Annotated in this window: 44 protein-coding genes, 3 tRNA genes and 1 pseudogene (2 of these 48 only partly in view); 17 read left to right on the forward strand and 31 right to left on the reverse strand. The window is 28.3% G+C overall.

Going from position 1 to position 57,671, the window contains the following annotated elements; genetic code table 11:
* The 3 genes from H0H53_RS01360 to H0H53_RS01370 all read left to right on the forward strand — a co-directional run.
* Positions 1-102 carry the 3' end of a dicarboxylate/amino acid:cation symporter gene (locus H0H53_RS01360; RefSeq protein ID WP_185870737.1) on the forward strand. 1,302 nt of this gene lie to the left of the window's left edge, so 102 of the gene's 1,404 nt are visible here — the last part of the coding sequence; the start codon falls outside the window, past its left edge; the stop codon is at positions 100-102.
* Positions 103-137: 35 nt separating this feature from the next.
* Positions 138-1,199 (forward strand): diphosphomevalonate/mevalonate 3,5-bisphosphate decarboxylase family protein, encoded by a 1,062-nt coding sequence (locus tag H0H53_RS01365; protein ID WP_185870738.1) that lies wholly within the window; start codon positions 138-140, stop codon positions 1,197-1,199.
* Between the two features lie 223 nt (positions 1,200-1,422).
* A tRNA-His gene (locus H0H53_RS01370) sits at positions 1,423-1,497 on the forward strand.
* A 16-nt stretch (positions 1,498-1,513) separates the two neighbouring features.
* Here H0H53_RS01370 and H0H53_RS01375 read toward each other — a convergent pair.
* The gene (locus tag H0H53_RS01375; protein WP_185870739.1) at positions 1,514-2,707 is read right to left on the reverse strand and encodes a pyridoxal phosphate-dependent aminotransferase; all 1,194 of its coding nucleotides are present in this window, start codon (positions 2,705-2,707) and stop codon (positions 1,514-1,516) included.
* A gap of 84 nt (positions 2,708-2,791) precedes the next feature.
* On the opposite strand from H0H53_RS01375, the gene rsmG reads away from it, so the two are divergent.
* Both rsmG and H0H53_RS01385 read left to right on the forward strand, forming a co-directional pair.
* On the forward strand, positions 2,792-3,415 hold the full coding sequence (gene rsmG / locus H0H53_RS01380; protein WP_185870740.1) for a 16S rRNA (guanine(527)-N(7))-methyltransferase RsmG: 624 nt from the start codon (positions 2,792-2,794) through the stop codon (positions 3,413-3,415).
* 6 nt (positions 3,416-3,421) lie between these two features.
* Entirely contained in the window at positions 3,422-4,387 is a 966-nt protein-coding gene (locus tag H0H53_RS01385; RefSeq protein ID WP_185870741.1) for an amidohydrolase family protein, read from the forward strand.
* A gap of 52 nt (positions 4,388-4,439) precedes the next feature.
* Here H0H53_RS01385 and lysS read toward each other — a convergent pair whose 3' ends face one another.
* Positions 4,440-5,948, reverse strand: coding sequence for a lysine--tRNA ligase (lysS, locus tag H0H53_RS01390; protein WP_185870779.1), 1,509 nt, complete (start codon positions 5,946-5,948; stop codon positions 4,440-4,442).
* Positions 5,949-6,050: 102 nt separating this feature from the next.
* On the opposite strand from lysS, the gene lipB reads away from it, so the two are divergent.
* Positions 6,051-6,761 carry a lipoyl(octanoyl) transferase LipB gene (gene lipB / locus H0H53_RS01395; RefSeq protein ID WP_185870742.1) on the forward strand — a complete coding sequence of 237 codons (711 nt, stop codon included), beginning with the start codon at positions 6,051-6,053 and terminating at the stop codon, positions 6,759-6,761.
* 11 nt (positions 6,762-6,772) lie between these two features.
* Here the strand turns inward: lipB and mtaB are convergent, their stop codons facing one another.
* The 10 genes from mtaB to H0H53_RS01445 all read right to left on the reverse strand — a co-directional run bounded on the left by mtaB (position 6,773) and on the right by H0H53_RS01445 (position 17,881).
* Positions 6,773-8,173 carry a tRNA (N(6)-L-threonylcarbamoyladenosine(37)-C(2))-methylthiotransferase MtaB gene (gene mtaB, locus H0H53_RS01400; protein WP_185870743.1) on the reverse strand — a complete coding sequence of 467 codons (1,401 nt, stop codon included), beginning with the start codon at positions 8,171-8,173 and terminating at the stop codon, positions 6,773-6,775.
* Positions 8,174-8,320: 147 nt separating this feature from the next.
* Positions 8,321-8,953: a peroxiredoxin gene (locus tag H0H53_RS01405; RefSeq protein WP_185870744.1), complete on the reverse strand. Its 633-nt coding sequence runs from the start codon at positions 8,951-8,953 to the stop codon at positions 8,321-8,323.
* Between the two features lie 114 nt (positions 8,954-9,067).
* Positions 9,068-10,930, reverse strand: coding sequence for a DNA primase (dnaG, locus tag H0H53_RS01410; protein ID WP_185870745.1), 1,863 nt, complete (start codon positions 10,928-10,930; stop codon positions 9,068-9,070).
* 89 nt (positions 10,931-11,019) lie between these two features.
* Positions 11,020-11,676 carry a ribulose-phosphate 3-epimerase gene (rpe, locus tag H0H53_RS01415; protein WP_185870746.1) on the reverse strand — a complete coding sequence of 219 codons (657 nt, stop codon included), beginning with the start codon at positions 11,674-11,676 and terminating at the stop codon, positions 11,020-11,022.
* A gap of 20 nt (positions 11,677-11,696) precedes the next feature.
* A complete protein-coding gene (locus H0H53_RS01420) occupies positions 11,697-12,506 on the reverse strand; it encodes an enoyl-ACP reductase FabI (RefSeq protein WP_185870747.1) in 810 nt (269 codons plus the stop codon).
* A 62-nt stretch (positions 12,507-12,568) separates the two neighbouring features.
* A complete protein-coding gene (gene metK, locus H0H53_RS01425) occupies positions 12,569-13,831 on the reverse strand; it encodes a methionine adenosyltransferase (RefSeq protein WP_185870748.1) in 1,263 nt (420 codons plus the stop codon).
* Positions 13,832-13,929: 98 nt separating this feature from the next.
* Complete coding sequence (locus H0H53_RS01430; RefSeq protein WP_185870780.1) at positions 13,930-15,036, reverse strand: bifunctional 3-deoxy-7-phosphoheptulonate synthase/chorismate mutase type II; 1,107 nt, start codon at positions 15,034-15,036, stop codon at positions 13,930-13,932.
* Between the two features lie 11 nt (positions 15,037-15,047).
* Entirely contained in the window at positions 15,048-15,896 is an 849-nt protein-coding gene (locus H0H53_RS01435; protein ID WP_185870749.1) for a prephenate dehydrogenase, read from the reverse strand.
* The gene (locus H0H53_RS01440) at positions 15,893-17,023 is read right to left on the reverse strand and encodes a pyridoxal phosphate-dependent aminotransferase (RefSeq protein ID WP_394798646.1); all 1,131 of its coding nucleotides are present in this window, start codon (positions 17,021-17,023) and stop codon (positions 15,893-15,895) included. The genes H0H53_RS01435 and H0H53_RS01440 overlap by 4 nt, the downstream gene beginning before the upstream one ends.
* A 24-nt stretch (positions 17,024-17,047) precedes the next feature.
* The gene (locus tag H0H53_RS01445) at positions 17,048-17,881 is read right to left on the reverse strand and encodes a prephenate dehydratase (RefSeq protein ID WP_185870751.1); all 834 of its coding nucleotides are present in this window, start codon (positions 17,879-17,881) and stop codon (positions 17,048-17,050) included.
* A 329-nt stretch (positions 17,882-18,210) separates the two neighbouring features.
* On the opposite strand from H0H53_RS01445, the gene H0H53_RS01450 reads away from it, so the two are divergent.
* The gene (locus H0H53_RS01450; protein WP_185870752.1) at positions 18,211-19,527 is read left to right on the forward strand and encodes an Nramp family divalent metal transporter; all 1,317 of its coding nucleotides are present in this window, start codon (positions 18,211-18,213) and stop codon (positions 19,525-19,527) included.
* Here the strand turns inward: H0H53_RS01450 and rplI are convergent.
* Genes rplI through mnmE form a run of 5 tightly spaced genes read right to left on the reverse strand, consistent with a single transcriptional unit; the run spans position 19,524 to position 23,710 of the window.
* Complete coding sequence (gene rplI, locus H0H53_RS01455; protein WP_185870753.1) at positions 19,524-19,976, reverse strand: 50S ribosomal protein L9; 453 nt, start codon at positions 19,974-19,976, stop codon at positions 19,524-19,526. The genes H0H53_RS01450 and rplI overlap by 4 nt on opposite strands.
* A gap of 10 nt (positions 19,977-19,986) precedes the next feature.
* Positions 19,987-20,328 (reverse strand): 30S ribosomal protein S18, encoded by a 342-nt coding sequence (gene rpsR, locus H0H53_RS01460; RefSeq protein WP_185870754.1) that lies wholly within the window; start codon positions 20,326-20,328, stop codon positions 19,987-19,989.
* Positions 20,325-20,675, reverse strand: a complete 351-nt coding sequence (gene rpsF, locus H0H53_RS01465; RefSeq protein ID WP_185870755.1) for a 30S ribosomal protein S6 — start codon at positions 20,673-20,675, stop codon at positions 20,325-20,327. Before rpsF ends, rpsR begins: the two co-directional genes overlap by 4 nt.
* A 50-nt stretch (positions 20,676-20,725) precedes the next feature.
* Complete coding sequence (gltX, locus tag H0H53_RS01470) at positions 20,726-22,297, reverse strand: glutamate--tRNA ligase (RefSeq protein ID WP_238784282.1); 1,572 nt, start codon at positions 22,295-22,297, stop codon at positions 20,726-20,728.
* A 6-nt stretch (positions 22,298-22,303) separates the two neighbouring features.
* Positions 22,304-23,710 carry a tRNA uridine-5-carboxymethylaminomethyl(34) synthesis GTPase MnmE gene (gene mnmE / locus H0H53_RS01475; RefSeq protein WP_185870756.1) on the reverse strand — a complete coding sequence of 469 codons (1,407 nt, stop codon included), beginning with the start codon at positions 23,708-23,710 and terminating at the stop codon, positions 22,304-22,306.
* Between the two features lie 130 nt (positions 23,711-23,840).
* On the opposite strand from mnmE, the gene H0H53_RS01480 reads away from it, so the two are divergent.
* The 5 genes from H0H53_RS01480 to H0H53_RS01500 all read left to right on the forward strand — a co-directional run bounded on the left by H0H53_RS01480 (position 23,841) and on the right by H0H53_RS01500 (position 30,787).
* On the forward strand, positions 23,841-24,659 hold the full coding sequence (locus H0H53_RS01480; RefSeq protein WP_317168592.1) for a N5-glutamine methyltransferase family protein: 819 nt from the start codon (positions 23,841-23,843) through the stop codon (positions 24,657-24,659).
* A gap of 35 nt (positions 24,660-24,694) precedes the next feature.
* A complete protein-coding gene (gene ligA, locus H0H53_RS01485) occupies positions 24,695-26,725 on the forward strand; it encodes an NAD-dependent DNA ligase LigA (RefSeq protein WP_185870257.1) in 2,031 nt (676 codons plus the stop codon).
* A 232-nt stretch (positions 26,726-26,957) separates the two neighbouring features.
* Positions 26,958-29,360: an endopeptidase La gene (gene lon / locus H0H53_RS01490; RefSeq protein ID WP_185870258.1), complete on the forward strand. Its 2,403-nt coding sequence runs from the start codon at positions 26,958-26,960 to the stop codon at positions 29,358-29,360.
* Positions 29,361-29,452: 92 nt separating this feature from the next.
* A complete protein-coding gene (lysA, locus tag H0H53_RS01495) occupies positions 29,453-30,688 on the forward strand; it encodes a diaminopimelate decarboxylase (protein WP_185870259.1) in 1,236 nt (411 codons plus the stop codon).
* Positions 30,689-30,702: 14 nt separating this feature from the next.
* A tRNA-Ser gene (locus H0H53_RS01500) sits at positions 30,703-30,787 on the forward strand.
* Between the two features lie 159 nt (positions 30,788-30,946).
* On the opposite strand, the gene metG is transcribed toward H0H53_RS01500, so the two are convergent.
* Positions 30,947-32,650 carry a methionine--tRNA ligase gene (metG, locus tag H0H53_RS01505; protein WP_185870260.1) on the reverse strand — a complete coding sequence of 568 codons (1,704 nt, stop codon included), beginning with the start codon at positions 32,648-32,650 and terminating at the stop codon, positions 30,947-30,949.
* Between the two features lie 77 nt (positions 32,651-32,727).
* Between metG and H0H53_RS01510 the strand changes: the two genes are divergently transcribed.
* Positions 32,728-33,627 (forward strand): 5'-3' exonuclease, encoded by a 900-nt coding sequence (locus tag H0H53_RS01510; RefSeq protein ID WP_185870261.1) that lies wholly within the window; start codon positions 32,728-32,730, stop codon positions 33,625-33,627.
* 40 nt (positions 33,628-33,667) lie between these two features.
* Here H0H53_RS01510 and nadD read toward each other — a convergent pair.
* Both nadD and H0H53_RS01520 read right to left on the reverse strand, forming a co-directional pair.
* A pseudogene (nadD, locus tag H0H53_RS01515) lies at positions 33,668-34,257 on the reverse strand (nicotinate (nicotinamide) nucleotide adenylyltransferase).
* Between the two features lie 49 nt (positions 34,258-34,306).
* Positions 34,307-35,539 (reverse strand): porin, encoded by a 1,233-nt coding sequence (locus H0H53_RS01520; protein ID WP_185870262.1) that lies wholly within the window; start codon positions 35,537-35,539, stop codon positions 34,307-34,309.
* A gap of 145 nt (positions 35,540-35,684) precedes the next feature.
* Here H0H53_RS01520 and H0H53_RS01525 point away from each other — a divergent pair, with 145 nt between their 5' ends.
* The 3 genes from H0H53_RS01525 to ribB all read left to right on the forward strand — a co-directional run bounded on the left by H0H53_RS01525 (position 35,685) and on the right by ribB (position 39,544).
* On the forward strand, positions 35,685-37,577 hold the full coding sequence (locus tag H0H53_RS01525; RefSeq protein WP_185870263.1) for a DNA translocase FtsK 4TM domain-containing protein: 1,893 nt from the start codon (positions 35,685-35,687) through the stop codon (positions 37,575-37,577).
* A gap of 96 nt (positions 37,578-37,673) precedes the next feature.
* Complete coding sequence (locus H0H53_RS01530) at positions 37,674-38,885, forward strand: LptF/LptG family permease (protein ID WP_238784244.1); 1,212 nt, start codon at positions 37,674-37,676, stop codon at positions 38,883-38,885.
* Positions 38,886-38,890: 5 nt separating this feature from the next.
* The gene (gene ribB / locus H0H53_RS01535; protein WP_185870265.1) at positions 38,891-39,544 is read left to right on the forward strand and encodes a 3,4-dihydroxy-2-butanone-4-phosphate synthase; all 654 of its coding nucleotides are present in this window, start codon (positions 38,891-38,893) and stop codon (positions 39,542-39,544) included.
* A gap of 51 nt (positions 39,545-39,595) precedes the next feature.
* On the opposite strand, the gene H0H53_RS01540 is transcribed toward ribB, so the two are convergent.
* The 11 genes from H0H53_RS01540 to dnaE form a co-directional block, all read right to left on the reverse strand.
* Positions 39,596-39,669 (reverse strand) — tRNA-Asp (locus H0H53_RS01540).
* 15 nt (positions 39,670-39,684) lie between these two features.
* Positions 39,685-40,005 carry a thioredoxin gene (gene trxA, locus H0H53_RS01545; RefSeq protein WP_185870266.1) on the reverse strand — a complete coding sequence of 107 codons (321 nt, stop codon included), beginning with the start codon at positions 40,003-40,005 and terminating at the stop codon, positions 39,685-39,687.
* A 67-nt stretch (positions 40,006-40,072) separates the two neighbouring features.
* Positions 40,073-41,155 carry a M20 family metallo-hydrolase gene (locus tag H0H53_RS01550; protein ID WP_185870267.1) on the reverse strand — a complete coding sequence of 361 codons (1,083 nt, stop codon included), beginning with the start codon at positions 41,153-41,155 and terminating at the stop codon, positions 40,073-40,075.
* Complete coding sequence (argB, locus tag H0H53_RS01555) at positions 41,146-41,934, reverse strand: acetylglutamate kinase (protein WP_185870268.1); 789 nt, start codon at positions 41,932-41,934, stop codon at positions 41,146-41,148. The genes H0H53_RS01550 and argB overlap by 10 nt, the downstream gene beginning before the upstream one ends.
* Positions 41,931-42,908, reverse strand: a complete 978-nt coding sequence (locus H0H53_RS01560) for an N-acetylornithine carbamoyltransferase (RefSeq protein ID WP_185870269.1) — start codon at positions 42,906-42,908, stop codon at positions 41,931-41,933. The genes argB and H0H53_RS01560 overlap by 4 nt, the downstream gene beginning before the upstream one ends.
* A gap of 9 nt (positions 42,909-42,917) precedes the next feature.
* Positions 42,918-46,163, reverse strand: coding sequence for a carbamoyl-phosphate synthase (glutamine-hydrolyzing) large subunit (gene carB / locus H0H53_RS01565; protein WP_185870270.1), 3,246 nt, complete (start codon positions 46,161-46,163; stop codon positions 42,918-42,920).
* Between the two features lie 38 nt (positions 46,164-46,201).
* On the reverse strand, positions 46,202-47,311 hold the full coding sequence (gene carA / locus H0H53_RS01570) for a glutamine-hydrolyzing carbamoyl-phosphate synthase small subunit (RefSeq protein ID WP_185870271.1): 1,110 nt from the start codon (positions 47,309-47,311) through the stop codon (positions 46,202-46,204).
* Complete coding sequence (locus tag H0H53_RS01575) at positions 47,308-48,456, reverse strand: aspartate aminotransferase family protein (protein ID WP_185870272.1); 1,149 nt, start codon at positions 48,454-48,456, stop codon at positions 47,308-47,310. The genes carA and H0H53_RS01575 overlap by 4 nt, the downstream gene beginning before the upstream one ends.
* 24 nt (positions 48,457-48,480) lie before the next feature.
* Positions 48,481-49,455, reverse strand: a complete 975-nt coding sequence (gene argC, locus H0H53_RS01580; protein ID WP_185870273.1) for an N-acetyl-gamma-glutamyl-phosphate reductase — start codon at positions 49,453-49,455, stop codon at positions 48,481-48,483.
* Complete coding sequence (locus H0H53_RS01585; protein ID WP_185870274.1) at positions 49,448-51,211, reverse strand: argininosuccinate synthase domain-containing protein; 1,764 nt, start codon at positions 51,209-51,211, stop codon at positions 49,448-49,450. The genes argC and H0H53_RS01585 overlap by 8 nt, the downstream gene beginning before the upstream one ends.
* 204 nt (positions 51,212-51,415) lie before the next feature.
* Positions 51,416-55,756: a DNA polymerase III subunit alpha gene (dnaE, locus tag H0H53_RS01590; protein WP_185870275.1), complete on the reverse strand. Its 4,341-nt coding sequence runs from the start codon at positions 55,754-55,756 to the stop codon at positions 51,416-51,418.
* Between the two features lie 623 nt (positions 55,757-56,379).
* Here dnaE and rpsA point away from each other — a divergent pair.
* A protein-coding gene (gene rpsA, locus H0H53_RS01595; protein WP_185870276.1) for a 30S ribosomal protein S1 crosses the window boundary here: on the forward strand, positions 56,380-57,671 show its 5' portion. The gene runs 538 nt beyond the window's last position; only the first 1,292 of its 1,830 coding nucleotides appear in the window; its start codon is at positions 56,380-56,382; its stop codon lies off the right edge, out of view.

The following is a 57,671-nucleotide window of genomic DNA, read 5'->3' on the forward strand; positions in this document are numbered from 1 at the left end:
GTTATAGGAAATGGATTAGCTAGTTGTGTGATAGCTCGTTCCGAAGGAGAATTAGACGATGAAAAAATGTTAGATTATATAAAAAAACGTGATCAAGATTAATGAATTGAATCGTATTACGAATTTTTGTTTTGAATTTGAAGAAGTTTTTTTATAGAAAACAAAAATATTCTATAGATCCAAATGGAGTAGTCACAAAAAAGAGTTTTTCCAATATTGCTCTAATAAAATATTGGGGAAAAAAAAAGAATAAAATTCAAATCCCGTTGAATTCGTCTATTAGTTATTCCCTAGTAGATGTTTACACGGTAACACGATTGATTTACCATCTTAAAAAAAGAAAAGAAAGAAATTTTTCTGTAAGAGTTTTTTTTTCGGGAAAAGAAAAAATCAGTTTTATTCCAAAAATTTTAGAATTTTTTCATAGAATTTCATTTTATTGTTCTTATTTACGAGATTTTAATTTTGTGATAGAAACAGAAAACACTTTTCCACATAGTAGTGGAATCGCTTCTTCTGCTTCCTCTATGAGCGCTTTAGCTTTATGTATCATGGAAATAGAAAAAAAATTAGTTTCTTCTTTGAAGGAAGATTTTTTTTTAAAAAAAGCTTCTTTTTTAGCTAGATTAGGGTCCGGTAGTGCTTGTCGATCTATTTATCCTGGACTTGTAGTTTGGGGTGGGCATAAATCCATAAAAGGAAGTAATAATCTTTATGCTATTCCCTACCCCTATCAAGTCCATCCTATTTTTACAAAAATGGTAGATACTATTTTAGTCATAGATGAAGATCCTAAAGAAATATCTAGTTCAAAAGGACATCAACTAATGAATTATAATCCTTATGCTAAAGAGAGATTAAAATGTGCTAATAAAAATATGGAGAGACTGATCTCTATATTAAAAGTAGGAGATTTACAAGATTTTGGAGAATTAATAGAACATGAAGCTTTGAGTCTTCATGCCATGATTATGACCTCTCATCCCTATTTTTTATGGATGAAACCAAATACACTGAACGTTCTTTATAAAGTATGGGATTTTAGAAAACAAAGCAGAAAAAATATCTATTTTACACTAGATGCAGGAGCCAATGTTCATCTTTTATATCCCATTCAAGAAAAAAAATTCATCATGAAATTGATATATAATGATCTGTTCTCTTACTGTAAAAAAATTATAGAAAGTTTTTGCATATAATTATTATTTTTTATTCTTATCTTAAGAGAATATGTTGTATTATGTATGTATATGTATTAATTTAATATAAAATAACAAACAAATAAAATTAATTGTCTATCTTTGTCATACAAAATTCATTTAGAGAAATTCCCTAATACTAACGACGATACTACTACTACTAACTCTAAATAAACTTACTTATTTTATTATATGCTTGCTTCTTCTTATGGTTGTTATGATGGTGGACGTAGCTCAGTTGGTTGAGAGCATCAGATTGTGGTTCTGAGGGTCGCCGGTTCGAATCCGGTCGTCCACCCACCCCACCCTAAAAATTAATTTAATAACGCTTGTTTTATTCTTGTCAAAGCTTTTATTATTTGACCCTCTGTGGAAGAATAAGAAATACGTAAACTTTCATTATCGCCAAAAGCGCTTCCACTAACAGTAGCTACTTGAGCTTTTTCAAGTAAAAAATCTGATAATTCATCAGCATTATGAATAATTTTTCCATTAAATTTCTTTCCAAAAAAATCTGAAACATTTGGAAAAACATAAAAAGCGCCATCAGGTTCATTCACTTGAAATCCAGGAATTTTTTTTATCATTTTCAAAACTAAATTTCTTCTCTGTTTAAATTCCTTGATCATATATCCAATTTGATTGGGGGAAGCTTGTAATGCAGAAATCGCTGCACGTTGTGCAATGGAATTAGCACAAGATGTTGTTTGTCCCTGTATTTTATCACAAGACTTAGCAATCCATTCTGGAGCTCCAATATATCCGATTCTCCATCCAGTCATAGAAAACGCTTTAGATAATCCATTCAGTGTAACAACTTGATTATGAATATCAGAAAAAATACCAATACTGGTATGTTTTCCTGAGTAACAAATGTGTTCATAAATCTCATCAGAAAGAATGATGATTTTTGAATATTTCTTAAAAACTTCGACTAAATCTTCTAATTCTTTATAGGAGTAAACACTTCCTGTAGGATTGCAGGGGGTACTAAAAATAAATAATTTTGTTTTAGGTGTAATCGCTTTTTCTAATTGTTCGGGATGAATCTTAAAATTTGTTTTCATAGTCGTTGGGATGATTACAGGAGAAGCTTCACACAATTTTACCATTTGATAATAACTCACCCAATAGGGTGATGGAATAATGACTTCATCATTTCTATTAAGTAAAGATAAAAGAACATTCATAATAGATTGTTTTCCACCGGTAGAAACCACAATTTGAGACGTTGAATATTTCAATTCATTATCACGAAAAAATTTTTTGCATATTATTTCTCTCAGTTCTAAATATCCAGATACGGGAGTATAATAATGAAACCCTTCATCAATCGCTTTTTTTGCGGCTTCTAAAACAAAATCAGGGGGAAAAAAATTTGGTTCTCCCAAACTTAAATTAATAATGTCATATCCTTTTTTTTTTAATTCTCTAGCTTTTCCAGACATAGCTAAAGTTTGAGAATAAGATATATTTTGTAAACGATGGGATAATAATCTATTTTTCATAGATAGAAAATTTGAAATGATTACAAATCTAAATAAATTTGAATATTATTTCTAACCCATCCTATAAGATAAATTAATTAACATATGGAATTGATTCAAAAATATTTTCCAGATTTATTGAATAAACAAATTGATCAATTATCATCTTTAAAAAAATTATATACATACTGGAATGCTTCTGTAAATATTATTTCCAAAAAAACATTTTCCGACTTTTATCAAAAACATGTCCTTTTTTGTTTAGGGATCGCTAAAGTTTTTTCTTTTTTTTATGGATCCCGTGTTATGGATTTGGGAACGGGAGGTGGATTTCCAGGGATTCCTTTATCCATAGTTTTTCCTTACACAGAATTTATATTAGTTGATTCTATTAATAAAAAAATAAAAATTGTAGAGGAAATTATAAAAAATTTGCATTTAAAAAATGCACATGCTATTTGTATGCGTGCAGAAAAATTAGAAAATAAATTTGATTTTGTTGTAAGCAGAGCTGTGGCAAAAACATCAAAAATACAGAATTGGATTAAAAATAAATTTAGATATAAATCTAATTCAATCATTCCAAATGGATCCTTATTTTTAAAAGGAGGAGACCTTTCTAAAGAATTAGAAGAATTTCCTCATGCTGTAGAATATTCTCTATATCATTCTTTTCAAGAACCATTTTTTATCACCAAAAAAGTGATTTGGATTTCCAACAACCAATAAATAATTATGAACCCTAAAAAAATTTTTATAGAAAAAATAAAAGAAAAAGGAGGATGGGTGAATGCTCATGCTCACTTAGATAGAGCTTATACTTTAACAAAAAAAAATTTTCAATACTCTTATTCTACCCTTGAAAAAAAATGGTATTTGGTTGATGAAATGAAACGTTTAGCGACAGAAGAAGACATTTATCTTCGTATGGAAAAAGCTTTGGAATACTTCTTAATACAAGGAACACAAGCTTTGTGTACTTTCATAGATGTAGATGAAATTATTGAAGAACGCGCCTTAAAAGCCGCAAAAAAGTTAAAAAAAAATTATGGTCATTCTATCCATATTCGTTTTGCGAATCAAGTTCTTAAAGGAGTTTTGGATAAAAAATCCAAATATTGGTTTGATAAATCAATAGAATTTGTGGATATTATTGGTGGATTACCCGCTAAAGATTATGGGAGAGAAGACGAACATATTGATGTTTTATTGAACACTGCTAAAAAAAATGGAAAATTAGTACATGTTCATGTAGATCAATTTAATACGAGTGAAGAAAAAGAAACTGAAAAACTGGCAAAAAAAACAATTGAACATGGAATGCAAGGAAAAGTAGTGGCTATTCATAGTATTTCTTTAGCATCGCATACTAGAAAATATCGTTATGAAATATACCAATTAATGAAAAAAGCGAATTTAATGGTAATATCTTGTCCTATTGCTTGGATAGATCATACTAGAAGTGAACGTTTGACCCCGAGTCATAATTCTATCACTCCAGTAGATGAAATGGTTCCTGAAGGAATCATAGTCGCTTTTGGAACAGATAATATCTGTGATATATACAAACCCTTTTCTGATGGAAATCTTTGGATAGAATTACGTGTGATGTTAGAAGCTTGTCATTATTATGACATAGATCATTTGGTTCAAATTGCGACAGAAAACGGATTAAAAGTATTAGGAATACTAAAAAAATAAAAATAAGCTAAGAGAAGAAACAGAAAAAAAAATAAAGATGAGTTTTGACTTATTATTTTTCTGGTTCTGGACGCATTTGCGGAAAAAATAATACTTCTTGAATAGAATTTTGTTTTGTGAGTAACATTACCAATCTGTCTATCCCAATTCCAATTCCTGCAGTGGGAGGCATTCCAAATTCTAAAGCACGTATAAAATCTTTATCAATAAACATAGATTCATCTGTCTTTTTTTCGGACAATTTGATTTGTTCTCTAAAACGTTCAAGTTGATCTATGGGATCATTAAGTTCTGAATAGGCATTAGCAATTTCTTGTCCATTAATAATCAGTTCAAAACGTTCTGATAAATTTTTTTTATGACGATGTTTTTTAGTTAAAGGGCTCATTTCTAAAGGATAATCAATAATAAAAGTAGGATTGATGTAATGTTTTTCGCATTTTTCTTCAAAAATTGTCTCAATCAGTTTAGCTTTACTTATTTTTAGATTTTCCTCTATATTCAATTGTTTACAAACTTTTCTTAAGTCATCCTCTTCCATATCTTTAATATCAAATCCCGTATGTGTTTTAATAGCGTTCAATATAGGGATTCTTGGAAATGGGTTTTGAAAATTAATCTTTTTGTTTTCTTCTATTAAAATGTCTTTTTTTTGGACTATTTTATTGTAAATCCACTTCATCAGTTCTTCTGTAAATTTCATCATCCAATAATAATCTTTGTAAGCGACATAAAGCTCTAACACAGTAAATTCTGGATTATGAATTTTATCCATACCCTCATTTCTAAAATTCTTAGAAAATTCATATACTCCGTGAAATCCACCAATTATAAGTCTTTTCAAATAAAGTTCATTAGCAATACGTAAATACAATGGAATTCCAAGTGAATTATGATAGGTCACAAAAGGACGAGCTACAGCTCCTCCAGGAATGGATTGTAAAGCAGGGGTATCCACCTCTATATATCCTTTTTTATCTAAAAAATTTCTCATTTCCCGTATGATCCGAGTCCTTTTTAAAAAAATTTCTTTTACATGATCATTTACAATTAGATCAACATAACGCATACGATAACGTTGTTCCGTATTAGAAAAAGCATCATATATTTTTTTATTCTGATCCATTTTCACTTGTGGTAATGGGCGTAAAGATTTAGAGAGTAAAGTGAATCTATGAACATGTATTGTCATTTCATTCATTTTTGTCTTAAATAAAAAACCTTTCACTCCAATAATATCTCCTATATCTATAAGTTTTTTAAAAATATTGTAGGAATCCTCTTTTCCCATTTTTTCTGAATCAAAATGATTTTTAGTCAAATAAATTTGAATACGACCTGTATGATCTTGAATCTCTCCAAAAGAAGCTTTTCCTAAAATACGTAAACGAATTAAACGTCCAGCAATACTGACAGTTTCTTTTTCTGTAAATTTCTTTTGTATATTCACAATAGTAGTTGTAATACAATATTCTTCTGATGGATAAGGGTTGATTCCTAATAATTTTAGTTGATTTAATTTTTTTATACGTATAATTTGTTGTTCTGATAAATGAAGCATAGAAATATCCTTATTTTTTTTCATGCAGAGGGAATATCCATACGGATATACGAAGGTACATTTGTTTTTTTTATATATAATATTAAATAAATTTTTAAAACTATGAAAAAGAAAATCCTATTCTTCGAGGATTTAGGAAAAAAAGAATATAAAGAAACTTGGGATTATCAGAAAACTTTATTTAATGATCTCATACAAAAAAAAAGAAAAAATAGATTTTCTCAAAAAGAAATTCACGGATATTTATTATTTGTGGAGCATCCACATGTATATACTATAGGGAAAAACGGAAAAAAAGATAAACATTTATTAGTCTCATTAGATTTTTTAAAAAAAATAAATGCCACATTTTATCAAATAGATAGAGGAGGAGATATTACTTACCATGGACCCGGACAATTAGTAGGATATCCTATTTTAAATATGGATTATTTTTTTCCAGATATTCATAAATATCTACGTCTTTTAGAAGAAGTTATCATTCATTTTTTAAATGAAAATTATGGAATAAAGGGGGTTAGAGAAAAAGGGGAAACAGGAGTTTGGTTAAAAAATGTCAAAGGGAAATCAAAAAAAATATGTGCGATAGGAATTAGAATCAGTCGTTGGGTCACAATGCATGGATTTGCTTTAAATGTCAATACAGATTTACGGTATTTCAATTATATCATTCCTTGTGGAATTGACGATAAAGATAAAGAAGTGACTTCCTTAAAAAAAGAATTAAGAAATAATCCTCATATTTCCTTTTCAGAAGTGAAACTTTTAGTCAAAAAATCTTTTCAAAAAATTTTTCATGTAGAATTCATTTAAAATAATAAAAATTATCCCATAGATTTAGATTTAGTAGTAGAAGCATCAGCAATCATAATCCCATCTTTCTCATCTATTTTTTTTAGAATGACATCTTGTAATGTGTTTCTAAATGTTGGAATAAAAGAAATTTTTGTTCTAATATAATTTTCTGTATACCCATACAAATATTCATTATTCGTAGTAGTAGAAGAATTATTCTCAAACAAGACCGTTTTTTTTGTATGAATTTGTTTCTCACAAAAAGAACGATATTTTTTCTTTGAAAGAATTCTTAATGTTTTGTTTCGTTTTTTCTGTATTCTATTAGAGACGTTATTATCTTGTTGTATGGTATACGATTTTGTATTTGGTCTCCGAGAATAGGTAAATATATGCAAAGATGAAATATCTAGTTGTTTCAAAAAATGATAAGTTTCTAAAAAATGTCTATGTGTTTCTCCAGGAAATCCAACAATAATATCTGAACCTATATAAGCATCTGGTATTAAATTTCGTATTGTTTTCACTTTTTCTTGATAAAGCTCTCTTCTATAACGTCTTTGCATTTTTCCCAAAATATCATTACTTCCAGATTGTAAAGGAAGATGAAAATGAGGGACAAAATGTTTGCTCTTTGAGAAAAATTCAATATATTCATTTTTCAACAAATTAGGTTCTATTGAAGATAACCGGATTCTTCCCATTTCTATTTCTTTTATTTGATCTATTTCCTGTATTAAATCAAAAAAGGTATATGTAAGACGTTCATTTTTATGAAATATTTTTTTTCCATAGTCTCCAATGTTTACCCCTGTTAATACAATTTCTTTAACCCCTTTTTTTAAAAGACATTTGATATTTTTCAATATATTTTCTATATGTTCAGAACGAGAAGGACCTCTTGCCATAGGAATGACACAATAACTACACTTGTAATCACATCCATCTTGTATTTTCAAAAAAGAACGAGTTCTATTATATCCAAATCCAATAGTAGTAGTAGAAGAAGGCGAAGAATACGATGAAAAATAAGAACATGTTTTCTTTGATAAAAGAACTTTTGCAGGATAATTTTTTTTGGATAAATTAACTTTCTCAAGAGAATCTATTATATGAAATTTTTCTTCAGAACCTAACACGAGATCAACTCCTATTATATAAGATATTTCTTTAGGATAAAGTTGAGCATAACATCCTATTGCGATAATAAAAGCTTTTTCGTTTTTTCTCATAGCAGAACGTACAATACATTTAAATTCAGTCTCCGCATTTTTTGTGACAGAACAACTATTAATCACATAAATATCTGCAAAACTATTGAAAGAAACATGTTCATAATTCAAATCAGAAAATTTTCTTGCAATAGTAGAGGTTTCTGCGTAATTCAATTTACACCCCATAGTGTAAAATGCTACTTTTTTTTTCAACATAATAAAAAACCAAGGGGAAAAAGGAATTCGATCTATACGATCGATCGATCCGATCCATCCACTAATTAACGACTCCCTTCCCCATACAATATAAAATAATATACATACAATAACGTACGGGACAAAATATCAGATCCATATTCATTCTCATTCTGAGGAAAAATAATCTATAATTCCACTATGACTAGCTTTTATCGCACGTTTTCCTTTTGTCCAATTTGCTGGACATACTTCTCCTTTTTTTTCATAATACTGAAGTGCATCTATCATACGAATTGCTTCATTTACATTTCTTCCTAAAGGAAAGTCATTAATTAAAAGATGTCGGATAATTCCTTCTTTATCTATTAAAAATAATCCTCTATAAGCGATAAGTTCTCCCGTTGCTTTCAATTCTTCATCATGATTACAAATCCAATCTCCAGATAAAACTCCATAATTATGGGAAATAGTTTTATTGACATCAGAAACAATAGGATAAGTCACCCCAAATATACCTCCTTTTTCTTTTGGCATTTGTAACCAAGTCCAGTGAGATTGTTCCGTGTCCGTAGAAATAGCAATAATTTGGACATTTCTTGATTCAAATTCTTTTATTTTTTCTTGAAATGCATATATTTCTGTAGGACAAACAAAAGTAAAATCTTTTGGGTAGAAAAAAAGTAAAACATACTTACTTCCCTTAAATTGTTCTAAAGTAAAATTTTTTACAATATTTTTTCCATTCAATACCGCACTAGATGTAAAACTAGGCGCTTTTTTTGTAATTAAAGTATTCATTTTTCTAGTATAAGTATATTATATGCACGAATTTACCAAAATTCTTATAATATAAGAATCAAAAAGCAAAGAAATCTACTAAAATATGTTGTTCATAGAACTGAAACAAAAATTTTATACATACCTATGTAATTTTTTATTAAGTTCATTTTTTATATTTGTTAAATGCATTATTTTTTTGATGAGATTATTCTTGTCATCATCATTTTTTCTATTTTTTTGAAAATGCATAATTTCTTGTTGAATTGATTTCAAAATCCATTGTAATTGATACCTCAATAACATATCAGTGAGGTATTTGTCTATGTTATCTTCTTCGGAAGAAACTTCAATCCCTTTTTTCTCCCATTTGGATAATGAATAATAGGTCTGTTTTTTTGAACTATTCAATTTTACTTTTTTTACTATTTTATTGCATATATTTTCAAAAAATTTCTGATTATAATCCAAAGAAAAACGTAAATTATGGCATTTAAAAGTATGCAATACTTCTTCAAGAACTGTAATTTCGTTTTTTCCTTTTTTTATTATTTTATCTCCATGATTTAAAATAAACTGAATCAACTTTTCTTCCATTTCTTCCATCATAGGAGGAGGAGAATCCCTCCTCCTATGAGGAACAATCTTCTTTTGATGATCAAGTCTTTTTCTCGTTCTTTTATTCCTAATTTTTTTAAATTCAGAAATTAGAATTTCTTGCCGAAGTTCTAATACTTTGGAAGTTTCTTGTAAATATAATTCCTGTTGGATAACATTGGGTATTTTGAAAATACTATTCAAAATATTTACAACTAAAAATGATTTTTTAATTGGATCATCTTTGTGAAATTTGTCATATACTTTCTTTTTAAAAGAAACAAAATTGTAACTATTTTTTTCTATAAAATCTTTCAATTGAAAAGAGGAATATTTCTTTGCTAGAGAATCTGGATCTTCTCCATTAGAAAGAAATAATATCCGAAGATTCATTTCTTGTTCCAAAAACATATTGATTCCTCTTAAAGAAGCTTGAACCCCAGATCTATCTCCATCATAAAATAGAACTATAGTTTTCGTAAATTTCTTGATCAATAGGATTTGATCAAGAGTCAGAGCAGTTCCAGAAGAGGAAACAACATTTTTTATTCCAGACTGATGTAAAGAAATGACATCTGTATATCCTTCTACTAAATAACAAAAATTTTCTTTTAAAATGGATGTTTTTGCCTGGAATAATCCATATAAAATTTTGCTTTTTTGAAAAAGATTACTTTCAGATGAATTTAAATATTTGATAAATTGGTTGTTACTGTTACTCTCAATCGTTCTTCCACCAAATCCTATAACCATTCCTGATAGATTATGGATTGGAAATATCACACGTTGACGAAAACAGTCAAAATGATTATTAGATTTTTTATTAAAAACCGTAAGACCAGACTTTTTTAAATCACCTATTTTGAATCCTTTTTTTAAGGCTTTTTCTGTAAAAGAACTCCAATAAGAAGGAGCATAACCTAATTCAAATTCATGAATTATTTTCATATTCAATCCTCTTTGTTTCATCAAATAACTCAATCCTTTTTCTTTTCCTTCTTTTGTGAAACATAGTTGGTTGATAAAAAAACGTTTTGCATAATCTTGTATTAAGTACAAATTTTTTTCATGATCCATTTTTATTATTTTGCTAATATCTGTTTTTTCTTCCTGTTCATGAATATTGATTTCGTATTTTTTAGCTAAATAATGTAATGATTCTACATAAGTGAAATGTTCGTGTTCCATAAGAAAAGTAATAATATTTCCACCTTTTCCAGAACTAAAATCTTTCCATATTTTTTTTGTAGGAGAAACTATGAGAGAAGGCGTTTTTTCATTAGAGAATGGACTCAGTCCTCTATAATTAATTCCACTTTTCTTTAAGGAAACAAAATCTCCTATAACTTCTTCAATACAAGAAACAGAAAATATTCTTTTTATAGTTTCTTTAGAAATCATGATTTTTTGATTCAATCAAAGTTGTTATAATATTATAATAAATAAAAAAAATAAAAGGGTATCAATCAATTGAATAATAATATTATTTTTTATTGAATTCCTAATTTCATTCTATGAATAATTTTTTTTGGGTTAGAATTAGAAAAAATGGTCGTTCCTGCTACTAATATATCTGCTCCATTTTTGAATAATAAAGAAGCATTTTCTAAATTTACTCCCCCATCTACTTCTATCAATGCAGAAGAATCTTTTTTTAAGATTAAATCTTTAGTATCTTTTAGTTTTTGATATGTTTGTCGAATAAACTTTTGTCCACTAAAACCAGGATTTACGCTCATTATCAAAACAAAATCTATATCTTTAATGATATCTTGCAAAAGAACAACTGGAGTATGTGGGTTGACTGCTACCCCAACCTTCATCCCATATTCCTTAATAGAAAAAATAGTTCTATTTAAGTGAATACAAGCTTCGTAATGAACATGTAAATGATCCGCTCCACATTCTTTAAATTGTTCTATATACTGTTCTGGGTGTAGAATCATTAAATGGACATCCATTGGTTTGGATGCATATTTTTTTACATATTTTGTAAACAATGCTCCAAAAGAAATATTAGAAACAAAAGAAGAATCCATAATATCAATATGGAACCAATCCGCTTCACTTTCATTCAACATTTTTATGTCACGATATAAAAAAGCTAAATCTGCTGAAAGTAGAGATGGAGCTATAATTTTTTTCATATTAATATTTTAAAAAAAAATTAGGATAATTGTGAAATCATAATTTCACTAATTCCTGTATTAGAAAAACCTCCATCATGATACAGATTTTGCATGGTTACTTTTCTTGTCAAATCAGAAAAAAGTGTAATAATATAGTCAGCACAATCTTGTGCAGAAGCGTTTCCTAAAGGAGATATTTTTTCAGAAAAAAGAAAAAATTGGTTGAATCCTTTAATTGACTTTGCTGCTTTCGTCATACTAGGAGATTGTGAAACGGTATTCACCCTTACCTTTTTTTTGATTCCCCAATGATACCCAAAATTCCGTGTAATACTTTCCAAATATGCTTTATAATCAGACATATCTACATAATTTGGAATGCTTCGTTGAGAGGCTATATATGTCAAGGCTACAATAGACCCCCATTCATTCATAGCGTTTTTATTCCAAGCAATTTGCATGATTTTATGATAAGATACTGCAGAAATATCCCATCCTTTTCTCAAAAATTCATAATTAAGAGATGTGTAATGGCGTCCTTTTCTAAGATTGATGGACATAGCGATAGAATGTAAGATAAAATCTATTCCCCCACCAAAATGATCCAATGTTTTATCAAAAAGAAGATTCAGATCTATAACAGAAGTAGCATCAGCCGGAATTACCATAGATTCTGTTTTATGAGATAATTTATTAATTTTTCCCATTCTTAAAGAGGCAGGAGTATTGGTTAAAACAAAAGACGCTTTTTCCTCATAAGCACGTTCTGCTACTTTCCAAGCAATAGAATTTTCATCCAAAGCACCAAATATAATTCCTTTCTTTCCCTTCAATAGATTGTAAGACATAGTAAAGTAGTATTATTCCCATATAAATTAAAAAAACCAAAAATACCTATTTTTTGAAAAAATTACATATTAAAAACTTCCTTTAGGATAGGTAAATAATCCAATTTCTCCCATGTAAAAAGTTCTACTTCTTGTTCTTTTTTCTTTCCTTCTATTATATTATCATCCGAAAAAGATTTCCATACTTTTCTTGGTTTTTTCCCCATATGTCCATAAACAGCAGTTTCTTCATACATTGGTTGACGTAATTTTAATCTTTTTTCTATAGCGTAAGGTCGTAAATCAAAAATTTTCTTTATTTTTACGACTATCTCTTCATCTAAAATATTTTTATTCGATGTCCCATAGGTATTTACAAAAATTCCTATAGGTTCTGCTACCCCTACAGCATAAGATATTTGTATCAATAATTCATCAGCAATTCCTGCAGCAACAAGATTTTTGGCAATATGTCTAGCTGCATAAGCTCCAGATCTATCTACTTTAGAAGAATCCTTTCCAGAAAAAGCACCTCCTCCGTGTGAACCTCTTCCTCCATAAGTATCCACAATAATTTTTCTACCGGTAATTCCTGTATCTCCATGAGGACCCCCAATAACAAATCTACCTGTAGAATTTATGTAATATTTCGTTCTATCAGTAAACAATTTTTTTATATCCTTAGATAGGATCTTTTTTACCCTTGGAATTAATATATTTCTAATATCGTGAACAATACGTTCATGCATTTTTTCTTTTGTATCAAATTCATCATGTTGAGTTGAAATGACTATAGAATGAATATGAACAGGAATATTTTTATCCGAATACTCTAAAGTCACTTGTGATTTTGCATCTGGACGTAAATAAGTCATTTTTTTTCCTTCATTTCGTATTGATGAAAGTTCCCTCAATAGAGAATGTGACATTTCTAATGTTAGAGGCATATAATTTTCTGTTTCCTTAATAGCATATCCAAATACGATTCCTTGATCTCCAGATCCTTGTTCCTCTTTTTTAGAACGTTGAATTCCTTTGAATAGATCTATAGACTGTTCTTGAATAGAAGAAATAACTCCACAAGAATCCGCATTGAATCTATATTCATTTTTAGTATATCCAATCTTTCTAAGGATTCCACGTGCAATTTTTTGAACATTCACCCAAATTTTAGAATTCACTTCTCCAGCCAATATAATTTGACCAGTAGTTACTAAAGTTTCTATAGCGACTTTTGCTTCTGGATCATATGCCAAAAAATTATCTAATATAGCATCCGATATTTGATCGGAAATTTTATCTGGATGTCCCTCTGAAACAGATTCGCTAGTAAATAAATAAGCCATTTTTTTCTTTGATGACTGTTTTTATACTACTTTTTTACTCCCCCTACCTCCTACTTAACCTAACATTTATTTTTTTAGATTTTCTAATTCATTATTATTCATTCTATTTTTTTTTGAATATTAATGGATTCTTTATGTAATAGTTTGAAAACTCCTTCAAGAAATTCCTCAGAAAGTCCTAAACTTTTTCCTAATTTGATAGATTTATTCAGAATATCACCCCATCTATTGGGTTGTAATATAGATATATCTGATTCCCTTTTTAAGGATCCTAATTGCTTGGAAATTTTCATTCTTTCTGATAAAATGGAAATGAGATTTTCATCTAGTTCATCAATGAATATTCTTAAAGAATCTAAATTGTTTTGAATTTGATATTTTTTATTACCATTTTTAGATGGATATGGATGATAAGAATCCATCAACTTTTTTAATAGTTCTAAAAGTTTTTCCGGAGTAATTTGTTGTTGAGAATCACTCCAAGCCCTATCAGGATTACAATGGCTTTCTATCATTAATCCATCATATTTAAAGTAGTGATAAGCTATTTTTGCAATCTCCAAAATTCCTTCTTTATTTCCACAAATATGTGAAGGATCACATATCACAGGAATTCTAGGAAAAAATCTCCTAAATTTTGACAAAAGATTCCAATTTGGCTGATTTCGGTATTTAGATGCTTTATATGTGTAAAAACCACGGTGTATAATCCCTAATTTTCTAACTCCTTTTCTAAATAAACGTTCTAAAGCACCTATCCATAATTCTATATCAGGATGAATAGGATTTTTCACTAAAATAATTTTATCCTTCTCTCCTTCTAAAGCATCCGCTATTTCTTGAATGATAAATGGACTCGATGTACTTCTTGCTCCTATCCAAAGAACATCTATATCAAAAGATAACGCTAATTCAACATGTTCTGAATTAGCGATTTCCGTAGCAACCATAAATTCTGTATTTCTCTTTACATTTTTTAACCATTGAAGTCCTTCTTTTCCAACCCCTTCAAAATTATTTGGTTTAGTCCTAGGTTTCCATATTCCTGCTCTAAATACTTGCACATATGCAGGATCCAATCTTTTAGCTGTTTCTATTATTTGTTGTTCACTTTCTGCACTACAAGGTCCGGAAATAATGAAAGGGGGCTCCCATTTTTCAATCCAGGATCTATCTATACTATTATTTAGAATATTTTTTTCCATCATTGATGAATTTATACATATTTTTTATCTTTTATATCATTTGCATTTTTCATATATCTATCAATTTTATGAAATTTTTTATTTTTTAATAAATCAAGAAATATTTCTAAGTGATTAATATAAATATCTATAGCTTGAATTAAATTCTTTCTATTAGAAATAAAAATAGGTAACCAGGTTTCAGGATTACTTTTCGCTAAACGTGTAGTAGAAGCCAATCCACTTCCCATCATATTATTAAAAATTTTTTCTTCCTTTTTAAATATTTTTAAAACTGTGAAAGCCAAAGAAAAAGATACGACATGAGGTAAATGAGAGAGATAAGCAATATATAAATCATGTTCTTTAGATGTAATATAAACCATGCGCATTTTCATGATAGAAAAAATTTTTTCTGCGACATCGATCGCATCTGGATCACTCAATTCTGAGTCACAAATAATACAATTTTTTTTATAAAAAAGATCTGAATGAGCTGAAATAGGGCCAGAATTTTCAACTCCTGCAATCGGATGTGTCGCTACAAAACGACTTCTTTTTGGATGTGAAAAAACACGATTACAAATATCGTATTTAGTAGAACCAGTATCTAAAATAACTGTATCACTTTTAATTTGATTAAGAATACTTGGAAGTATTTTTTCTATCCCATCTACAGGAATAGATAAAATAATTACTGAAGATTGTAAAATAAGATCCTGTAAAGGAATAATTTCATCTACAATTCCAAGTTTAACAGCATGTGTCGCATTTTCATTATTAGAATCTGTTCCTATAAATTTATCTCCAAAATTGGATTTACGTAATCCTAAACTAATAGATCCCCCTATTAAACCTAATCCTATAATTCCAATATTCATGAAATAATTCTATTTTTTGCTTTTTCCAAAGTATTTACAGAACAACACATAGAAAATCTTACATATCCTTTTCCATTATTCCCAAATACACCCCCAGGGGTAATAAATATGTGATAATTGTTAAAAATCTTATCAGAAAATTTCTGATCATTTTTATCTAAATTTTTGATTTTTGCCCAAACGAAAATTCCGGAACTTTTTTTCATATATTCTAAACATAGATGATCACATATTTCCCATATAATTTTTCTACGTTTTGTATATTCTATATTGAGTTTTTCAAACCATTCTGAATTTTGATTCATGGCTTCTATTGCTCCAATCTGGATTGGATAATACATTCCAGAATCCATTTGACTTTTTACTTTGATAATATTTTGAATAAATTCTTTTTTTCCTATTATCATCCCAACACGCCATCCAGCCATATTATAGCTTTTACTTAAAGAATTTAATTCTAATGCAATATTTTTGGCTTCTTTAACATTAAAGATACTCAAAGGGCGTTCATTAGTTAAACAACTATAAGGGTTATCATGAATTAGTAAAATATGGTTTTTTTTCGCAAAAAAAACAAGTTTTTTTAACTTTTCAAAAGAGATAGTTGCACCTGTGGGCATATGAGGATAATTGATCCACATGATTTTTACCTTGGATAGATTCTTTTTCTCCAATAATTGTATATCAGGACACCAATCTCCTTTTTCATGAAGATCATAATAAATAATTTCCGATTCCAAAAGCTTAGATATTGAGGAATAAGTAGGATATCCTGGATCCGGGATTAAAACTTGATTTCCTTTATCCAAATAAGACATACTGATATACATAATTCCCTCCTTGGAACCCATTAATGGCAAAACCTCATTGTTAGGATCAATATCCACTTGATATGTCTTTTTATACCAAATAGAAATTGCATGACGAAATTTTTCTATTCCAACATAGCTTTGATAAGTATTAGCATATTCTAGCTCTGACGCTTCTTGCATTTTATGGATGACACTATTGGGTGGAAGTAGATCTGGATTTCCAATCCCTAAATTAATGACTTGGATCCCTTTCTTTTCAAGATGATGAATCTCTCTCATTTTTTTGGAAAAAAAGTATTCCGATATTTGATGCATTCTTTTTGAGACAATCATTTTTTACTAAGGGCTAATTCTTCCATTTTTATATTCTCCCATAATAGAAAGTTTATGAAGACATGATATTTTTTGTATCCGTTCTTTCATGAACTCATAATTTTTGATACTATTGAATATAATATCTACATAAAATGAATATTCCCAAGGTCTTTCTATGATAGGAATAGATTGTATTTTCGTCATATTAATTTCAAGACTAGAGATAAGACTCAAAATCTTAGATAAGCTACCAGTAGTATGTAAAATTTTTAATCTTAGAGAAGCTTTGTTAAAATCATTTTCTTTTTGAGAAAAATTTTTTATAATAAAAAATCTAGTGAAATTACTAGCAATGGTTTGTATATTTCTAGAAATGATTTCTAAATCATACTCCTTAGCCGCATTCTCAGATGCGATTGCGGCCAACCCTTTCTTTTTATGGACAGAAATATATTTAGCGGAAGCAGCTGTATCAGAATATTCTGATATTTTTATATCAGAATGTGCATCTATAAATAATTCACATTGTAAAAGGGCCATTGGATGAGAATAAATTTCCTTAATATCCTCTATTTTTTGTCCAGGAAAAGCCATCAAATGGTGTTGGACAGGCATATATATTTCCCCTACTATTCTTAAATTATATTCAGATAAAAGACTGTAATTGGTTAATATAGTTCCCGCTATAGTATTTTCTATAGCCATAACACCAATGTCTACATTAGATTTTGCCACAGAAAAAGCAAGTTCTCTAAAGCTTGAACATTCCATTAATTTATAATGATCTCCTTCAAAATATCTAGAAACTGCTGCATGATGAAAACATCCTTTTACCCCTTGTATAGCTATTTTTTTCATGAAAAAAAATAAAATATAATTCACTTAGCAAAATCCAAAGCGTTCATAAATATTTATGTATTTTTATTATTGATAATTAAGAGGAAAAAACAAATATAAAAAATAATTTGATTCTATGCAATTGTTATTATATATTATCCTTATTATTTCTTTTTCCTTTCAATTCAATAGGAAAATATTTCCAAACATCAACTGAAAACGTTCAACTTTGAGTTGTTATTTTTTATTTATTTATGATTAATAATTCGCATTATTTCTTTACTTTTTTAGTAATCTAATTCTAATTATGTTTTTTTGTTTAAAAAAAAAAAAAAACGAGGAGTTTTATTATGAAAGGATGGAGAAAAGAGAATAAATCTCCTTCCCTTTCGGAAGTTTTCTCTTCCGTTTCTGTTCCTCAACAAAAAGGAATATGGAAAAAATTATTCGCTTTTACTGGACCAGGATTATTGATAGCTGTAGGATATATGGATCCAGGAAACTGGGCAACAGACATTGCTGGGGGAGCTAAATTTGGATACATGCTTTTATCTGTTATTTTTATTTCCAATTTCTTTGCTATCATTCTGCAACATTTAGCTCTAAAATTAGGCATTGTTTGTGAAAGAGATTTAGCACAAGCTTGTAGAGATCATTATCCACCTTTGATTAATTTTATATTGTGGATTTTATGTGAAGTCGCTATTGCTGCTTGTGATTTAGCAGAAATCATTGGTTCCGTACTTGCCTTAAAATTGCTTTTTGGAATTCCTATCACGTGGGGTGTATTAATTACTGTTGTAGATGTTTTCCTCATTTTATTTTTTCAGTATAAAGGATTTAGATATATTGAAAGTGTGGTTGCAGTATTAATTTTTACAATTATAGTTTGTTTTAGTTTTGAAATTATTAGTTCTCAACCAGAAATTTTTCCTATTTTAAAAGGAATTATTCCTAATCCTGAAATAATAAAAAATTCGCATTCTTTTTATATATCTATTGGAATACTAGGAGCTACAGTTATGCCTCACAATCTTTATCTACATTCTAGTATCATACAAACAAGGAACTATCCACGAACTATTGAAGGAAAAAAAATGGCCATAAAATATGCAACCATAGATAGTACGTTATCTTTATCCTTAGCTTTTTTTATAAATGCAGCTATATTAATCGTATCTGCAGCAACTTTTCATAAAGCTGGACACACAGAAGTCGCAGATATTATGGATGCCCACAAACTTTTAACTCCCATATTAGGATCTAGTCTTGCCGGGGTTTTTTTCGCTCTAGCTTTACTGGCATCTGGACAAAATTCCACACTTACTGGAACATTAGCTGGACAAATTGTCATGGAAGGATTTCTTAACATTAGATTAAAACCTTGGATAAGAAGATTAATCACGAGACTGATAGCTATTGTTCCCGCTATGACCGCTTCTATGATTTATGGAGAAAAAGGAACTGCAGAATTATTAATCATTAGTCAAATAATTTTATCAATACAATTAAGTTTTGCCATTATTCCCCTAGTTAATTTTACAGGAGATTCTGAAAAAATGGGATCATTTGCAAATAGTCTTTTTTTAAAAATACTAGCTTGGATCATCACTTTTATAGTGGTATTCCTAAATTTATTTTTATTATATGATACAATAAAGAATTAAATAGAAGCTAATACTTCAAAATTGATAGTCAACTCCCGTTGACTATGTAAACGTATGTTCGCTTGATATTTTCCAATGGTTTTAATAACTCTATTCCCAGGAATCCTTATAAATTTTTTATCAATAGAAATTCCTTCTTTTTTTAAAAAGTTCATAATATCTTGATTATTAATAGAGCCAAAAAGTTTTCCTCCCTTACTGACCTTAGATTTTATTTTGATAGTTAATTTTTTTAATTTTTTTTCTATTTCTTTTGCTTGTTCAATTAAAACACGTTCTTTTTGAGAACGTTGTTTCAAAATTTCATGAATGCTCTTTACAGTTCCAGGTAAAGCTAAAATAGCATATCCCTTAGGGATTAGATAATTTCTCGCATAACCAGGTTTCACATTTAATTCATCATATTGAAACCCCAAATTTTCTACGTCTTTTTTTAAAATAATTTTCATTTTTTTTCATTTATCTCAAATCATCTGTTACAAAAGGTAACAGACCAATTTGTCTACATCTTTTTATAGCGGAATTTAATTTATTTTGATTTTTTTGCAAAGTTCCCGTAATACGACGTGGTAAAATTTTTCCTTGTGCATTAAGAAATTTTACTAAAAATGTAGGATCCTTATAATCTATATACTTAATATTTCTTTGTTCAAAATAACAATATTTTTTTTCTATTTTTGTTTCTATTTTGAGAGGAGACAAATATCTTAAGTCACTATCTCCTCCTTGTCCTTGTTTCGTTGTAGTAGGAGTCGGACTACTACGACTCCTATTTTTATTATTGATATCCTCTAAAATCATAATTTTTTATCATTTTTTAATATTTTTTTTCTTCTTCTTTCTGCATATTCTATTCCATATTTATTTAATTTTACAGTGATAAAACGTAAAATACGTTCATCTTGTCTTAATTTCAATTCTAAATCGTATACTAAATTAGAGCTTAGTAAAAACTCAAATAAATGATAACAACCACTTTGTTTTTTTTGAATAGGATAAGCTAGTTTTTTTAACCCCCAATGTTCTTGATAAACAATTTTTCCATTTTTTTTGATGAAATAATTTTCATACTCTTTTGCTGTTTCTTTTGCTTTTTCATCAGACAGAATAGGAGTTATTATCATGATAGTTTCATAATGTTTTAGCATTTGAATTTTTTTTTGCAAAAATGTAAATCTATATTTTTATGTTCTTTTTTTCAAAAGAACCCATTCCCATTATTAATTTTTTCTTTTATTTTTTTCATCAGATTATCTATCCTTCGTATACTTTCCTTTTTTCCTATCATTTCCAAAATGATGAAAAGATCAGAACCCTTTAGTTCTCCTACTAAAGCTATTCGAAGTAATTGCATGATTTGATGTCTTTTTTTTTCGTTTTTTTTCGTTTGAAAAAACAAGAATAATCTCAAATGAACGGATGTAAATTGGTTTATATTTGATAATGATATTTTCCAAAATTCTAATTGATCAATGATTCTTTGGTCACAAATTTTATGAAAAAATTTTTTTTCATAAGAACTAGGAGAAATAAAAAAATAAAAAGAATGTTTCCATATTTCATGAACAAAATGAACTCTATCTATTGTTAGATGAATCACTTTAGATAGATAATCTTCTTCATAAAAAAGAGAACGTTTTTTGAGTTTTTTGTAAAGATAGGAAAGTATTTCTTCTTTTTTTTTTTTTAAATATTGTTTGTTGAACCAATTGGCTTTACTGATGTTAAAAAAAACACCAGACTTGGTGATTTTTTCTAAAGAGAAGAAATTGATTAATTCTTTTAAGGAAAAAATTTCTTTTTTTCCTCCAGGACTCCATCCTAATAAAGCTAACATATTCACGAAAGCTTCTGGAAAATAACCTAACTCCCTGTATCCTGTAATGATGTTTTTTGTTTCAGGATCTTTCCATTGTAAAGGATATATAGGAAAATTTAAACTTTCTATATTTCTTTTACTAAGTTTTCCTTTTCCATCATTTCTTAAAATTAAAGGTAAATGTGCAAACTTAGGAGGAATCCAACCAAGAGCCCTATATAATAATAGGTGTAAAGACATAGAAGGAAGCCATTCTTCTCCTCTAATCACATGAGTAATTTTCATTAAATGATCGTCTATAGTATTAGCTAAATGATAAGTCGCTACTCCATCAGATTTTAACAATATTTTATCGTCTAAGTGATCTGTATGAACAACAATATTTCCACGTATTATATCATGCATTTTCAATTTTTCTCCAGGTTGAATTTTAAATCGAATGACATAAGAAGAACAAGAATTCAGTTGATCAGATAATTGTTTTCTTGTCATCGTCAATGAATTGTTCAAATGCATTCTAAAATCTGCATTATAAGAAAAAGTGAATCCACGATCATGAAATTCCTTTCTTTTTACATGAAGCTCCTGATCTGTATCAAAAGCATAATAAGCATGTCCCTCCTCTAAAAGTTTTTTTATATAAACACGATAAATTTCTCCACGCTGAGATTGATAATAAGGGGAATGATCTCCCCCATAACCAACCCCCTCATCAGGTTCTATCTGGCACCATTTTAATGTTTCCAAAATATACGATTCCGAATTAGGAACAAATCTTTTTCTATCAGTATCTTCTATTCTAAGAAGAAATGTTCCTCCATATTTTTTAGCAAAAAGATAATTATATAATGCAGTTCTTATTCCCCCTAAATGTAATGGACCTGTAGGACTAGGTGCAAAACGAACTCTGACAATACTACTACTATTATGTGTATGTGGAATAATCATCATAATTGTTTATTTTCCAATGCAAAATTTTGAAAAAATGTTTTTTAGGATATCTTCATTTGTTATTTCTCCTGTTATTTCCCCCAAATAACGCAAAGCTTCCCTAATATGGATAGAAACTAAATCTTCTGTTCCTCTTTCTTCTAAGAATAAATGATGAGCTAGTAAAATCTCTTCTAAGGATTGTTTTAGAGCTTCATAATGTCTGTTTTGTGTTACTACGATATTATTTTTTTCTTTTAATTTTTCAACGAAAAAATTACTTAAAGTTTCTAGCATTTTTTTTATTCCTTGATGATTTTTTGCAGAAATTTCAAAAAAATCAGGAACTTTAGATTTCAAATTATAAATATCTTGAAAAGAAGATAAATCTGATTTATTAGCAACTGCTAAAATTTTTTTCAAGGGATATTGATCACGAATAATTTGAATTTCATTCAAAATTTTTTTCTGTTTTTTTCTATTTTTGATAGATGCTTCGAAAAGGTATAAGATCACTTGAGCTTCTTGTATTTTTTTTACGGTTTTTCGAACACCCATCATTTCTATTGTATTTTTTGTTTTTCTTATTCCTGCAGTATCCACAAAATGAAAACGAATTCCATTCAAAATGATTTCTTCTTCTACGCTATCTCTAGTCGTTCCTTTTATGTGGGAGACAATAGAACGGTCTTCCTGAATGATGTGATTAAATAACGTAGATTTTCCTACATTTGTTTCTCCAATAATTACTACATAAATTCCTTTTTTTATGGCATTTCCTAATGAGAAAGATTCCATTAAATTTTTTAATGTTTCTTCTAATTCATTCAAAAATAAAATAAGTTCTGATTTTTTTGTAAAAATGACATCCTCCTCAGAGAAATCCAATTTCAGTTCTAGTAGAGAAGCAAAATCTAATAATTTTTTTTGCAAATTTTTAATGGCATCAGTGAATGTCCCCTTTATCTGTTGCAAAGAAATTTCATGAGAGGCTTTATTCTCTGATAATATCAATTCTGCTATGGCTTCAGCTTGTGATAGATCTATTTTTTTATTTAAGAATGCACGAAATGTAAATTCTCCAGGACGGGCTAAACGCATTCCTTTCTTGAGAAGAAGTTGCAAAATCTGTTCTTGAATATAGGATGAACCATGACAAGAGATTTCTACCATATTTTCTCCTGTGTAAGAAAAAGGAGATCTAAATATAGAGACTAAAATTTGATCTAAAAAATTATTTTTTTCTATAATATATCCTAAATGAATAGTATGTGTGGATTGATTTTCTAGTTTTTTTCCAGATTTAATGGAAATAAAAATATTTTCAACAATGGATATAGAATTTTTTCCAGAAATACGAAAAACAGAAAGAGCACTGGAGCCAATAGGAGTAGCTAAAGCAACAATGGGGATCTTATCATCTTCTAAGAACATAAAAAAAAATTATAATACAAAAAAATAAGTATTTTTTATTGATTTTTTTATGTTACGGTGTATGTCTATAGATAAATTTTATCATTTATTTTGTAAAACTCTTCAAAAAGTATATACAGAAACAAAGGAGTTGGAAACTCTATTTTTTTTACTCACCACTCATTTTTTGAAGTGTGATCAAATAACAGTTTTCTTAAAATTAAGTAAAAAAGAAAAAATAAATCCTTTTATATACAAAAAATTGATAAGAAAATTATGGGAATTAAGAAAAAATAGACCCATTCAATATGTGATTGGGAAAGCTTCCTTTTTTGGAATGGATTTTATAGTTAATGAAAAAGTATTCATTCCGAGACCAGAAACGGAAGAATTAGTATCCTGGATAATCCAAGATCACACAACAAATAGTGAAAAAGTTCAAATATTTGATATTGGAACAGGAAGTGGATGTATTAGTATTGCTTTAAAAAAAAAACTTCCGAAAATACAACAGATTTATGCTATAGATTTTTCTCATGAAATTTTGTCCATAGCAAGGAAAAATGCGTTGTTTCATGATGTAAAAATTTTTTTCAAAAAAGTTGACATTTTACAAAATTTGATTTCTATCCCAATAAAAAAATATCCTGTTACTATTGTAGTAAGTAATCCTCCTTATGTAAGATTATCTGAAAAAAAATTCCTTCATCCCAACGTTTTTCAATATGAACCTTTTCAAGCATTATTTGTTCCTGATGAAGATCCTTTAATTTTCTATAAAAAAATAATTTTTTGGATACAAAAAAAGTTTATTGGAACTGGAAAAGTATGTATTTATTTTGAAATCAATCAATTTATTCATTTCGAAATTCTTGATCTTATGAAAAAAACAGGGTTTCTAAATATAAAAATTAGAAAAGATATTCAAGGTTTTTTCAGAATGATTCGCGCAATAATACAAATCACATAATTAACAGAACTAACTACTCTAAAATCTAAACTAACATGGATAATAATAACATCAAAGAAAAAATAGATCAACTCAGAAAAGAATTATCAGAATATAATGATAAATACTATACGTTGGATACTTCTGATGTATCCGATTACGATTTTGATAAAAAATTAAAAGAATTATCTTTGTTAGAAAAATACCATCCAGAATTATATGATCCTACATCTCCTACAATAAGAATAGGAGTAGGAAATCCATCGTCTTCTTCTACTACAAATTATCATAAATATAAAATGTACTCTCTTCAAAATACTTATTCTAAAAAAGAGTTAATTATTTGGAAACAACGAATCCATCAATCTGTTTCTTCTTTTTTATCATTTGTATGTGAACTAAAATATGATGGGGTCTCTATCAATTTAATTTATAAAAACGGTTGTTTAACCCATGCATTGACTCGTGGAGATGGGGAAAAAGGAGAAGATGTTACAGAAAATGTACGAACGATACAATCCATTCCTTTGAAATTAAAGGGAAAGAACTATCCTAGTTATCTTGAAATACGTGGAGAAATTTTTCTTCCTATAAAGAAATTTATGGAAATAAATACAGAACGTATAAAAAATGGAATCCCCCCATATGCTAACCCAAGAAATACGGCTAGTGGAACACTGAAAATTCATGACAAAAAAGAAGTATATAAACGAACTTTATCTTGTATTGCATATGCCGTTATAGGAAAAGACTTGCCTTTTGATACACAATATCAATCTTTAAAAAAGATCAAAAAATGGGGGTTAAAAGTTCCAGAAACTGCGCGTCTTTGTAAAACTATGAAGGAGATTTTGCATTTTATAAACTATTGGAATATATGGAAAAAGGAACTCCCATATCATATTGATGGAATAGTTATTAAAGTCAATGAATACCAAAAACAATCCATTTTAGGATACACAAATAAATATCCCCGTTGGGCTATTGCTTACAAATTCAGACAAAAATTATCGGAAACGAAATTATTAAGTCTCACCTTTCAAGTAGGTCGTACTGGAATCATTACTCCTGTAGCCAATGTCTTTCCTATAGAAATTTATGGAACAAATATAAAAAGAGTTGCACTTTATAATAATCGTTTTATACAAAAAATGAAAATTCATCATGGAGATTCCCTTTTCCTAGAGAAAGGGGGGAGTGTTATTCCAAAAGTAACTAAAATAAATGTAAAAAAACGATTAGTCAATTCCTTTCCTGTATCCTTCTTAAAAAAATGTCCATCATGTAATAGTTCTTTAATAAAGGAAAATGAATTATTCTATTGTATTGAAAATAATTGTCCTTCTCAAAGAATTGGAAAAATACAACATTTTGTAAGCAATAGAGGAATGAATATAAAAGGAATTGGAAATGAAATAGTTGAAAAACTATACAGAAAAGGGTTTCTCTATAAAATTTCCGATTTATATCAATTAAAAAAGGAAGATCTTCTTCAAATAAATGGAGTAAAAGAAAAATTAGCAGAGATTCTAATAAAAAATATAGAAAAATCTAAATCCAATCCTTATCATAAAGTTCTATATTCATTAGGAATTCGTCATATCGGAGAAGATATTTCTAAAAAGTTAACAGAACATTTCCTGAATATCAATTCTTTAATATCTGCTGATTATGATAATTTAACGTCTATTTCCGGAATAGGAAAAAAAACCGCAAATAGTGTAAAAACTTATTTTTCCATTTTGGAAAACAAAAGGATGATTGAAACTCTGATAAGACATGGGGTATGTTTTTCAACAAAATGTATTCTGGAAACAAAAGATTTTCCTTTAAGAGGAAAATCTTTTGTTTTTACGGGAAAATTATCTAAGATGACCCGAAATAGGGCAAAAAATATGGTAGAATTTTTAGGGGGAAAAGTTTTTAATAGAGTGAATAATCAAATTCATTTTATAGTTGTTGGAAAAAATTTTGGATCAAAACTAGAAAAATGTATGGGGAAAAAAAATGTACAAATTTTAACTGAAGATATTTTTATTGAGATGATTGAAAAGAAGAAAAAAAAAGAAAAAGAAATAAAATTTTAAGAATTTTTTTGAACGAAAAAGAGTATGTATTGATGGTTTTGTTTTTCATATAGAAAACAGTATATTTAATTTTTAGGTGATGATTCTTTCTTATATACGTACTAACGTAGTTAGTAGTAGTAGTTAAGTAGTTAGTAGTTGGTAATAAAAAAATAAAATAATTACTACCTCCGTAACGGATTAACTGGGATCATCATTTGCATCATTTAATAAGTAAGAAATCTATTTTTTTATGTTACTAAAAAATATATTTACAGAATCTGGATTCGAGTCTGAAGCAGAGTTTATACCTTTAATGAGTCAAGATGAAGAAGATCAGCTTCTTAAAGATGACATTCCTGAACAATTATGTATCTTAACAGTAAGAAATATGGTTTTGTATTCTGGGATTGTTTTTCCAATTATAGCAGGAAAAAGTGGATCTATTCAATTATTACAAGATGCTTATGGATTTGATAAAACGGTTGGGGTTTTAACACAGAAAAATTCTGGAATAGAAAATCTGAGTGAAAAAGATTTATACTCTATTGGAACAGTAGCTAAAATATTGAAATTGTTAAAAATGCCTGATGGAAATACAACTGTCATTTTACAGGGTAAAAGGAGATTTAAAGTGAACCGTTTTATTCAAAACGATCCATATTTTAAAGCGGAAATTATAGCTCTAGAAGAAAACAAACCTTCTTGTAAAGATAAGGAATATTTGGCTTTGGTTGAATCTATCAAAGAGATAGCTATCAAAATCATTCAGGATAATCAAAATATTCCATCAGAAGCTAGCATTGCTATTCGTAATATAGAAAGTCCTTCTTTTTTAATCAATTTTGTAGCAGCTAATATGAATTTAGCTACTAGAGATAAACAAAAATTGTTAGAGTACGATGATTTAAAAAAAAGAGCAATGGAGACATTACGTTTTCTCAATGTAGAACATCAACAAATAAAATTAAAAAATGATATTCAATCACGTGTTCGTAGTGATATGGATCAGCAGCAGAGAGAATATTTTTTGCATCAACAAATTAAAGCGATCCAAGAAGAACTAGGGGATATTTCTTATGAAAAAGAGATTGATGAAATGCGAGCCAAAGCTTCTAGAAAAAAATGGCCTAAGGAGGCAAAAAAACAATTCGATAGAGAATTATTGAAAATGCAAAGAACTAATCCTCAAATGCCGGAATATACGGTACAAAGAAATTATCTAGAATTGATGATTGATCTTCCTTGGGGAAGATCTTCAAAAGATAGTTTTGATTTAGAATTTGCCCAGAAAATATTAGATAGGGATCATTACGGTCTGGAAAAAGTGAAAGAACGGATTATAGAATATTTAGCCGTTTTGAAATTAAGAGGAGATATGCGTTCTCCTATTCTCTGTTTTTATGGACCTCCTGGAGTTGGAAAAACTTCTTTAGGGAGATCTATAGCAACTGCATTAAAAAGGAAATATGTCCGGATTTCTTTAGGAGGATTACACGATGAATCTGAAATACGTGGCCATAGAAGAACTTATATAGGAGCTATGCCAGGAAGACTGTTACAATCTATCCGAAAAGTAGGAACATCTAATCCCGTTTTTGTTATTGATGAAATTGATAAAATGGGAATAGGAGCAAATGGGGATCCTTCTTCTGCTATGTTAGAAGTTTTAGATCCGGAACAAAATACCTCTTTTTACGATAATTTTTTGGAAATGGGGTATGACTTATCAAAAGTATTGTTTATTGCTACAGCAAATTCCCTTTCAAACATACAACCAGCTCTTATAGATAGAATGGAGATTATAGAAATGAATGGATATACTGTGGAGGAAAAAACGCAAATAGTCAAAAAACATATTCTTCCTAAACAATTGAAAGAAAATGGATTAAAAAAATCTGACTTAATACTTAGGACTAAACAAATTGAAAAGGTTATTGAGAGTTATACCAGAGAATCTGGATTAAGAACTCTAGAAAAACATATTGCTAAATTAGCACGTTATGTCGCTAAACATATTGCTATGGATAAAAAGTATGTGAAACATTTAAGTATTGAAAAAATAGAGGAAATTCTTGGAATCCCAAACGATCCGGATCGTTATGAAGGAAATCATGTTCCAGGAGTTGTGACAGGTTTAGCTTGGACTAATTTTGGGGGAGATATTTTATATATTGAATCCAGTTTATCAAAAGGAAAAGGTAATTTGAGTATTACCGGAAATTTAGGAGAAATCATGAAAGAATCTGCAACCATTGCTTTACAGTATATTAAAGCTCATTATGAAGAATTTAACATTGATCCTAAAATGTTTGAAGAAAAAAATGTACATGTTCATGTTCCTGAAGGATCTGTTCCTAAAGATGGTCCATCTGCCGGAATAACGATGTTAACTTCTTTAGTATCAAGTTATACTAAAAGAAAATTAAGACCTCATTTAGCTATGACTGGGGAAATCACCTTAAGAGGAAAAGTTCTTCCTGTAGGAGGAATTAAAGAAAAAATTTTAGCGGCTAAACGGGCTAATATCAAAGAAATTATTCTTTCACAAGAGAATAAAAAAGATGTAGAAGAAATTAAACAAGATCATTTAAAAGGATTAACTTTCGATTATGTTAGGGATATGAATGATGTGATTCATTTAGCCCTGTTGTAGTAGTAGTAGTAATATTATAATAAAATAATATCAAAAAAAACTCATCATTCTCTTCTACGTGTTTTATGTTTTATGTATGTATGTGTAATGAAATGAATGAATTAGAAAATATGAGTTCCCCAGTTCATAGAGAACAGTTAATTCGACTAGGTAAAAAATATGGAACTCCTCTTTATATATATGATTCTTGCAAAATAGAGAAACAATATATAAAAATGAAAAATGCTTTTAGTGGAGTTCAAAGGTTTAGAATCAATTATGCTTGTAAAGCGAATACGAATCTGAATGTTTTAAAATTTTTACAAAAATTGGGAAGTGGATTAGATACAGTTTCTATTCAGGAAGTAGAACTAGGATTAAAAGCTGGGTTTCCAGAAAAACATATTATATTTACCCCGAATTGTGTTTCTCTACAAGAAATAAAAAAAGCGGTTAATTTCGGTGTTCGAATTAACATAGATAATCTATCCATTTTAGAACAGTTTGGGCATGATCATCCAGATTATCCTGTAGGAATAAGAATTAATCCACATATAATGGCTGGAGGAAATTCAAAAATATCAGTTGGACATGTTGATTCGAAATTCGGAATTTCTTATTATCAAATTCCTCATATGAAAAGAATATTAAAGAATACAGGTCTTAAAATAGAGGGATTTCATATGCATACAGGATCTGATATTTACGATGTAGAATCCTTTTTACAAGGAGCAAAAGTCTTATTTCAAATTGCTATAGATTTTCCATGTCTTGATTATATTGATTTTGGAAGTGGATTTAAAGTTCCATATAGAAAAAATGATATAAAAACGGATTTGACTGATTTAAGTCATTCTATCACAGAAAAGTTTAAAGATTTTTGTAAAATTTACGGAAAAACCGTTACTTTGATTTTTGAACCAGGTAAATTTTTGGTGAGTGAATCTGGATATTTTTTAGTGAGTGTCAATGTGGTAAAACAGACTCCTTCTACAGTTTTTGCTGGAGTTGATTCAGGCTTTAATCATTTTCTTCGTCCTATGTTTTATGATGCTTATCACTGTATTGAAAATATTTCTAATCCTAACGGACGTTTTCGTTTTTACACAGTAGTAGGATATATTTGTGAATCGGATACTTTTGGATTAAATAGAAAAATTTCTGAAATCCGTGAAGGGGATCTTTTATGCATTAAAAATGCAGGGGCTTACTGTTTTTCTATGTCATCTAATTATAATTCTCGTTATAGACCTTCTGAGGTTATGATTTTAAAGGGAAAAGATTTTCTTATAAGAAGAAGAGAAACAATGCAAGATATTCTTAGGAATATTGTGGAAATACAAATCTAAAAAAAAATAGGAGAGGAGAGATGGCAGAGTGGTTAATTGCGGCGGTCTTGAAAATCGTTGAGGGTGGTACCTCCGGGGGTTCGAATCCCTCTCTCTCCGCTAATAAATAAAGAGTTCCCTCATTAAAATTTTTATTTTTTTCTGTTCCTCCTACAGAATAGGAGGAGTCAATACAATAAAAAATAAAAGAAGATGATATTTTTTTTTTTACTAAGAAGAAGAAGAAATCAAAAAACATAAAAATCAACTTGTGATTCATTATATTTTTTTTATTTTTTCTAATTTTTGAAGTTGTTTTTTAACATTTTCATTTGTTATTTTGTTAAATAACAAGATAGATTTTCCTAATAAATGTCCTGGACACAAGATTTCTTCTACGTTTTCTATTTGGTTCCAAAAATAAGATTTCAAACGAAGCATTTCTAACAATTTTTTTGAAGTCTTTGGAAGAAATGGCTCTGCTAATTGCGCTAGCATTCCAACAATTTGTAAAGATACATAAAGAATGGTTTTTAATCGTTTGTTTGTTTGGGGATCTTTCATTTTCCAAGGTTCTTCTTTAGTCAAATACTTGTTTCCAATTCTAGCCAAATCCATAAAACAGATTAGAGCTTCACGAAATCTATAGGATTCAATCAAGTCACTTATATTCTCTGGAGTCTTTTTTATTTTTTTTAAAATTTCTTTATCCTTAATAGATAAAATTCCAGGATTTGGAATAATTCCATTGTTATATTTTTGAATTAAAGTAATACTACGATTAACGAAATTTCCTAATATAGAGACCAACTCATTATTATTTTTTCTTTGGAAATCTTTCCAATTGAAATTATTATCTTTTTTATCAGGCATATTCGATATAAGAATATAACGAAGAGTATCCTGTTGATTGGGAAAATCTTCTAAATATTCATGGACCCATACGGCCCAATTTCTGGAAGTAGATATTTTTTCATTTTCTAGATTAAGAAATTCATTAGCACGAACCTGATCTGGTAATATATATCCCCCATTATATGCTTTAAGTATAACGGGAAAAATAATACAGTGAAATACAATATTATCTTTTCCTATAAATTGAATTAATTTAGTGTTCTTATCTTTCCAATAAGGTTTCCAATCTATTTTTTTACGTTTTGCCCATTCTATGGTAGAGGAAATATATCCTATAGGGGCCTCAAACCATACATATAGAACTTTTTTTTCTTTTTCTGAAGGAGGAGTAGGAATCACTGGAACCCCCCAATTCAGATCTCTAGTGATAGCACGAGGTTGTAATCCTTTATTTAACCAAGATTTAGCTTGTCCATATACATTTATTTTCCAATCTTTTTTGTGATGAGTTAAAATCCATTTTTCTAAAAAATTTTGATATTCATTTAAAGGTAAATACCAATGTTTAGTTTTTTTCAAAATTGGATAACTTCCACTTATAGTAGATCTTGCACCGATTAATTCTTCAGGACTTAACGACGTTCCACAATTTTCGCATTGATCTCCATAAGCTTCCTTATTTTGACAATGGGGACATCTTCCAAAGATGTATCTATCTGGTAAAAACTGTCTAGCTTTATTGTCATAATATTGTTCAGATGTTTTTGAAAAAATTTTTCCTTTTTTCCAAAGCTTATTAAAAAAAGAAGTAGAAATTTTATGATGAATCTCTGTAGAAGTTCTAGAATAATTGTCGAAATGTATTCCAAAATTAGTAAAACAATTTTTAATCATGGAATGATACTTATTAACTATTTTTTTAGGAGTAGTATTTTCTTTTTTAGCTTGTATTGTAATAGGGACCCCATGTTCATCAGATCCACATATAAAAATTACATCTTTATTTTTACGTCTAAGATAACGAACAAAAACATCTGCAGGCAAATAAACTCCTGCTAAATGTCCTATGTGAATCGGTCCATTAGCATATGGTAAGGCTGCCGTGACTGTATATTTTTTATTTTTCATAGATTATGATAATAAAAATATATAATAAAAATTATTATGTTATATGTTGTTATATATATCATTTTGATAAATGAATTATGAATAATAAAAAATTATTTTTAATAGATACATACACGATTCTGTATCAAGGGTATTATGCTTATATCAAGAATCCCATGTTGACTTCTAATGGACTAAATACTTCTCCTATCATTAATTTTACTCACTTGTTAATTAAGATCTTGAATGAAGAAAAACCCTCTTATATGGCCGCTATTTTTGATACAAGTCAAGAAACTTTTCGTAAAAAAGAATACCATAAATATAAAGCTCATAGAAAAAAAACACCAAAAGCTATTTCTCTTTCTATTCCTTATTTAATGAAAATTTTAAAATCTTTTAGAATTTTTTTTCTTCATGCTAAATATGGATACGAAGCGGATGATCTCATTGGGACTATAGCAAAAAAAGCAGAAAAAAAAGGATATATGATTTATATCACGACTTTGGACAAAGATTTTTGCCAACTTGTCACAAAAAATATAAAAATTTACAGACCACCTTTTAAAGGAAATACAAAAAAAATATTAGGAATTAAAGAAATAAAAGAAAAATTTGGGGTTAAATATCCAGAACAAGTGATTGATTTATGGAGTATGATGGGGGATTCTTCTGATAATATCCCAGGATTGCCAGGAATAGGAAAAAAAAATGCAATAAAATTTATTAAAAAGTATGGAAGTCTTGAAAAATTATTCAATTCGACTCATGATCTTCATGGAAAGATCAAAAAAAATATTGAAATGAACAAAGAATTAGGCTTTTTATCCAAAAAATTAGCCACTATTGTTACTAATATTTCCATTTTTTCTTTTCATGAAAAAAAATTTTTGGTAAAAAAACCAAAATGGAACTCCATAGAAAAAATATTTTTGGAACTTGAATTTAGAAAATTATTAAAAAGTGCCTACCAATATTGTATTGAAAAAACAGAATGACATTCTACTAAAAAAAAATAAAACTCAAAATTGGAGTAGATCATTTATCATTTTTATTTTCTGGATAAAAAAATTTATGTTTTTTCATATATTCCCAAACTCCTGGGAAAAGAAAAGCTTTCATATTCTTCCCTTTTTGAATAGAATTTCTAATAAAAGAAGAAGATATTTCAATGATTGGAGCTTTCAAAAGATAAATTTTATCATGTTTCAAAAAATGATTAGATAAAAAACCAATGCGAGGATATACAAAAATATCATATCTCTTTAAAAGAATCTTATAATTTTTCCATTTTTTTAAGGAAGATAGAGAATCTTTTCCTAAAATGAGAATAAATTTATATTTAGGATATTTTTTCTCTATGACATCAAGTGTATGAATGGTGTAAGAAGGAAAAAATCCAGATTCTATATCTGAAACACTCATTTTTTTATACCCTGAAATAGCTATATGAACCATTTTGATTCTATGTGAATAATCTAAAAGATTCGTTTTTTTTTTAGTGGATTTTGTGGAGAAACTACAAACCAAATGGAATCTATATCTAAAAATTCTACTATATGATTAGCAATCATGACATGTCCTAAATGAATGGGATTAAATGATCCAAAATAAAGTCCTATTTTCATCATACTAAACAAAAAAAAATATAGAAAAAAATGAATATCTCTGTTTTTTTCAAAGTAACTTAATACGATAATTCAAACCTAAAGAGATTGAATGGTCATTTTTATTTTCTTTTTGAATATGATCCAAATACACGACCTTTTCTCTTGTATATAATAAATACAAGCTGATATTATCATGATTATTGATAGGGTATTTATATTCTATTCCCCCATAACAAGTATATGCTTTTTTGAATAATTGATTTTTTAACATCCAATGAGTTTCATAACCCCCTTCTTTAGATCGTCCAATATCATATACTCCTTTTGCAAATAAATTCCATCTTGGTATAAAGTTATAATTCAATTTAACTAAATAAGTTCTATATGTTACAGGAGAGACTTTTTTAATGCTATTATGACTATAATTTTTTATCAATGAATGAAAAGTTTTGGTTAAATATCCATTTCTTTCTATATCTTCATCACTCAATATGTAATTGATCTCTATAGAAACAGGGTTCAAATAGAATTTACTTCCTAAGGCTAATAATTTCCAAAACTTTTCCTTATGATTCTCTTGGAAAATAGAATAGGACCATCTATTTTGTATTCTTTTTTTAAAGAAACTCCCATTCCAATTGAATGAATATCCCATAGGAGAACGTACTTGTTTCAAAGAAATTGGTTTTTCAGATAATTGATTCTTACTAACACTATTTACAATTTGAAATTTAAATTCATGATTTTTTATTGGAGTATAAATAAAATTAATTCCAATAGGATTATTGTCCTTGTTCTTGTTTTTGTATAATACCTCAGAATACTGGTGTTTTGAAATGGGAACAAAATGATATTCCATACTTCCAAAAGAAACTGGTTGTTTTCCTATCAAAAAAGATAGTTTTTCATTCCATTTATATTTTAAATAAGCCAAATGAATGATTGAATCAACTCTACTACTCGTATCATCATTTTCCTCTTCTTCTTCAGGATCCATTTTTTTGTTTTTATGAAAAAGTCTTTGTGAAAAACAATAACTGATCTTTTCAGTATTTCCTATCATTTCTAATTTTAAATCCTCTGCAGAAAAAGAGACTCCATCAAAAATATTTCTTTCAAGAACATCTTTTTCAAAAGAATTTTTTTCAATTTTAGAATTAACACTACTCATAAAATCTATGTAGATATTGTGATTTATACTACTATTTTCTTTTTTTATTTCACTATGGACATTATTATGTAAAAAAGGATTTAAAAAACCTAAAAAAAGAAATAGGCAGATCATTTTTGATATTTTCATAATTTTTTAGATATTAAATTATCCCTCTATCGTTTAACGATAATTTTGATTTAAATTTAAATCAAAATCAAAGAATTTAAAAAAAATATATAAAATTTTTTTTATCATAGTAAGATAACAATGAACAAAAATATTACAAAAAAAAATGATAAAGAAAGAGAAGAATAATATTATTGGGACTATTTTTGGTTTTTTTTTATTAGGAAATAGTATTTTTTTATTTTTAAGTTTTTTTTCTTTTCTTTTTCATTGGAAAAATGATCAAAGTCAGATTGATCAATTTTTTGATAAAGAAATAATTGCAGAAAATTTACTTGGAAAAATGGGAGCGACTATTTCTCATTATTTTATACACTGTGGAATAGGAATTAGTGCCTTTTTTTTTCCATTATTATTATTTTTTTCAGGGTTAAAAATTCTTTTTGGATTACAAGAACTATTGTACAAATCCATAATCTATAAATTTTTATTTTTCAGCATATGGTTTCCAATTACTTTTTATCTTATTGCTCCTAATCATGGAATATTAAGTGGAATATTTGGTTTTGAAATAGGAAACTTTTTAATAAACTTATTTGGAAAAGTAGGGGTAGGAATATTAGTCCTTACAAGCATTATTCTTTACAGTATCATCATATTTCGTATTTCTCCTCCTAAATTAAAAAATGGAATCCAAAAAAAAATACAATTTTTAGATGGATATCCCATATTCATATGGAATTTTTTTTTCAAAAATTTTTTGATTAAAAAAATGAAAAATGCTAAAATTTCTCTAAAAAAAAAAGAGAAAACGATAAAGGATATCCTCTATTCTAAAAATGAAAATATTTCTTTTGATTTTCTTGAAAACAAAAAATATTTAGAAAATAATAAAAAAAAAATACTTCAACTCTTAAAACATTACAAAATAGGAGTAGATAAAATAAACTCCACAATAGGTCCTACTATTACTTTATACGAAATCTTTCCTAAAGTTGGCGTTCGTGTTTCAAAAATAAAAAACTTAGAAAATGAAATTGCTTTAAATTTATCCGCTTTCAGGATAAGAATTATAGCTCCTATCCCTGGAAAAGGTTCTATTGGAATAGAAGTACCAAATAATAAATGTTCTCTCGTAGAGATGAAAAACATTCTTTTCTCTGAAGAAAGTTTTAAGAAAAGTCATAAAATGGAACTTCCCATTTCTTTAGGAAAAACGGTTTTCAATGAAATTTTTATTTTAGATTTAGCAAAAATGCCACATTTACTTATAGCAGGATCAACTGGACAAGGAAAATCTGTTGGATTAAATGCTATCATTGTATTTTTGTTATATAAAAAAAATCCAGAAGATATCAAATTTGTTTTGATTGATCCAAAAAAAGTAGAATTATCTATCTATAAAAAAATTTCAAAATCTTATTTTGCTATACTTCCTAATTCTTCTACTAAGAAGAATAATAATCATTCATCAAATCCTATCATTACGAACATACATGAAGTAAGGGATGTATTAAATTCTTTATGCAAAGAGATGGATAAACGATATGATATTTTGGAAAAAAAAATGGTGAGAAATATTCAAGAATACAATGAAAAAGAAAAAAAATATCATTTACCTTATATCATCCTAATTATTGATGAATTTGCAGATTTAAGTCTATCTTTTAAAAAAAAAGAAATAGAAATATATATTACCCGTTTAGCACAACTAGCCCGCGCTGTAGGGATTCATTTAATTCTTTCTACACAACGTCCATCGGTAGATGTGATTACGGGATTAATTAAATCAAATTTTACCGCAAGAATTGCATTTAGAGTCAGTTCTAAAATAGATTCTATAACCATTCTAGATTGTGCAGGAGCTGAACAATTGATTGGAAAAGGAGATCTTATCTTTTCTAATAAGAATGAATTCATTCGATTACAATGTCCTTTTATTGATATATACGACATTCAAAAAATTGTTGATTTTTACGGAAAAAAAAATTGTCAAAAAAAAAAAGACGAATACTTTTTTTTACCAAAACCGGATAAAGATAAAGAAGATTCTCCATGAGGATGAGGAAATAAAAAAAATACTTTTCTTATCTTACTCTTCAAGAGAACAATATCCAATTAGATGTTTATAAAACTAAAAAAGCTTGATATATATATGATTCGATTATTTATAGCTCCTTTTTTAGTTATTTTTTGTACGGTATTTTTTGTATTTATTGTTCAATTTTTCTGGAGTAAAATTGATGAATTAACAGGAAAAAATATTAACATTTTCATTATATTAAAATTTATATTTTACTTCAGTATTTCTATAATTCCGTTAGTTACTCCTGTTTCTATATTATTGACATCCATCATGACTTATGGATATCTTTCAGAAACCCAAGAACTGACTGTCATAAAATCTTCTGGAATATCCCTTTTTCGTGTAATGAAACCTATTTTAGGGATCATATTCATTCTATCTGTTGGATTATATTTTTTTTCTGATTATGCTATTCCAAAAGCAAAAAGAAAAGCCAAAGAATTAGGATATCAAATTTTAGTAGCTTATCCCTCTTTCAAATTAAAAGAAGGAATTTTTGTTCCTCTTTTTCCAGATTTTTTCATCAAAATAGATAAAAAATCTGAAAGGAATAAAAATCACTTAGATAATGTATTTATTTTTTTTTATGGAAAAAATTTATTGATAAATACTATTTTTTCTCAAAAAGGAATTTTAATCCCAAATCAAGAGGATGGATCTATTAAAATAAAACTAATTAATGGTGTTTTTTATAGTGAAAATTATAATGAAATCAATGACCCCCATTCTTATAATAAAAATCATGAAAAAAAAAAACAATCCTATTATCAAATAGCAAAATTTGCTACTTTAATTCAATTTTTTAAAATCCCAACAGAAGGAATAAAAAATTTGGATGATTCTTATTATGATTCCTATCAAACTATGGATACAAAAAAACTGATACAAAAAATCAATCTTTTAAAAAAAGATAAATTTTCTTTCAAATTTCAGAAAGAAAAAAAAATAAACTTAGCTAAGTATCAATTAGAACTACAAAAAAAATTAACATTTCCAGTTACATGTATTCTGATGTTTTTGATTGGAGCTCCTTTAGGAGCTCTAATACGAAAAGGAGGCATGGGCCTTCCAACCATAATCTCCCTAATTATATTCATCATCTATCATACTTTACTGACCATTACTCAAAATCAAGTAGAAAAAGCGGAAATATGTCCATGGATCGGAGCATGGATTCCAAATTTTATTTTTATTCCAGTCAGTATATGGATCACTTATAAAACTGTAATGGATGATTTTTCTCTCTATAAAATAGACAACACTAATAAAATAATAATCTAGATAGGATGGTTTTTGATTCTAATCAATATTTAGGAAATTTAAATTGTATTGAGGAAGCTTTGCAGGACATACAAGATGGAAAACTTATTATAGTGGTTGATGATAAAAATCGTGAAAATGAAGGAGATTTTATTGTCGCTGCAGAAAAAGTAACACCTAAAATTGTAAACTTTTTAATCACTCATGGAAGAGGATTAGTTTGTGTTTCCTTAACAGAGGAAAGATGCGATCTCTTAGAACTTCAAATGATGGTAAAAAATAACACAGATCCTAGAAAAACTGCTTTTACAGTATCTGTAGATGTACGTGGAAATGGCGTAAGTACAGGAATTTCTGTTTCAGATAGAGCAAAGACGATCCTTGCACTAGTCAAAGAAGGAACACCAGAATCTTTCAACAAACCAGGTCACATTTTTCCTCTTAGAGCAAAAACAGGAGGAGTCTTAGAAAGACCAGGACATACAGAAGCTGCGATTGATATAACGAAAATGGCAGGATGTACAACCCCCGGTGGGGTATTGGTAGAAATATTAAATAAAAACGGATCCATGGCACGTCTTCCCCAACTCATTCAAATATCCAAAAAATTTCATATAAAAATTATTTCTATAGAAGATTTAATTAAATATAAAATGAAATATAAAAAATTTGAAGAATAATGAATTAATTATTATAAAAGGTAAGGAAAAAAAAGGAAGAAAGCGAACGAGCGGTCTGGACGGGATTTGAACCCGCGACCCCATGCGTGACAGGCATGTATTCTAACCAACTGAACTACCAGACCCAAAAAAATGGAAGTTTATTGAATTAAGGCATCTAATTTTTTTCTTATTTCCTCTTTAGAAGCGATTCCAATATGCATGTCTTTTTTTTCTCCGTTTTTAAAAAAAAACATAGTAGGAATACTCCGTATTCCATATTTATGAGAAATTTTTGGATTATTATCCACATTTAATTTGACTACTAATGCTTTTGCATGATATTCAGTCAATATCTCTTCTAATAAAGCAGACAAAGTTCTACATGGAGCACACCATGGCGCCCAAAAATCAACCAAAATTGGCTGATCCGATTCAGAAACAATTTTTTCAAAATTTTCATCGTTTATTTCTTGTATCATATTTCTTTTCTTTTCTATCTATTTATAACAGGACAAATTTACCTTTTTTGTTTTTAATTAAAAAAAATTAAAAGTGAAAATCGTTTAATAAACGAATGTAAATATCTATCCCATCTATGATTTCTGAAATCAAAATGTACTCATTAGGAGTATGAGAGCGTCCGCTATCTCCTACACCCATTTTAATGGTAGGAAATGGCATAAGACTTTGATCAGAAAGAGTAGGAGATCCATAAGTTTTTCTTCCTATCAATTTAGCTTTCAATACAATTGGATGCATTGGATTTATGAAAGATGAATTTGAATGGGAAGAACGTGGTTTTACTTTAGAATGAAGATTTTTTTGTATAATTTCAATCAATTCCTCATTTGAATATAATTCGTTGGTTCTTATATCTATGACAAAAAAGCAAGAATCAGGAATAACATTATGCTGTATCCCCCCTTGTATTTGAGTGACAGTTAATGTTGGAAATCCTAGCAATTTAGATTTTCTATTAAACTGAAATTTTCTCAAAAATTCTATGTCTTTTGTAGCAATATAGATAGCATTTATCCCTATATCTCTTGCAGAATGTCCTGTTTTTCCTTCCGCAATGCAATCTAATACCATTAATCCTTTTTCAGCTATAGCTACTTGCATATTTGTTGGTTCTCCTACTATCCCTAAATCTATCCATCCTAATTCGGGTAAAATGGATTTTACGCCTAATGGTCCGGAAATTTCTTCTTCTGCAGTAATCGCAAGTACTAATCTATAAGGAAATCTATAGAAACTACTTAAATATATAAAAGTAGAAATTAATGAAACAACGGAACCTCCTGCATCATTACTTCCTAATCCAATTAATTTATCTTCTTTTTTTATTGCAGTAAAAGGATCCGTTTTCCAATTTTTACCTGGGGTTACTGTATCATGATGAGAATTTAATAAAATAGTACGTGTATTTTTTTTATTAGTATTATAATTTGTATTTTCTGTCCATATATTGTTAAATTTTCTTTTTATATGAAATCCATATCTAGAAAGATAGTCCTCTATACAAAAAGAAACCTTATTTTCTTTTTTGGATAGAGACGGCGTATTGATTAATTGTATAAGAAGTTGTATGGCTTCTTTCTTAAGAACTTGCAAATTCACTATGGACATAAAATAGTCTTATTCTTAACGTCGTTTAAATAATAAGGAAGCCCTATACTGACTTTAGAGACTCCATTTTTTAATGCAAAAAAAGCATTTTCTAATTTTGGAATCATTCCATTTTTAATGGAATGATTTTTTTTTATTTTTTGAAATAAACGAAAGTCTATTCTTGGAAAATAAGATTCCGAATCATGGACATTTCGTAATACTCCTTTTTTTTCAAAACAAAAATGTAACTCTACTTCTCCATAATTTATCAAAGATATGGCTATGTATGCAGCTATAGTGTCTGCGTTAGTATTGAGAAGAGATCCTTTTCCATTATGAGTTATAGGACATAATACAGGAACTATATGATTTTCCAGAATCAATTTGATTAAAGATGTATTAATACTACTTTTATTGGGTATATCTCCTACATATCCATAATCAATATCTGTTTTTGTTCTTTTTAAACGAAAAGACGATTTAATACAATTTCCATCAGCTCCACACAATCCCAATGCATTACAATCAGAAGACTGTAATTTTGCTACAATGTTTTTGTTTATCAAACCTGCATAGGTCATAACAACTATATCAAGAGTTTTTTTATCCGTAATCCTTCTTCCTTGAATTAATTTTGTCGTAATCCCCATTTGATCAGAAATAAGATTAGCTTTTTTTCCTCCTCCATGAATCAACACTTTATTCCCTTTTAATTGGCAAAATGCTTCTAAAGAAGAATCAAGCAATTTTTTATCATTAATTAAATTTCCTCCAATTTTTACTACATGAATTTTCATGATAAATATTGTAATATTTTCAAAAAAATTATTTGCGAAGCATAAATTCTATTTTCTGCTTGTTTCAAAACAATAGAATATTCACTATCTAAAACAGCATCTTCCACTACTATATTCCTTCTTATAGGTAAACAGTGCATAAATTTTGCTTGATTAGTTAGTTTCATTTTTTTTTCCGTAATCATCCAATTAGAATTACGGCAAAGGATTTTTCCATAATCTAAATAACTACTCCAGTTTTTAGCATAGATGAAATCTGCATTCAAAAATGCTTCATTTTGGTTATACGTGATATAAACTCCTTTAGAAAATTTTTTATCCAAATCATACTTTTCTGGACAAGTAATAGTGAAATCTATTTCCTCTATTTGAGAAACCCATTGAGAAAAGGAATTTGCCACAGAATGTGGTAATGGGTTGATATGAGGAGCCCAACTTAACACCACTTTACATTTTTGTTTTGAACAATTAGTAGTAGTAGAAAAAAAAGGAATAAGTTCCGCAATAGTCATAACGTCCGCTAAAGACTGCAAAGGATGCAAAGTTGCACTTTCCATATTGACTACCGGAACTTGAGAATAATTCAATATCTTTTGAAAAAGGACTTCATTATAGTCATAATCTCTGTCTAAAAGATTAGGAAAAGTTCTAACGGCAAGAATATCACAATATAAACTCATTACAGAAATAGCCTCTTTGAAATGTTCTTGAGTCTTTTTCATCACAACTCCATCATTCATTTCAATTTTCCATGAATCTTTCTGAATGTCTAAAACCCAAGTATTACATCCTAAATTAAAAGCTGCTTTTTGACAACTAATTCTTGTCCGTAAACTAGGATTGAAAAATACCAATCCAATTGTTTTATTTTTTCCAATATCTTGATATTGATATGGATTTTTCTTCAAATGAATTGCTTCTTTAATGAGATCATACACGTTTACAACATCTTCTACACTAAAAAAATTTTTCATAATTATTAATTATATAATATATTCATTCCAAGCTGTTATAAATAATTGATTCATTGATAGCTTACAAAAAGCTTGTATGAAAGCTTTTGCCAGACGTGCATTAGTTAGTAAAGGAATATTAAAATCTACGGCAGAACGTCTTATAGTGTAATCATTATCCAACTCTGATTTACTCAAATTTTTTGGAATATTAATAATCAGATCTAATTTCCTATTTCTGATTAAGTCAATCACATTTGGATTTTTTTTCACATTTGGCCAATGAACTCTTATTGATGGAATCCCATTATCAGATAAGAAATTATTTGTTCCTTTTGTCGCAAATAAGATATATCCTTTTTGATGTAAAAGTCTGACCATATCTAATAAATCTAATTTAGATTCAATAGGCCCACCAGATATAAGAATATTTTTTTTTGGAATTGTATATCCAACAGAAAGCATAGATTTTAAAAGTGCTTCATCAAAAGTATATCCTAAACATCCTACTTCTCCAGTGGAAGTCATATCTACCCCTAAAATAGGATCCGCATCTTGTAAACGGGAAAAAGAAAATTGAGAAGCTTTGATTCCTAAAAAATTTGTAGTAAAAAAATTAGGTTCTATTTTATTTTTCTTTTTTCCAAGTAGAACTTGAGTCGCTAGTTCTATCATGTTAAAATGAGAGACTTTTGATACAAAAGGAAAACTACGGGAGGCTCTTAAATTACACTCAATAACTTTTATTTCATTATTTTTAGATAAAAATTGAATATTAAAAGGTCCAGATATGTGAAAATATTTTGCTATTTTTTCAGATGTACGGATTATTTCTTTTAATGTAGATAAATATAGATTATACGGAGGATAGACTAATGTTGCGTCTCCTGAATGTACTCCTGCAAATTCTACATGTTCTGATATGGAATAATATAAGATTTCTCCATCTTGAGAAACAGCATCTAATTCAATTTCTTTTGCATTTTGAATAAATTCTGTGAGAACTAAAGGATGTTCAGGAGAGACAGAGACCTTTTCACGAAGATAATGCTGAAGTTCTTCATGATTAGAAATTACATTCATATCCGCTCCTGAAAGAACATATGAAGGTCTAACTAGTATAGGGTACCCAACTTCTTCTACAAATTTAAAAATCGTATCCAAATCTGATAATTCTTTCCATCTAGGTTGTTCTATTCCTAAATTGTCCATGGCATTAGAAAACTTATATCTATTTTCTACTTGATCTATAGAAATAGGAGATGTTCCTAGAATAGGAACTTTATTTTCATAAAGTTTTAAAACTAAATTATTAGGAATTTGTCCTCCCATAGATACAATTGTTCCTTTTGGCTTTTCTAACTCAATAATATCTAATACACGTTCTAAAGTTAATTCTTCAAAATATAAACGATCACACACATCAAAATCGGTACTTACTGTTTCTGGATTATAATTAATCATTATTGATCTATAAGATTCTTTATTAATAGCATTTAATGCATTGACACAACACCAATCAAATTCTACACTGCTACCAATTCTATAAACTCCAGATCCTAAAGTAATTACTGATTTTTCATCTTTTTCATAAATTACATCGTGTTGAATTGCATGGTAGGTTAAATACAAATAATTTGTATGTGCTGGATATTCAGACGCTAACGTATCTATTTGTCTCACATATGGAATTATATTTTTTTCTTTTCTGTATTTTCTTATTTTTTTTTCTATAGTTGAAATACTATTTCCTTTTTTATTTTTATCCTTACTAGTAAAAATACTAGCAATTTGAATATCAGAAAAACCTTCCTTTTTCGCTTTATGAAATAATTCATCCGGAATCTCCCTCCAATGATTATAAGAGGAAATCTTTTTTTTTGTTTGAAAAATATTATCAAGTTGATATAAAAACCATGGATCTATCTTTGTCATATGATGAATATCTTTTATGGAAATTCCCTTTTCCAAAGCTTCTTCTAAAAAGAAAATTCTTTGATCTGTAGGTTTTTTCAGAGCTGCTTGAAGCAGATGAATGGACCCCAATCTTTTTGTCTTTGTATTTATGAATCCTTGCATTCCAATGTCCAACATCCGAATTCCTTTTTGGAAAGCCTCTTCAAATGAACCTCCAATAGCCATCACTTCTCCTATACTTTTCATACTACTTCCAATTCTATTGGAAACCCCATAAAATTTTTTTAAATCCCACCTTGGAATTTTGCAGACAACATAATCTAATGCTGGTTCAAAAAAAGCAGAAGTCGTTTTAGTAACAGAATTCTTTAATTCATGCAATCCGTATCCTATAGATAATTTTGCAGAAACAAACGCCAAAGGATAACCAGTTGCTTTAGAAGCAAGAGCGCTAGAACGAGAAAGTCGTGCGTTTACTTCAATGACACGATAGTCTTCCGATTTAGGATCTAATGCAAATTGGACATTACATTCTCCAACTATATCAAAATTTTTGGCTATGCAAATAGCTAATTTTCTTAAACTATAATATTCAGAATTGCTTAAAGTCTGTGATGGTGCGACTACAATACTTTCTCCCGTATGAATTCCTATAGGATCAAAATTTTCCATATTGCATACTGCAATACAATTATCATATTTATCTCTAACTATTTCATATTCTATTTCTTTCCAACCTTCTAAATATTCTTCTACAACAACTTGAGAAGAATAAGAAAAAGCTTTACGTACTATCTTTTTTAAATCGTTAATATTGTTTGCAAAACCACTCCCTAACCCTCCAAGGGTATAAGCAGACCTTATTATAATAGGAAACCCCATTTTTAGAGAATAAGAAACAGCATGATCTATAGAATTCACCACAATACTTTTTGTTGTTTTTATATTAATACGGGTCAACCTCTTTTGAAAGAGACTTCTATCTTCACTATGTATAATAGATTCAATAGGAGTCCCTAAAACTCTAATTTTATATTTTTCTATAATTCCTTCTTTAAAAAGTTGTATTCCACAATTCAATGCCGTTTGTCCTCCAAAAGACAGTAAAATTCCTTTTGGTTTTTCTTTATAAATAACACTTTTTATAAAAAAAGATGTAAGAGGAAGAAAATAAACTTTATCAGCAACTTCTTTAGAAGTTTGAACAGTCGCAATATTTGGATTAATTAATATAGTATAAATTCCCTCCTCCTTAAGCGCTTTTAATGCCTGTGTTCCAGAATAGTCAAACTCTCCAGCTTCCCCTATTTTTAATGCACCTGATCCCAGGATCAGGACTTTATCTATTTTATTATTCATCTCTTTGGAAGATTCTTTTTATTAAGAATAATTTTTTATTAATTGTGATCTTCAATAGAATTGATAAAAAGATCGAACAAAAATTCGGTATCTGTAGGTCCCCCTGATGCTTCTGGATGAAACTGTACCGAAAAAAAAGGTTTCTTTTCATGAATGATCCCTTCGCAAGTATTATCATTTAAATTTTTAAAAAATATTTCCCATTCTCTAGAAATATTTGTAGTATCCAAAACATATCCATGATTTTGTGATGTTATAAAACTTTGTCCTGTTCTTAGTGATAAAACGGGTTGATTATGTCCTCTATGTGCATACGTAAGTTTATAAGTATCTCCTCCTGCAGCAAGCCCCAAAAGTTGATTTCCTAAACAGATACCAAATATAGGTTGTTCTTTTTTAAGAGCCATACGAATATAAGATATAGGTTTTTCATAAATTTTTGGATTTCCAGGACCATTAGAAAGAACCAAACCGTTATATTCTTCTTTCGTAAAATCATAATTCCATGGAACTCTTATTATAGTGCAATTTCTTTGTAAAAGACAACGTAAAATATTATTTTTTAATCCAAAATCAACAAGTAATATTTTATATTTCCCATTTCCATATATAATTTTTTCATGTGTAGAAACTTTTTCAGAAAGATTCTCTTGATTTGGATCATAAAAAGGAAGATTTTCTTTTTCCATTAAAATTTTCCCCAACATAGATCCTCCTTTTTGTCTAAGCTTTTGTGCAATGAATCTGGTATCTATTCCATAGACCCCAGGAACTCCATTTTCTTTCAACCAATCAGAGAGTGAGGTATACATATTCCAATGATTTGGACGGTTAGAATAATATGAGATAATCAAACCAGATACCTGAACCTTATCAGATTCATAAAATTCATAAAGTGATTTTTTGTAAGAAGGAAATGGAATTCCATAATTTCCTATTATGGGATAAGTATAAGTCAAAATTTGACCTTTGTAAGAAGGATCTGTCAAACTTTCCGTATAACCGGTCATAGCTGTGTTGAATACAACTTCACCGGAAGAAGAAACTGGTGATCCAAAATGAAAAGCTTCATATCTTGTTCCATCTTCCAATATCAACATAGCCGTTCTGATACTACTACGACTACTACTCCTACTATTATTTTTCATTTTTTTTTATCATCTAGATATGCTAAAGCATTTTTTAGCTTTGTAAGAAATAATTTGATATGATTTCCGTTAATACTTAATGGAGGAAGTAGTCGTAAAACACATGAGTTGGTAGATATCCCAACAAATACTTTTTCTTTGTAAATTAAAATATTTTTCAAGTCTTGAATAGGAAAATCAAATTCTAAACCTAGCATAAGACCCCTTCCTCTTATTTTTTTGATTTTAGGAATCATACGTAATTCTTGCAATAAAATTTTTCCCATTTTTTTTGCATTTTCAATTAAATTTTCTTTTTTAATAATTTCTAATACCGAAATACCAGCAGTACAAGCCAAATGATTTCCCCCAAATGTAGTTCCTAACATTCCATGATATGGTTTAAATTTAGGATGGATAAGAACACCTCCTATGGGAAATCCATTCCCCATTCCTTTAGCAATAGTGATTAAGTCTGGTTTGATAGGATATAATTGATGAGAAAAAAAATATCCAGTTCTTCCATATCCACTTTGAACTTCATCTAGAATAAAAACTGTATTATATTTTTTGCAAAGAGACCCAACTTTACAAAAAAAGTCAAAACCAGGATCTATAATTCCAGATAACCCTTGTATTCCTTCAGTAATTAAAGCGCAAATGTCTCCACGTTTTAATTTGTTTTCTAAAATTCCAATATCCTTATAATCTATAAATATAGTTTCATGTTGAGCATCAAAAGGGGATACAAATTTGTAGTTATCCGTAACGGATACACTTCCGCTTGTTCTTCCATGAAAAGACCCTTTAAAAGCAATAACCTTTTTTTTACCTGTATGAAAAGAAGCAATTTTTAATGCATTTTCATTAGATTCAGTTCCTGAATTACAAAGAAATAACGAATAATTTTCATATCCTGAAATATAACCAAGTAAATGAGCCAATTTTTTTTTTTGAAAAATAAAAACGCTATTCGAATAATAAGAAATTTTATGAATTTGTTCTGTTAAGGATCTAACATAATATGGATGCGAATGACCAATGGAAATTACAGCATGACCACCATAAAAATCTAAATACATATGTCCTTGTTTATCAAAAACATATACTCCTTTCCCTTTAGTTAATTCTATATCTAGAATAGGGTATACGTCAAATAGTTCCATTTTTTATTTTTACTTTGTTTTTTTTTAGAAACGAACGGATTTTAATTTCAAACCACAAGTTTCATCTAAATTAAATAGAAGGTTCATATTCTGTACAGCTTGACCGGAAGCCCCTTTTATAAGATTATCTATAACACTGATAACTATCAGTTGATCCTTTTCCTTAAGAAGAAACAAAATACACTTATTGGTATTGACCACTTGTTTTAGGTCAATGTTGATGTCAGATATTTCCACAAACGGATGATTTTTATAATATTCCTTATAAATTTCCCTATTCCTTTCCAAAGAAAAACTAGAATAAGTATATAAAGTTGCTATAATTCCTCTGGAAAAATTTCCTCTATAAGGAATAAAATAAATTTCCGAAGAAAAATGATCTTGGACTTGTTGAATCGTCTGTTTAATTTCTTTTATATGCTGATGTTTAAAAATTTGATAAGTAGAAATATTATTATTTCTCCAACTAAATTGATTGGTTTCACTCATTTTTTTCCCCGATCCTGTGGATCCAGTTATAGCACTAATATGAATATGTTGTTTTAATAATTTTTTTTTAGCTAAAGGCAAAATGGCTAAAAGAATAGCTGTAGCAAAACATCCTGGATTAGCTATACTGTTGGATTTTTTGATGATATTTTTCTGTAACTCTGGTAATCCATAGATAAAATTTCTACCTTCAAAAATAGATTGATTCATAATTCTGAAATCTTGACTAAGATCAATCACTTTTACATGTTTTGATATTTTCTTTAATTCTTTTCTAGATTGTCCATGTCCTGAACAAAGAAAGACCACATCTATTTCCTTGTTTTTTAAAGAATCAGTAAACTTCATATCTATTTCCCCTAGTAGATCTTGATGGAAACAATGAATTTTTTTATCTGGAGAACTTCGACTGACCACGCTATTGATTCTTGCTTTTGGATGATGAATTATTAATCTAATTAATTCTCCAGAAGTATATCCAGTTCCTCCTATAATACCTATTTCAATCATTTTTTTTTTCTTTTTCTTCTTTTTTATTTAAATTATGATACATTTTCATTTGATTACTCAATATTTTTGTAAATCCTTTAACATCCTCTGCCGTCCAAGCATAATTCATTTCTCCATATTGAGCCATATTAGATTTCATTAAATCAAATTCAGATTTAATCCCAACTAAATGAAACTTATAAGGGGATAGAATGATATCAACCGTACCAGTCAATCTTTTTTGTGTACTACTTAAAAACATCTCTATATCACGCATAACAGGATCCAAATATTGAGCTTCATGAAGCAACATTCCATACCAATTCGATAATTGTTCTTTCCAATAGAGTTGCCATTTTGTAAGAATATGTTTTTCTAACAAATGATGAGCTTTAATAATAATAATAGCAGCTGAAGCTTCAAATGCGACTCTTCCTTTAATCCCTAAAATAGTATCTCCTATGTGAATTCCTCTTCCTATGGCAAATTCTGATGCTATTTTTTCAAGTTTTATGATATTCTTTATTGCTTTTCCCTTTTCTTTATTCACACTGACTAATTCTCCTTTCTCAAATTTTAATTCTAAATGTTCACTTTTTTTTCTTTTTAACTTTGTTGGATAGGCCTCTTCCGGAAAATCGTGAGAAGAGGTGAGAGTCTCCTTTCCACCTATACTTGTTCCCCAAATTCCTTTGTTAATGGAATATTTTACTTTTTCCCAACAAATGGATACTCCACTATTTCTCAAATATTCAATCTCTTCTTTCCTAGAAATTTTCCTATCTCTTATAGGGGATAAAGTAATTTTTTCTGGACAAATAATTTGAAAAGCTATATCGAATCTAATTTGATCGTTTCCTGCTCCAGTACTTCCATGAGCAATCGCTTTAGCATGGATGAAAGTTGCATATTGTGCAATTTTAATAGCCTGAAAAATTCTTTCAGAACTAACTGAAAGTGGATAAGTATTATTTTTGAGAATGTTTCCAAAAATAAGATATTTTATGCAATTTTGATAATATTCTTCTATCGCATCAATAGTCCTATGTGATTTTGACCCAATGTTAAAAGCTATCTCTTCAATTTTTTTTAATTCCTCTTTTTGAAATCCACCTGTATTAACAATTACCGTATGGACCTCGTATCCTTTTTCCTGGATCAGATATTTTAAACAATAGGACGTATCTAATCCCCCACTATAAGCCAAAACGATTTTATCTCCGTGAATTAAATTATGATGATCCATGGATGGGTTTTTTTTGTATAAAAGTCCTGTACAGAGACACATTTTTCTTTGATTTCTAGTTAAAATATCAAAATTTGCACAACTTTTACATCCTTTCCAAAATTCTTCCGATTGAGGTAACTCACTAAAAGTAACTGGTTTAAACCCCAATTTTGTATTCATTTTGATAACGGAATGACTTGTTGTTATACTAAAAATTTTAGAATTTGGGAATTTTTTTCTGGAAAGTTGAAATATTTCAACTTTTATAATTCTTGCCAATCCTTTTTTTCTAAATTCAGGAAAAACAATCAACCCGGAATTAACAACAAATTCTTCGTTTTGAAAAACTTCCAGATAACTAAATCCTGCTATTTCTCCATCACAGAAGGCAATAACGGAATTTCCACTAATCATTTTTGATTTAATATATTCCGGATCTTTTTTAGCAATTCCAGTTCCTCTACTTTTTGCTGATTCCTGTATTTTTTGGCAAATTAAGGAAGCATATTTTGTATCCTCATCATGAGATACTCTAACTTTTATTTTCATCTTTGTAAGAACCCAAAAAAAACACTAAGACTAATAAAAAAAATAAATGAATTGTATTAGTTTGTTGTAATAATAATCGTATGAATGAATCCTCATAAATAACATTTTTATATGTGCTTACTGTAGAACTAACTGCTTCTTGCAAATTTAATAAAATAAAGTGTTTATTTAATAAATTTGAGTATTTATTATTTATTTCAAGTTTTAATTAAAAGAAAAATCCAAACCCTTTATTTTTTCTAATTTTTTTAAAAAATTTGAGTTAATATCAACTCCATACTTTTTAGATTCAAAATTTAAACAAATTTGATTATCCTTATCATAAAGAAGAATATGAAGGATTTTATTTCCTTTTTGCTGAGAAAATAGTTGTTCTATTTCATGAATAACCATGCTATCTAAGTCATTAATATGAATCTTTACTATCAGTTTATGAGTCAATTTGTTTAAAACATTTTGTAAACTTTCTATATGTAAAATATTAATTTTATTTTCTTTATATTTGGATTTTTCTATATAAATAGAGAAATATAACAGGCTATTCTTAAATAAAAGATGCTCATACTTTAAATACTCTTTTCCATAAAGACGAAATTCCTTAGAAGAATGATAATCTTCTAATAAAAAAATACCATATTTTTTACCACTTTTAAGATATATTTTTTTTTCTATTTTAGATAAAATTCCACAAATATGGACATTTTTTCCTATAAGTTTGTATTCATTCTTATTTAGTTGATCTAAGGAAAGATTAGTAAAATATTTTCTTTCATAATAAAAGGCATCCAAAGGATGTGAAGTGGCATAAATTCCTAATACTTCTTTTTCTTTGGATAATTGATCTATATCACTCCATGGGGTTCTTTCTTTTATATCTATAAAAGTTGGTTTTTCTTTTTCAATTTTTGGAAGAGAAATTTCATCTTTTTTTTTCATTTTTTGATATTTTGATCCAAACCGAATAATTTTCTCTATAGTGCTGAATTGATTTTCATCATCAAAATGAAAATATTGTTCTCTTCGCACATGGAATCTATCCAATGATCCAGATAAAATTAAACTTTCCAAAGTTTTTTTATTTACTGTCCGTAAGTCAATTCGTTTTACGATATCAAATATAGAAGTATATGATCCATTTTTTTCTCTTTCACGAATAATCGTTTTTACAGCATTTTCTCCAACTCCTTTGATTCCTCTCATTCCAAATCTAATGCTATTATTCTCTGTTACTTTAAAAAAAGAATCACTTTCGTTTATATCTGGTCCTATTACAGATATTCCCATCCTTTTACATTCTTTTATAAAAAAAGTTAACTGTTTAATATTATGCATGTTATTACTTAATACGGAAGCCATATATTCATATGGAAAATGAGTTTTTAGATAAGCCGTTTGAAATGCTATATAAGCATAACATGTTGCATGAGATTTATTAAAAGCATAACAAGAAAAAGATTCCCAGTCTTGCCATATTTTTTCCAATATGTTTTTTGGATATCCTTTTTTCATAGCTTGACTAAGAAATTGATTTTTCATTTTATTTAGGACATTTTTTTGCTTTTTCCCCATAGCCTTTCTAAGAAAATCCGCATCCCCTTTGCTAAATCCAGCTATTTTTTGTGAAATCAACATAACCTGTTCTTGATAGATTGTTATTCCATAAGTTTCTTTCAAAAATTCTTCCATTTCTGGCAAATCATAGGTAATTGCTTCTTTTCCATGTTTTCTTAATATAAAATTAGGAATATATTGCAATGGCCCAGGTCTGTACAACGCCATCATTGCAATTAAATCATCGAACTTATCAGGTTTAAGAAAACGTAAATATTTCTGCATTCCTGGAGATTCATATTGAAAAACGGCTATAGTTTCTCCTTTCTGAAAAAGAGAATAAGTTTTTGCATCTTCTAGAGGAAATGATAATTTTGTGATATTCGCACGTTTTTTTATAAGATTTAAAGCGTCTTTAATGATAGTAAGAGTTTTTAACCCTAGAAAATCCATTTTTAATAATCCAGCATCTTCTACTACATTATTGTCAAATTGTGTTAATAATAAATCGGATTCTTTAGAAACAGAAACGGGAACATATTTTTTAATATCATATGGACTTATGATGATCCCACAGGCATGGATACCCGTACTTCTTATAGATCCTTCTAAAATTTTTGCTTGTTGCAAAATTTTCCCCTCTAAAGTTTCTTTTTTTTCTGCAATTTTTCTAAGTTTTTTAACATTATCCATGTCCTCTTTACTGATTCTTTCTATCGAAGAATTTACTGATAGAATTTCTCTCAACGAAAGGGAATTGGGAATCATTTTCGCAATACGATCTGTTTCTTTTAAAGATAAATTTAATACACGAGCTGTATCTCTAATGGAAGATCTTGCTCCCATAGTGGCATATGTTATAATTTGTGCAACTTGATGTTTTCCATATTTATCTACAACCCATTTAATAATTTTTTCACGTCCACGATCATCAAAATCTATATCAATATCTGGAAGAGAGATTCTGTCTGGATTTAAAAATCGTTCAAAAAGAAGATGATATTTTATCGGATCTATATCCGTTATTCCTATACAATAAGCAACAACAGATCCTGCAACGGAACCTCTTCCAGGTCCTATTGAAATATTCATTTTTCTAGCTTGATAAATCAAATTATGAACAATAAGAAAATAACCAGGATATCCAATTTTTTCAATCGTTTTTAATTCAAAAGAAATTCTTTCTTTGATTTCTTTTGTTAAATTTTTGTAACGTTTTTTAGCCCCTTCATAAGTGATATTTTTTAGAAAATAATTTTCCCCTCTATTTCTTCTTCTTACATCTATTTTATCCATAGAATCTTGAAAAGACTCTGGAATTTTAAATTTTGGAAGTAATATTTTTTGTGAAAGATGATAAGATTCAACTTTTCCAATTAATTCGTCTAAAAAATCAAAAGCTTCTGGAAGATCAGAAAATATTTTTTTCATATCTTCTTGGCTTTTAAAATAAAATTCATGATTTGGAAATCCAAATCTGTATCCTTTCCCTTTTCCTATGGGGGTTGATTGTTTCTCTCCATTTTTTACGCAAAGTAAAATATCATGTGCATCTGCTTCTTTTTTATTCAAATAAAAAGTATTATTCTGGACAATATATTTAACATGATATTTTTCTGAAAACTGAAGGAGAATTTCATTGACATAATCTTCTTCTTCTAATCCATGACGTAATAACTCTATATAAAAATCGTCATTGAAAAGTTCTTTCCACCACAAAAAAATATTTTCTGCTTTTCTTTTTCCTTGATTTAAAATGGTTTGTGGAATTTCTGCATTGAGATCTCCAGTGAGTGCTATTAAATTTTCTTTATATTTTTCAATCAAATTTTTTCCCACTCTAGGAATTCCAGAATAAATCCCTTCTGTAAATCCAAGAGAACAAAGTTTAGATAAATTATGATAACCGTTCTTATTTTTGGAGAAAAGAACTTGTTGATATCGTTTATCCGGTTGTTCTTTAGTAAACTTTTTTTGCAAATAAAATTCCGAAATAAAAACTTCACATCCAATGATTCCTTTAATAGATTTTTTGAAAGAAGAATATTTTTTATTTGCAGAATGAATTGCATTTAAAAAATGGAAAGCTCCCATCATATTTCCATAATCTGTTATTCCTACAGCAGGCATATTAAAAGATATAGATTTCTCAATCAAAGATTGAATATCTATAGTTGAATAAAGAATGGAAAATGAAGTATGATTATGAAGATGAGAGTATCTTTTTTTTTTCAAAAAATCATTCTCCTCTTTCTCTTTTTGATTTTTTTTATTAGTCGTATAAATATGATTTTTCTTCTTATCATAATAAGAAGGATAAGGAACTTCAAAAAAAACCATAGAAGAAGAAATAGGATCACGGAACAATTCTCTGAATTTGACTAAAATATTTTTTTCTATTCCAATATCATGAGATGATATAACTCCAATACGGATAAGTTCTAAAAAACAACGTGCAGTAGCTTTTACATCATTTGCAGCATTATGAAAATTAGAAAAATTGATTCCAAATAGTTTATGATATAATTCGTTTAATGTAGGCCATTTAAATTTTCTACTACTAATGCCTGGAAATTTGCAATAAGAAACAGAGACTTCTTTAGTATCTAAAAATTTTTTATTTTTAAAGTCCATTTCTTTTTTTTTTTTTCTAAAAAATTCACATGCAATCACTTTGATATCAAATTCTAGATTGTGTCCAATTAAACATTTAGATTGGTCTAAGGATTTTTGAAATTCTTCTAGAACAAAACTTAAATCTTTTCCATATTTTTCTGCTTTTTCATTAGTGATTCCATGAATTTTAAAAGCATTAAAAGGAATGTCATAATGCTCCGGTTTAATGATGAAATTTTTAAATTCTATAAATTTTCCTAAAAAATCATGACATTGCCATGCTATTTGGACGACTCTTGGCCAATTATTTGTATTAGTAATTGGTAAATTGGAAGATGTAGGTAACCCTGTAGTTTCTGTGTCAACAATAAGGTACATGCTTTTTTTATTTACTTTTTTTTTATTTATTCTTTATTCAATTTTACAATAATTTTTTACAACATCATCATCAAGTGGATTCCATTTTTTTTCTTTCTTTGTCTTTTTTTATTTTACTACACACACATACATACAAAACAACAAACAAATGATTAGAAATTTTATCAATGATGGAATTTTTTCATTAGTTGTTTTCAAAAAAAGAATAATAGTTTTTTGTATCAATAGGAAAAGTTGATGAAAAATTATTAGTTTTGTATTCTCTAGTTTTTTTTCTTCTTTATTAAAGAAGAATCCTATTTATTTTTTATTATTTATTTACTTGATACTTAAATTATTAACAATAAATAATAACTGAAAATTAACTGAAGCATAGAGAATAAGAATATCTATTGTTTTTTCTCTTTGATTTTAATTTAGATTAGAATTTTTATTAAAAAAAAAGAAAAAAATAGTAGGTATAATGTAAATGTAGGTAGAATATTATATACATTAAATTATCATAATGATATTATGAATATGAAATATGAGTTGAATGTTCTTAGTTAACTTACTAACATAAAACGGGACTACTATAATATAATAAAAATAAAAAAACTATAAAAAATTTTAAAATAAAATATATGTCTAATCAAACTACTAATCAAACAGAGGAAATTAAAAAGGAAGCATCCCATTCATCTTTTGATGGGGATGAAAAAAATAGTGAAAAATTGAATGATCAGGAAAAAATAAAAAGTTTCGATTGGACGAAATACGAAACTCATTTTAATAATGAGATACAAAAAAAAAGAAAAGAATTTGAAGAAATATATACGAAAACTTTGCCATGTATACAAGAATTAGAAATTTATCAAGGAATTGTTACACATATTACGGAAAAAAATGTTATAGTAGATATTGGATTTAAAGCAGAAGGTGCCATTCCTATGAATGAATTTAGAGAAGATTTTAATTTCAAAGTAGGAAGTCATATGGAAGTCATGGTAGTGAAAATAGATTATAAAGGACAATGCATTCTTTCATATCAAAAAGCAAAAACATTAAGAAATTGGCAACGTATTAATGAAGCATATGAGAAAGGAGAAGTCATTTTAGGTTATGTTGCGGCTAGAACAAAAGGAGGATTGATCATAGAAATTTTTGATATTGAATGTTTTCTTCCAGGTTCTCATATTAATGTCAAACCTGTTAGAGATTATGATATCTATGTGGGAAAAACTATGGAAGTAAAAGTTGTTAAAATAAATCAAAAAACAAAAAATGTTGTTGTTTCTCATAAAGTTCTTATAGAAAGAGATATTGAGGAACAAAGAAAAGAAATGATTTCTAAATTAGATAAAGGTCAAGTTTTAGAAGGAAAAATAAAAAATATTCTTCCTTATGGGGCTTTTGTAGATTTAGGAGGAGTAGATGCATTGTTACATATTACAGACATGAGCTGGCCTCATATTAATCATCCTACAGAAGTTGTTCAATTAGAACAAGAGTTAAAATTTGTAGTTTTAGGTGTAGATAAAGAGAAAAATCGTGTGCAATTAGGGTTAAAACAATTGCAACCTCATCCTTGGAGTTCTTTGGATGAAAATTTAAAAGTAGGAAGTGTAGTAAAAGGAAAAGTTAGTGTTTTAGCCGATTATGGAGCTTTTGTAGAAATTATTCCAGGGGTAGAAGCTTTGTTACATATAAGTGAAATGTCTTGGTCTTCTGATTTATCGTCTCCACAAGATTTTGTCCAAATTGGAGACGAGTTAGAAACAATAATTCTAACTATAGATCGTCAAGAAAGAAAAATGTCTTTGAGTCTTAAACAATTGACTCCAGATCCTTGGATAAATATCCAAAATAAGTATCCTGTAGGATCAAAACATGTTGGGGAAGTACGAAAATTTACTAATTTTGGAGTTTTTTTGGA

Origin of the sequence: Blattabacterium cuenoti, assembly GCF_014251955.1 — a bacterium.
Classification (GTDB): Bacteria; Bacteroidota; Bacteroidia; order Flavobacteriales; family Blattabacteriaceae; genus Blattabacterium; species Blattabacterium cuenoti_L.

Bases quoted from the DNA above. Each gene is read 5' to 3' on its own strand.
- H0H53_RS01375 (WP_185870739.1), bottom strand. From the start codon at position 2,707: ATGAAAAATAGATTATTATCCCATCGTTTACAAAATATATCTTATTCT.
- rsmG (WP_185870740.1), top strand. From the start codon at position 2,792: ATGGAATTGATTCAAAAATATTTTCCAGATTTATTGAATAAACAAATT.
- H0H53_RS01385 (WP_185870741.1), top strand. From the start codon at position 3,422: ATGAACCCTAAAAAAATTTTTATAGAAAAAATAAAAGAAAAAGGAGGA.
- lysS (WP_185870779.1), bottom strand. From the start codon at position 5,948: ATGCTTCATTTATCAGAACAACAAATTATACGTATAAAAAAATTAAAT.
- lipB (WP_185870742.1), top strand. From the start codon at position 6,051: ATGAAAAAGAAAATCCTATTCTTCGAGGATTTAGGAAAAAAAGAATAT.
- mtaB (WP_185870743.1), bottom strand. From the start codon at position 8,173: ATGTTGAAAAAAAAAGTAGCATTTTACACTATGGGGTGTAAATTGAAT.
- H0H53_RS01405 (WP_185870744.1), bottom strand. From the start codon at position 8,953: ATGAATACTTTAATTACAAAAAAAGCGCCTAGTTTTACATCTAGTGCG.
- dnaG (WP_185870745.1), bottom strand. From the start codon at position 10,930: ATGATTTCTAAAGAAACTATAAAAAGAATATTTTCTGTTTCTTGTATT.
- rpe (WP_185870746.1), bottom strand. From the start codon at position 11,676: ATGAAAAAAATTATAGCTCCATCTCTACTTTCAGCAGATTTAGCTTTT.
- H0H53_RS01420 (WP_185870747.1), bottom strand. From the start codon at position 12,506: ATGTCTTACAATCTATTGAAGGGAAAGAAAGGAATTATATTTGGTGCT.
- metK (WP_185870748.1), bottom strand. From the start codon at position 13,831: ATGGCTTATTTATTTACTAGCGAATCTGTTTCAGAGGGACATCCAGAT.
- H0H53_RS01430 (WP_185870780.1), bottom strand. From the start codon at position 15,036: ATGGAAAAAAATATTCTAAATAATAGTATAGATAGATCCTGGATTGAA.
- H0H53_RS01435 (WP_185870749.1), bottom strand. From the start codon at position 15,896: ATGAATATTGGAATTATAGGATTAGGTTTAATAGGGGGATCTATTAGT.
- H0H53_RS01440 (WP_394798646.1), bottom strand. From the start codon at position 17,023: ATGCATCAAATATCGGAATACTTTTTTTCCAAAAAAATGAGAGAGATT.
- H0H53_RS01445 (WP_185870751.1), bottom strand. From the start codon at position 17,881: ATGAAAAAAATAGCTATACAAGGGGTAAAAGGATGTTTTCATCATGCA.
- H0H53_RS01450 (WP_185870752.1), top strand. From the start codon at position 18,211: ATGAAAGGATGGAGAAAAGAGAATAAATCTCCTTCCCTTTCGGAAGTT.
- rplI (WP_185870753.1), bottom strand. From the start codon at position 19,976: ATGAAAATTATTTTAAAAAAAGACGTAGAAAATTTGGGGTTTCAATAT.
- rpsR (WP_185870754.1), bottom strand. From the start codon at position 20,328: ATGATTTTAGAGGATATCAATAATAAAAATAGGAGTCGTAGTAGTCCG.
- rpsF (WP_185870755.1), bottom strand. From the start codon at position 20,675: ATGCTAAAACATTATGAAACTATCATGATAATAACTCCTATTCTGTCT.
- gltX (WP_238784282.1), bottom strand. From the start codon at position 22,297: ATGATGATTATTCCACATACACATAATAGTAGTAGTATTGTCAGAGTT.
- mnmE (WP_185870756.1), bottom strand. From the start codon at position 23,710: ATGTTCTTAGAAGATGATAAGATCCCCATTGTTGCTTTAGCTACTCCT.
- ligA (WP_185870257.1), top strand. From the start codon at position 24,695: ATGGATAATAATAACATCAAAGAAAAAATAGATCAACTCAGAAAAGAA.
- lon (WP_185870258.1), top strand. From the start codon at position 26,958: ATGTTACTAAAAAATATATTTACAGAATCTGGATTCGAGTCTGAAGCA.
- lysA (WP_185870259.1), top strand. From the start codon at position 29,453: ATGAATGAATTAGAAAATATGAGTTCCCCAGTTCATAGAGAACAGTTA.
- metG (WP_185870260.1), bottom strand. From the start codon at position 32,650: ATGAAAAATAAAAAATATACAGTCACGGCAGCCTTACCATATGCTAAT.
- H0H53_RS01510 (WP_185870261.1), top strand. From the start codon at position 32,728: ATGAATAATAAAAAATTATTTTTAATAGATACATACACGATTCTGTAT.
- H0H53_RS01520 (WP_185870262.1), bottom strand. From the start codon at position 35,539: ATGAAAATATCAAAAATGATCTGCCTATTTCTTTTTTTAGGTTTTTTA.
- H0H53_RS01525 (WP_185870263.1), top strand. From the start codon at position 35,685: ATGATAAAGAAAGAGAAGAATAATATTATTGGGACTATTTTTGGTTTT.
- H0H53_RS01530 (WP_238784244.1), top strand. From the start codon at position 37,674: ATGATTCGATTATTTATAGCTCCTTTTTTAGTTATTTTTTGTACGGTA.
- ribB (WP_185870265.1), top strand. From the start codon at position 38,891: ATGGTTTTTGATTCTAATCAATATTTAGGAAATTTAAATTGTATTGAG.
- trxA (WP_185870266.1), bottom strand. From the start codon at position 40,005: ATGATACAAGAAATAAACGATGAAAATTTTGAAAAAATTGTTTCTGAA.
- H0H53_RS01550 (WP_185870267.1), bottom strand. From the start codon at position 41,155: ATGTCCATAGTGAATTTGCAAGTTCTTAAGAAAGAAGCCATACAACTT.
- argB (WP_185870268.1), bottom strand. From the start codon at position 41,934: ATGAAAATTCATGTAGTAAAAATTGGAGGAAATTTAATTAATGATAAA.
- H0H53_RS01560 (WP_185870269.1), bottom strand. From the start codon at position 42,908: ATGAAAAATTTTTTTAGTGTAGAAGATGTTGTAAACGTGTATGATCTC.
- carB (WP_185870270.1), bottom strand. From the start codon at position 46,163: ATGAATAATAAAATAGATAAAGTCCTGATCCTGGGATCAGGTGCATTA.
- carA (WP_185870271.1), bottom strand. From the start codon at position 47,311: ATGAAAAATAATAGTAGGAGTAGTAGTCGTAGTAGTATCAGAACGGCT.
- H0H53_RS01575 (WP_185870272.1), bottom strand. From the start codon at position 48,456: ATGGAACTATTTGACGTATACCCTATTCTAGATATAGAATTAACTAAA.
- argC (WP_185870273.1), bottom strand. From the start codon at position 49,455: ATGATTGAAATAGGTATTATAGGAGGAACTGGATATACTTCTGGAGAA.
- H0H53_RS01585 (WP_185870274.1), bottom strand. From the start codon at position 51,211: ATGAAAATAAAAGTTAGAGTATCTCATGATGAGGATACAAAATATGCT.
- dnaE (WP_185870275.1), bottom strand. From the start codon at position 55,756: ATGTACCTTATTGTTGACACAGAAACTACAGGGTTACCTACATCTTCC.